This window comes from Klebsiella sp. HMSC16A12 (assembly GCF_001808265.1).
GTDB lineage: Bacteria > Pseudomonadota > Gammaproteobacteria > Enterobacterales > Enterobacteriaceae > Klebsiella > Klebsiella pneumoniae.
Genome location: NZ_KV792561.1, coordinates 1 through 57671, shown reverse-complemented (window position 1 = coordinate 57671; position 57671 = coordinate 1). Strand labels below are relative to the sequence as shown.

At 57.5% G+C, this 57671-nt stretch carries 55 protein-coding genes (1 of these 55 running past the window's edge); 16 read left to right on the top strand and 39 right to left on the bottom strand.

The window, feature by feature from the left end; all coding sequences use genetic code 11:
* From hscA to trmJ, 7 genes are all read right to left on the bottom strand, one after another.
* Positions 1-453: the start of a Fe-S protein assembly chaperone HscA gene (gene hscA, locus HMPREF3140_RS06705; RefSeq protein WP_004149343.1), read on the bottom strand. It extends 1398 nt beyond the left edge of the window; only the first 453 of its 1851 coding nucleotides appear in the window; its start codon is at positions 451-453; its stop codon lies off the left edge, out of view.
* Positions 454-468: 15 nt separating this feature from the next.
* Positions 469-984, bottom strand: a complete 516-nt coding sequence (gene hscB / locus HMPREF3140_RS06700; RefSeq protein WP_004174835.1) for a co-chaperone HscB — start codon at positions 982-984, stop codon at positions 469-471.
* A gap of 74 nt (positions 985-1058) precedes the next feature.
* Positions 1059-1382 (bottom strand): iron-sulfur cluster assembly protein IscA, encoded by a 324-nt coding sequence (gene iscA, locus HMPREF3140_RS06695; RefSeq protein WP_002913979.1) that lies wholly within the window; start codon positions 1380-1382, stop codon positions 1059-1061.
* A gap of 17 nt (positions 1383-1399) precedes the next feature.
* Positions 1400-1786 (bottom strand): Fe-S cluster assembly scaffold IscU, encoded by a 387-nt coding sequence (iscU, locus tag HMPREF3140_RS06690; RefSeq protein WP_002913991.1) that lies wholly within the window; start codon positions 1784-1786, stop codon positions 1400-1402.
* A gap of 26 nt (positions 1787-1812) precedes the next feature.
* Complete coding sequence (gene iscS, locus HMPREF3140_RS06685) at positions 1813-3027, bottom strand: cysteine desulfurase (RefSeq protein ID WP_002913992.1); 1215 nt, start codon at positions 3025-3027, stop codon at positions 1813-1815.
* A 178-nt stretch (positions 3028-3205) separates the two neighbouring features.
* Entirely contained in the window at positions 3206-3697 is a 492-nt protein-coding gene (iscR, locus tag HMPREF3140_RS06680; protein ID WP_002913993.1) for a Fe-S cluster assembly transcriptional regulator IscR, read from the bottom strand.
* A gap of 234 nt (positions 3698-3931) precedes the next feature.
* Positions 3932-4666: a tRNA (cytosine(32)/uridine(32)-2'-O)-methyltransferase TrmJ gene (gene trmJ / locus HMPREF3140_RS06675; RefSeq protein ID WP_002913994.1), complete on the bottom strand. Its 735-nt coding sequence runs from the start codon at positions 4664-4666 to the stop codon at positions 3932-3934.
* Positions 4667-4786: 120 nt separating this feature from the next.
* On the opposite strand from trmJ, the gene suhB reads away from it, so the two are divergent.
* On the top strand, positions 4787-5590 hold the full coding sequence (gene suhB / locus HMPREF3140_RS06670; protein ID WP_002913995.1) for an inositol-1-monophosphatase: 804 nt from the start codon (positions 4787-4789) through the stop codon (positions 5588-5590).
* Positions 5591-5636: 46 nt separating this feature from the next.
* Here suhB and HMPREF3140_RS06665 read toward each other — a convergent pair whose 3' ends face one another.
* The 3 genes from HMPREF3140_RS06665 to HMPREF3140_RS06655 form a co-directional block, all read right to left on the bottom strand.
* A complete protein-coding gene (locus HMPREF3140_RS06665; RefSeq protein WP_032412157.1) occupies positions 5637-6473 on the bottom strand; it encodes a hypothetical protein in 837 nt (278 codons plus the stop codon).
* 99 nt (positions 6474-6572) lie between these two features.
* On the bottom strand, positions 6573-7553 hold the full coding sequence (locus tag HMPREF3140_RS06660) for a nickel/cobalt transporter (RefSeq protein ID WP_004180908.1): 981 nt from the start codon (positions 7551-7553) through the stop codon (positions 6573-6575).
* Positions 7544-8182 carry a DUF1007 family protein gene (locus HMPREF3140_RS06655; RefSeq protein ID WP_004185124.1) on the bottom strand — a complete coding sequence of 213 codons (639 nt, stop codon included), beginning with the start codon at positions 8180-8182 and terminating at the stop codon, positions 7544-7546. Before HMPREF3140_RS06655 ends, HMPREF3140_RS06660 begins: the two co-directional genes overlap by 10 nt.
* 124 nt (positions 8183-8306) lie before the next feature.
* Here HMPREF3140_RS06655 and csiE point away from each other — a divergent pair, with 124 nt between their 5' ends.
* Positions 8307-9584 carry a stationary phase inducible protein CsiE gene (csiE, locus tag HMPREF3140_RS06650; protein ID WP_002914002.1) on the top strand — a complete coding sequence of 426 codons (1278 nt, stop codon included), beginning with the start codon at positions 8307-8309 and terminating at the stop codon, positions 9582-9584.
* On the opposite strand, the gene HMPREF3140_RS06645 is transcribed toward csiE, so the two are convergent.
* The 4 genes from HMPREF3140_RS06645 to HMPREF3140_RS06630 form a co-directional block, all read right to left on the bottom strand.
* Complete coding sequence (locus HMPREF3140_RS06645; RefSeq protein WP_004149349.1) at positions 9581-10717, bottom strand: 3-phenylpropionate MFS transporter; 1137 nt, start codon at positions 10715-10717, stop codon at positions 9581-9583. The genes csiE and HMPREF3140_RS06645 overlap by 4 nt on opposite strands.
* 82 nt (positions 10718-10799) lie before the next feature.
* A complete protein-coding gene (locus tag HMPREF3140_RS06640) occupies positions 10800-11633 on the bottom strand; it encodes an aldose 1-epimerase (protein WP_032412160.1) in 834 nt (277 codons plus the stop codon).
* Entirely contained in the window at positions 11633-13069 is a 1437-nt protein-coding gene (locus HMPREF3140_RS06635; protein WP_002914018.1) for a sugar porter family MFS transporter, read from the bottom strand. Before HMPREF3140_RS06635 ends, HMPREF3140_RS06640 begins: the two co-directional genes overlap by 1 nt.
* A 69-nt stretch (positions 13070-13138) precedes the next feature.
* A complete protein-coding gene (locus HMPREF3140_RS06630) occupies positions 13139-16414 on the bottom strand; it encodes a DUF5107 domain-containing protein (RefSeq protein ID WP_032412162.1) in 3276 nt (1091 codons plus the stop codon).
* A 112-nt stretch (positions 16415-16526) separates the two neighbouring features.
* Between HMPREF3140_RS06630 and HMPREF3140_RS06625 the strand changes: the two genes are divergently transcribed.
* Together HMPREF3140_RS06625 and HMPREF3140_RS06620 are read left to right on the top strand one after the other, a co-directional pair.
* Entirely contained in the window at positions 16527-17723 is a 1197-nt protein-coding gene (locus HMPREF3140_RS06625; protein WP_004149353.1) for an ROK family transcriptional regulator, read from the top strand.
* Between the two features lie 73 nt (positions 17724-17796).
* Entirely contained in the window at positions 17797-18219 is a 423-nt protein-coding gene (locus HMPREF3140_RS06620; protein WP_032409330.1) for a DoxX family protein, read from the top strand.
* Between the two features lie 55 nt (positions 18220-18274).
* On the opposite strand, the gene glyA is transcribed toward HMPREF3140_RS06620, so the two are convergent.
* Positions 18275-19528: a serine hydroxymethyltransferase gene (gene glyA, locus HMPREF3140_RS06615; RefSeq protein ID WP_002914027.1), complete on the bottom strand. Its 1254-nt coding sequence runs from the start codon at positions 19526-19528 to the stop codon at positions 18275-18277.
* A gap of 325 nt (positions 19529-19853) precedes the next feature.
* On the opposite strand from glyA, the gene hmpA reads away from it, so the two are divergent.
* On the top strand, positions 19854-21044 hold the full coding sequence (gene hmpA, locus HMPREF3140_RS06610; protein WP_002914028.1) for an NO-inducible flavohemoprotein: 1191 nt from the start codon (positions 19854-19856) through the stop codon (positions 21042-21044).
* A gap of 74 nt (positions 21045-21118) precedes the next feature.
* Here hmpA and glnB read toward each other — a convergent pair whose 3' ends face one another.
* The 5 genes from glnB to purL all read right to left on the bottom strand — a co-directional run bounded on the left by glnB (position 21119) and on the right by purL (position 29461).
* Positions 21119-21457: a nitrogen regulatory protein P-II gene (gene glnB, locus HMPREF3140_RS06605; protein ID WP_002914032.1), complete on the bottom strand. Its 339-nt coding sequence runs from the start codon at positions 21455-21457 to the stop codon at positions 21119-21121.
* 65 nt (positions 21458-21522) lie between these two features.
* Positions 21523-22860: a two-component system response regulator GlrR gene (gene glrR, locus HMPREF3140_RS06600; protein WP_004149357.1), complete on the bottom strand. Its 1338-nt coding sequence runs from the start codon at positions 22858-22860 to the stop codon at positions 21523-21525.
* Positions 22847-23533 carry a two-component system QseEF-associated lipoprotein QseG gene (qseG, locus tag HMPREF3140_RS06595; protein WP_002914033.1) on the bottom strand — a complete coding sequence of 229 codons (687 nt, stop codon included), beginning with the start codon at positions 23531-23533 and terminating at the stop codon, positions 22847-22849. Before qseG ends, glrR begins: the two co-directional genes overlap by 14 nt.
* A 29-nt stretch (positions 23534-23562) precedes the next feature.
* Positions 23563-24984 (bottom strand): sensor histidine kinase, encoded by a 1422-nt coding sequence (locus tag HMPREF3140_RS06590; protein ID WP_004174816.1) that lies wholly within the window; start codon positions 24982-24984, stop codon positions 23563-23565.
* 589 nt (positions 24985-25573) lie between these two features.
* Complete coding sequence (purL, locus tag HMPREF3140_RS06585; protein ID WP_004185139.1) at positions 25574-29461, bottom strand: phosphoribosylformylglycinamidine synthase; 3888 nt, start codon at positions 29459-29461, stop codon at positions 25574-25576.
* A gap of 175 nt (positions 29462-29636) precedes the next feature.
* Here purL and mltF point away from each other — a divergent pair, with 175 nt between their 5' ends.
* Positions 29637-31253 (top strand): membrane-bound lytic murein transglycosylase MltF, encoded by a 1617-nt coding sequence (gene mltF, locus HMPREF3140_RS06580; protein ID WP_004144346.1) that lies wholly within the window; start codon positions 29637-29639, stop codon positions 31251-31253.
* On the opposite strand, the gene tadA is transcribed toward mltF, so the two are convergent.
* On the bottom strand, positions 31250-31759 hold the full coding sequence (tadA, locus tag HMPREF3140_RS06575; protein WP_004151991.1) for a tRNA adenosine(34) deaminase TadA: 510 nt from the start codon (positions 31757-31759) through the stop codon (positions 31250-31252). The two genes, mltF and tadA, sit on opposite strands and share 4 nt — an antisense overlap.
* A gap of 62 nt (positions 31760-31821) precedes the next feature.
* Positions 31822-32457 (bottom strand): phosphatidylglycerophosphatase C, encoded by a 636-nt coding sequence (gene yfhb / locus HMPREF3140_RS06570; RefSeq protein WP_002914050.1) that lies wholly within the window; start codon positions 32455-32457, stop codon positions 31822-31824.
* 212 nt (positions 32458-32669) lie between these two features.
* On the opposite strand from yfhb, the gene HMPREF3140_RS06565 reads away from it, so the two are divergent.
* Both HMPREF3140_RS06565 and HMPREF3140_RS06560 read left to right on the top strand, forming a co-directional pair.
* Complete coding sequence (locus HMPREF3140_RS06565) at positions 32670-33518, top strand: MurR/RpiR family transcriptional regulator (protein ID WP_070552891.1); 849 nt, start codon at positions 32670-32672, stop codon at positions 33516-33518.
* Between the two features lie 56 nt (positions 33519-33574).
* Entirely contained in the window at positions 33575-33835 is a 261-nt protein-coding gene (locus tag HMPREF3140_RS06560) for a YfhL family 4Fe-4S dicluster ferredoxin (protein ID WP_032412166.1), read from the top strand.
* 12 nt (positions 33836-33847) lie between these two features.
* Here the strand turns inward: HMPREF3140_RS06560 and acpS are convergent, their stop codons facing one another.
* The 12 genes from acpS to rseD form a co-directional block, all read right to left on the bottom strand.
* Positions 33848-34228 (bottom strand): holo-ACP synthase, encoded by a 381-nt coding sequence (gene acpS, locus HMPREF3140_RS06555; RefSeq protein ID WP_004144351.1) that lies wholly within the window; start codon positions 34226-34228, stop codon positions 33848-33850.
* The gene (gene pdxJ / locus HMPREF3140_RS06550) at positions 34228-34959 is read right to left on the bottom strand and encodes a pyridoxine 5'-phosphate synthase (protein ID WP_004180923.1); all 732 of its coding nucleotides are present in this window, start codon (positions 34957-34959) and stop codon (positions 34228-34230) included. The genes acpS and pdxJ overlap by 1 nt, the downstream gene beginning before the upstream one ends.
* Before the next feature lie 11 nt (positions 34960-34970).
* Positions 34971-35708 carry a DNA repair protein RecO gene (recO, locus tag HMPREF3140_RS06545; RefSeq protein WP_002914062.1) on the bottom strand — a complete coding sequence of 246 codons (738 nt, stop codon included), beginning with the start codon at positions 35706-35708 and terminating at the stop codon, positions 34971-34973.
* An 11-nt stretch (positions 35709-35719) separates the two neighbouring features.
* Positions 35720-36625, bottom strand: a complete 906-nt coding sequence (gene era / locus HMPREF3140_RS06540; RefSeq protein WP_002914063.1) for a GTPase Era — start codon at positions 36623-36625, stop codon at positions 35720-35722.
* The gene (gene rnc / locus HMPREF3140_RS06535) at positions 36622-37302 is read right to left on the bottom strand and encodes a ribonuclease III (RefSeq protein WP_002914065.1); all 681 of its coding nucleotides are present in this window, start codon (positions 37300-37302) and stop codon (positions 36622-36624) included. Before rnc ends, era begins: the two co-directional genes overlap by 4 nt.
* 249 nt (positions 37303-37551) lie before the next feature.
* A complete protein-coding gene (gene lepB, locus HMPREF3140_RS06525) occupies positions 37552-38526 on the bottom strand; it encodes a signal peptidase I (protein ID WP_070552890.1) in 975 nt (324 codons plus the stop codon).
* 15 nt (positions 38527-38541) lie between these two features.
* The gene (gene lepA, locus HMPREF3140_RS06520) at positions 38542-40341 is read right to left on the bottom strand and encodes a translation elongation factor 4 (RefSeq protein ID WP_002914069.1); all 1800 of its coding nucleotides are present in this window, start codon (positions 40339-40341) and stop codon (positions 38542-38544) included.
* A 185-nt stretch (positions 40342-40526) separates the two neighbouring features.
* Complete coding sequence (gene rseC / locus HMPREF3140_RS06515; RefSeq protein ID WP_004144354.1) at positions 40527-41006, bottom strand: SoxR-reducing system protein RseC; 480 nt, start codon at positions 41004-41006, stop codon at positions 40527-40529.
* Entirely contained in the window at positions 41003-41959 is a 957-nt protein-coding gene (gene rseB, locus HMPREF3140_RS06510; protein WP_002914070.1) for a sigma-E factor regulatory protein RseB, read from the bottom strand. The genes rseC and rseB overlap by 4 nt, the downstream gene beginning before the upstream one ends.
* Entirely contained in the window at positions 41959-42609 is a 651-nt protein-coding gene (gene rseA / locus HMPREF3140_RS06505; RefSeq protein WP_002914072.1) for an anti-sigma-E factor RseA, read from the bottom strand. Before rseA ends, rseB begins: the two co-directional genes overlap by 1 nt.
* Positions 42610-42641: 32 nt before the next feature.
* The gene (gene rpoE / locus HMPREF3140_RS06500) at positions 42642-43217 is read right to left on the bottom strand and encodes an RNA polymerase sigma factor RpoE (protein WP_002914074.1); all 576 of its coding nucleotides are present in this window, start codon (positions 43215-43217) and stop codon (positions 42642-42644) included.
* Entirely contained in the window at positions 43214-43309 is a 96-nt protein-coding gene (rseD, locus tag HMPREF3140_RS29620) for a rpoE leader peptide RseD (RefSeq protein WP_121980491.1), read from the bottom strand. Before rseD ends, rpoE begins: the two co-directional genes overlap by 4 nt.
* A gap of 328 nt (positions 43310-43637) precedes the next feature.
* Between rseD and nadB the strand changes: the two genes are divergently transcribed.
* A complete protein-coding gene (gene nadB, locus HMPREF3140_RS06495) occupies positions 43638-45257 on the top strand; it encodes an L-aspartate oxidase (RefSeq protein WP_004144357.1) in 1620 nt (539 codons plus the stop codon).
* Here nadB and trmN read toward each other — a convergent pair.
* Positions 45242-45979 (bottom strand): tRNA(1)(Val) (adenine(37)-N(6))-methyltransferase TrmN, encoded by a 738-nt coding sequence (gene trmN / locus HMPREF3140_RS06490; protein ID WP_002914079.1) that lies wholly within the window; start codon positions 45977-45979, stop codon positions 45242-45244. The two genes, nadB and trmN, sit on opposite strands and share 16 nt — an antisense overlap.
* Before the next feature lie 131 nt (positions 45980-46110).
* Here trmN and srmB point away from each other — a divergent pair, with 131 nt between their 5' ends.
* Entirely contained in the window at positions 46111-47442 is a 1332-nt protein-coding gene (srmB, locus tag HMPREF3140_RS06485) for an ATP-dependent RNA helicase SrmB (RefSeq protein ID WP_002914082.1), read from the top strand.
* A gap of 45 nt (positions 47443-47487) precedes the next feature.
* Here srmB and grcA read toward each other — a convergent pair whose 3' ends face one another.
* Positions 47488-47871: an autonomous glycyl radical cofactor GrcA gene (grcA, locus tag HMPREF3140_RS06480; RefSeq protein ID WP_002914084.1), complete on the bottom strand. Its 384-nt coding sequence runs from the start codon at positions 47869-47871 to the stop codon at positions 47488-47490.
* Between the two features lie 313 nt (positions 47872-48184).
* Between grcA and ung the strand changes: the two genes are divergently transcribed.
* A complete protein-coding gene (gene ung, locus HMPREF3140_RS06475) occupies positions 48185-48874 on the top strand; it encodes a uracil-DNA glycosylase (protein WP_032412170.1) in 690 nt (229 codons plus the stop codon).
* A 58-nt stretch (positions 48875-48932) separates the two neighbouring features.
* Here ung and HMPREF3140_RS06470 read toward each other — a convergent pair whose 3' ends face one another.
* Positions 48933-50018: a tRNA/rRNA methyltransferase gene (locus HMPREF3140_RS06470; protein WP_002914089.1), complete on the bottom strand. Its 1086-nt coding sequence runs from the start codon at positions 50016-50018 to the stop codon at positions 48933-48935.
* Between the two features lie 203 nt (positions 50019-50221).
* Here HMPREF3140_RS06470 and trxC point away from each other — a divergent pair, with 203 nt between their 5' ends.
* From trxC to HMPREF3140_RS06445, 5 genes are all read left to right on the top strand, one after another.
* Positions 50222-50647 (top strand): thioredoxin TrxC, encoded by a 426-nt coding sequence (trxC, locus tag HMPREF3140_RS06465; protein WP_002914091.1) that lies wholly within the window; start codon positions 50222-50224, stop codon positions 50645-50647.
* A 69-nt stretch (positions 50648-50716) separates the two neighbouring features.
* Positions 50717-51415, top strand: coding sequence for a tRNA-uridine aminocarboxypropyltransferase (gene tapT, locus HMPREF3140_RS06460; protein ID WP_002914092.1), 699 nt, complete (start codon positions 50717-50719; stop codon positions 51413-51415).
* 34 nt (positions 51416-51449) lie between these two features.
* Complete coding sequence (locus HMPREF3140_RS06455; RefSeq protein WP_004144363.1) at positions 51450-54101, top strand: bifunctional acetate--CoA ligase family protein/GNAT family N-acetyltransferase; 2652 nt, start codon at positions 51450-51452, stop codon at positions 54099-54101.
* A gap of 120 nt (positions 54102-54221) precedes the next feature.
* The gene (gene pssA / locus HMPREF3140_RS06450; protein ID WP_004180947.1) at positions 54222-55577 is read left to right on the top strand and encodes a CDP-diacylglycerol--serine O-phosphatidyltransferase; all 1356 of its coding nucleotides are present in this window, start codon (positions 54222-54224) and stop codon (positions 55575-55577) included.
* 41 nt (positions 55578-55618) lie between these two features.
* Entirely contained in the window at positions 55619-55942 is a 324-nt protein-coding gene (locus tag HMPREF3140_RS06445; protein ID WP_002914095.1) for a YfiM family lipoprotein, read from the top strand.
* Positions 55943-55945: 3 nt separating this feature from the next.
* On the opposite strand, the gene HMPREF3140_RS06440 is transcribed toward HMPREF3140_RS06445, so the two are convergent.
* Both HMPREF3140_RS06440 and HMPREF3140_RS29095 read right to left on the bottom strand, forming a co-directional pair.
* Positions 55946-57244 (bottom strand): MFS transporter, encoded by a 1299-nt coding sequence (locus tag HMPREF3140_RS06440; protein WP_004144368.1) that lies wholly within the window; start codon positions 57242-57244, stop codon positions 55946-55948.
* A 214-nt stretch (positions 57245-57458) separates the two neighbouring features.
* On the bottom strand, positions 57459-57671 hold a 213-nt coding region (locus HMPREF3140_RS29095; RefSeq protein ID WP_217628961.1), incomplete at its 5' end, for a ribonuclease H family protein.

Genomic DNA, 57671 nt, shown 5'->3' with positions numbered 1-57671 from the left:
GCCGTCGAGTTCGCCGGCCAGCGCTTCGGTCGCCCGGGCGGCCAGCGCTTTGAGGATATCGGCGGAGACGCGAATCGGGTTCAGCAGGCCGCCGGCCGTCTGGATCATCGGCAGGCCGTTTTCACTGGCCTGCAGCTGATACGGCAGATGCGGGTAACGGTTTTGAATATCGGCGAGGGAGCGCCCCATCATCCGCTTCACGGAGCTGATGGTATTGGCAGGATCCTGAGCGGCGTTAAGCCGGGCGTCATAGCCGACGGTCAGCCCCGAAGCGTGGTAGTTCACCACCGACGGCAGCAGATAGCGGCCTTGATGATCGGGCAGAGTCTCGGCCTGGCCGCTACGCACGGTAGCCACCAGAGAATTGGTGGTGCCCAGGTCGATACCGGCCGCCAGACGACGCTGGTGCGGCGCGGCGCTCAGGCCGGGCTCACTAATTTGTAATAAGGCCATAATTGCTTCCGAAAATTAAAAATCGAGCAGTTTTTCTTCGAGTTCTTCAGCACTGCTGCGCAGTTTATCGAGGAAACGGAGCTTACGAACCGTGTCCGCCGCCGCCTCCCAGCTCTCATTATGCAATTGGTCAACCATCAGCTGCTGACGGGTATCAAACAGCGCTTTCACCCGTTTGATAAAACCTTCCAGCCGCGCGTCGTCTTTCGCCTGGCCGATCTCATCCAGCTCTTCGCGCAATTCCAGCTGTTCCATCAGGAACGCGGTATCGCGAACGGTATGCTGCTCGCTGGCCAGATCGAAGCCATGCAGCGAAAGGAGATATTCTGCGCGAGTCAGCGGATGGCGCAGCGTCTGCCAGGCCTGGTTTATAGTGGCGGAATGCTGAACCGCCGCAAGCTGTTCCGCCGCAGGCGCGCTGGCAAATTTATCCGGATGGTACTGGCGCTGCAGATCCTGATACCGGACAGCCAGTTGTTCAAGCGAGAGGGTATAGCTGGCTGGTAACCCGAAGAGGGTGAAATAGTCCATAGTAACCTCAGGGTCATGCATCTAAATTAAAACCCCACGCGCGGCGTGACCGCGGTGGGGTTGAGGAGTACCGATTATACGTTAAAGCTTTCGCCGCAGCCGCACTCATCTTTGACGTTAGGGTTAGTGAATTTGAACCCTTCGTTGAGGCCTTCTTTGACGAAGTCCAGCTGAGTGCCGTCGAGGAATTGCAGACTTTTGCCGTCGATCACGACCTTCACGCCTTTGTCTTCAAACACGGTGTCTTCAGCCGCCGGCTCGTCAACAAACTCCAGTACATAGGCCATACCCGAGCAGCCGGAGGTTCTTACGCCCAGGCGCAGGCCAAACCCTTTACCGCGGTTCGCCAGGAAGGCATTGACTCGCGCTGCTGCACTGTCGCTAAGAGTAATCGACATAACAAAACCTCAACTAATTATTTTGCTTCACGTTTGCTTTTGTAATCCGCAATCGCGGCTTTAATCGCGTCTTCCGCCAGGATCGAGCAGTGGATTTTCACCGGCGGCAGTTCCAGTTCATCGGCGATATCGGTGTTCTTGATCGCCTGCGCTTCGTCCAGCGATTTGCCCTTCACCCACTCGGTAACCAGGGAGCTGGAAGCGATAGCGGAACCGCAGCCGTAGGTCTTGAAGCGCGCGTCTTCAATGATACCTTCATTGTTGACTTTAATCTGCAGCTTCATCACGTCGCCGCAGGCCGGCGCGCCGACCATGCCGCTGCCGACGTTCTCGTCGCTGTTGTCAAAAGAGCCGACGTTGCGCGGATTCTCGTAATGATCGATAACTTTTTCGCTGTAAGCCATGATGAATTCTCCTTATTGGTGCCGAATTAGTGATGTGACCATTCAATGCTGTTCAGATCCACGCCCTGTTTGAACATTTCCCACAGCGGAGAAAGCTCGCGCAGACGGCCAATGGATTTGCGAATCAGATCGATGGCATAGTCAATCTCTTCTTCGGTAGTGAAACGACCTAAAGAGAAACGAATAGAACTGTGCGCCAGTTCATCAGTCATGCCTAACGCGCGCAGCACGTAGGATGGCTCAAGGCTCGCGGAAGTACAGGCTGAACCGGAGGAAACCGCCAGGTCTTTCAGCGCCATAATCAGCGACTCGCCTTCAACATAGTTGAAGCTGACGTTAAGAATGTTCGGCGCGCCCTGCTCGAGGTCGCCGTTGAGGTACACTTCTTCCATATCCTTCACGCCGTTCCACAGACGGTTGCGCAGCGTGCGCAGACGCGCCATCTCGCTTTCCATCTCTTCTTTGGCGATACGGTAAGCTTCACCCATGCCGACGATCTGGTGAACAGGCAGAGTACCGGAACGCATACCGCGCTCGTGGCCGCCGCCGTGGATTTGCGCTTCGATACGAATACGCGGCTTACGACGTACGTACAGCGCGCCGATGCCTTTCGGACCGTAGATTTTGTGACCGGAGAAGGACATCAGGTCAACTTTCAGCTGGCTCAGATCGATAGGCAGCTTGCCCACGCTCTGGGTGGCGTCTACGTGGTAAATGATACCGCGGGCGCGACACATCTCGCCGATGGTAGCGATATCCTGCACCACGCCGATTTCGTTATTCACATGCATGATGGAAACCAGGATGGTGTCGTCACGCATCGCTGCTTCCAGCTCTTTCAGATCGATAATCCCGTTGCTCTGCGGCGCCAGGTAGGTCACTTCGAAGCCTTCGCGCTCCAGCTGACGGCAGGTATCCAGAACCGCTTTATGCTCGGTTTTGCTGGTGATGATGTGCTTGCCTTTTTTCTGATAAAAGTTGGCTGCACCCTTGATCGCCAGGTTGTCGGATTCAGTCGCACCAGAGGTAAAGACGATTTCGCGCGGGTCGGCGCCGACCAGCTCGGCAATCTGATTGCGGGCGATATCAACCGCCTCTTCAGCCTGCCAGCCAAAACGGTGGGAACGGGAGGCCGGGTTACCAAAGGTCCCGTCCATGGTCAGGAACTGCATCATTTTCTCGGCAACACGCGGGTCCACCGGCGTGGTTGCGGAGTAATCGAGGTAAATCGGTAATTTCATTGCTCTTAAACTCCGTACATCACTCAATGCAAGGAATCAGGCAACCGGCTTGATGTACGACCGAGTACACGGAATGTCGGAGCATCCCGGCCTGATTCTGAAAGCTCTTTATAATCGTTGTCCCGCCGTTTCGCGCCGCCTTGCCCTGTCAGCCGCAGCCCGAAACGGGACGGGTCACTCAGGCGCGCAGTTTAACGTCAATCGCGTCCTGGGTGCGCGCATTGCGCTGGGTTTCGTGCTGATGCTGACGACCGGAAACATCGAGGATCTCCTGGTTATTCACCAGTTCCCCGAGGGTGATATTGTTCAGGAAGCCGGTCAGGCGCTCGCTCAGGTCGCGCCACAGCGCGTGAGTCAGGCATTTATCGCCGCCCTGACAGCCGCCCTTGCCCTGGCAACGGGTGGCGTCAACGGATTCGTCCACGGCGCTAATGACTTCGCCGACGGCGATACTGCCGGCATCTTTACCTAACAGATAACCACCACCTGGGCCACGAACGCTGGAAACCAGGCCATTTTTACGCAGGCGAGAGAACAGCTGTTCCAGATAGGAAAGCGAAATTCCCTGACGCTCTGAAATATCTGCCAACGGCACCGGGCCCGTTTCAGAGTTGAGCGCAACGTCAAGCATCGCGGTCACGGCATAACGCCCTTTAGATGTCAGTCTCATGTCTTACTTAACCTCAAACTCGCCCCTGGCCGGGCTTTTTATTAATATGGGTATTGCATAGCAGGGCCAAGTCTGACATTCCCGAGTAATTTGGTCAACTATTTACTTGACTGTTTTAGTCAGGTATTTGGCTTTCCGTGCCGTTTTACTTCCGCATAGCCTGATACCTTCATCCCGCCAGGCGAGCCCGATTCGTAGCCCGGATAAGCGAAGCGCCATCCGGCGTTAACGCGGTTACTTACCTTTATTCTGCTGCTCAATAGACGCCAGCATGCCGCGCAGGATGTTCAACTCCTGGCTTTCCGGACGCGCGCGGGTGAACAGACGACGCAGCTTGTTCATCACCTGCCCCGGATGATTCGGGCGGATAAAGCCGGTCGCCAGCAGCGTCTGCTCAAGATGGTCGTAGAATCGCTCCAGATCGTCCACCAGCGGGTACGGCGCCTCTTCATGCTCAACCGCCGGCTGCGCTTGCTCCTGCGCCGCCAGCCAGGCCATCCGCACTTCATAGGCGATAACCTGCACCGCCATCGCCAGGTTCAGCGAGCTGTACTCCGGGTTGGCGGCGATCGCCACGTGATAGTGGCACTTCTGCAGTTCATCGTTGGTCAGACCAACGCGCTCGCGGCCAAAGACCAGCGCCACCGGCGCATGCTGACCTTCGGCGACGCTTTTCAGACCGCATTCGCGCGGGTCGAGCATCGGCCACGGCAGCGTGCGGGAGCGCGCGCTGGTGCCAACCACCAGGCTACAGCCTGCCAGCGCTTCATCAAGGGTATCGACAATCTGCGCGTTGCCGATCACGTCGCTGGCGCCCGCGGCCAGGGCTATCGCCTGCGAATCGGGTTTGACCAGCGGATTGACCAGCCACAGGTTAGTTAAGCCCATGGTTTTCATCGCGCGGGCTACGGAGCCCATGTTGCCGGTATGGGAAGTTTCTACCAGTACGATTCGAATATTTTGCAGCATTATGGTTCTTCGGCTAAAGATTATTCGTGCATGCTACCATAAAACGGAGACATAAGCAGATTTGGCTGCTATTATATGCGCCGTTTTTTCCCGTTCTTTAACATCCAGTGAGAGAGACCGATGCATCCGATGCTGAACATCGCCGTGCGCGCCGCGCGCAAGGCGGGTAATTTAATTGCCAAACACTACGAAACGCCAGACACCGTAGAAACCAGCCAGAAAGGCAGCAATGATTTTGTGACCAACGTCGATAAAGCCGCCGAAGCGATTATTATCGAAACCATTCGCAAATCTTACCCGCAGCACACCATTATTACCGAAGAAAGCGGTGAACACGCTGGCGAAGAGCAGGATGTTCAATGGGTTATCGATCCACTGGATGGCACCACCAACTTCGTTAAACGTCTGCCGCACTTCTCTGTTTCCATCGCCGTACGCATCAAAGGGCGTACTGAAGTCGCGGTGGTCTACGATCCGATGCGTAACGAACTGTTTACCGCGACCCGCGGCCAGGGCGCGCAGCTGAACGGCTACCGTCTGCGCGGCAGCAACGCTCGCGACCTCGACGGCACCATTATCGCGACCGGCTTCCCGTTCAAAGCGAAGCAGCACGCCACCACCTACATGAATATTCTCGGCAACATGTTTACCGAATGTGCCGACTTCCGTCGCACCGGCTCTGCCGCGCTGGATCTGGCCTATGTGGCCGCCGGCCGCGTTGACGGTTACTTTGAGATCGCCCTGAAACCATGGGATTTCGCCGCAGGCGAACTGATCGCCCGTGAAGCTGGCGCGATTGTCTGCGACTTCACCGGCGGTCATAACTATATGCTGACGGGCAACATCGTTGCCGGTAACCCGCGCGTGGTGAAAGCGATGCTGGCGAACATGCGCGAGCAGCTGAGCGACGCGCTGAAGCGTTAATCTCTTACTGATGTCAAAAAGGAAGCCGCGGCTTCCTTTTTTTATGTCATTTTATCATGTTGAGGATCTGGCGAATCACCGCATTACCGCCAATACAGAGCACCGTCAGGCCGCTAAATAAGGCCAGCGGTCCGCGCCAGTGCAGACAGCCCTGCGTCCCCAGCCAGCGCCGGAAACACAGCGCTATCCCTACCGTCGCCAGGCGGGCTAACAGCACGCCGACCATCGCCGGAACCAGCAGCAGCCATCCCCACAGAGGCAGCTCATACTGCTGCGCACTGAGTAAAATCCATACCAGCTGAAACGGCAGATAAAAGCTCAGGGCAAAGATCAGCGGAATGCGAATATTGCCTGCCGGTGCGGCAACGCCCTGAAAGTCGCGCCAGCCGTCGCGCAGCAGTATTCCAGCCAGCACCAGCGTGGCCAGATAGCATACGTCGTTAAAGATGCCCACGATCTGCATTAGCCTGTCGCTGCTTAGCTTACCCATAAACGCGAAACGCCAGAAAATGATCACCAGAAAACCGAACTGCAACACCCAGCTGCGCAGGATCCAGTCGACCATCTCCCGCGGCGAGGGCTGGTTATGCACAGCCCAGGCAACAATGGGCAGTTTACTGTGACCGGGATGACAAAAGGCCAGCACGAAGCCCGACAGCGTTAGGGTGGCGTAGGCCACCAGCGGAATATCCGCGACACTCGCCACCCCTAATCGCATAACATACGGCATGGCGTGGTAGACACGCACCAGATCTGACGGCCACCAGCTGGCCAGGGCTGGAAACCAGAATACGATCGCCAGGCCCGCCAGCAGCCCGGCGGCGCCGGCGCAGCCATAATAGAACCGCCCGCTCTGCGCGGGAGAAACGATATTTGCGGCCATAGCGACTCCTTGTCATCCGCCGAAAAGCGGAAAACTAGAGCATCGCTTCGCCAGCGGCAAGCGCTGGCGCCCACTTTAGGATTTGCGCCCGGCGTCTGTCTAAAACGGACGGATCCCACCGCCGGCAGGGACGGCGCTGAGCCACATCACCCCTGCCGCCGCCAGCAATATGACGCCGCCGGCCAGCGCCAGCGTCGCCCAACTAACCTGCTTCCATAACGCTGGCGCCTGATGGCGACTGAGGCGGATCGCCAGTTGGCGGAACCCATGCACCAACAGCGCCAGCGCCGTGATAGTCAACGAGGTTCCCGCCGCCATCGCCAGCGCCGCCGCCATCCCCCAGCCAAAAACGCCGATTACCTTGCTGAACAGCAGAACCATGATCGCCCCCGAGCAGGGACGCATGCCCATCGACAGGACAATCGCGGCGCGAGCCCGCCAGTCGTCGCCGGCCTGCAGCTGCTCCGGGGCCGGGAGATGCTGATGCCCGCAGCCGCAGTGTTCGTTATGAACATGGTGCGGGGTAAAAGCGGTAAACGTTGGCCGGCGCAGCAGCAGACGCAGCTTTTTTAACGCCCGCCAGCACAGCAGCAGCCCTAACGCACCCACCAGCAAATAGCTCCCCTTCTCCAGCCAGAAACTGCTGAGGTGCAGCTGGCGCGCCGGCAGCTGCAGCAGCGCCAGCACCACGACCACCAGCGCGATGGCCACCAGCCCCTGTAATAAAGAGGCGGCCAGCGTCAGGCCAATGCTTGATTTCAGTTTCGCGGGATGGGTGGCAAGCCAGGTCGTAATGACAATTTTACCGTGTCCGGGCCCTAAGGCATGGAGCACCCCGTAAACGAAGCTAAACCCCAGCAGCGACAGCCCTGCCGCCGCCGGGTTCTCCGCCACCGCCTGCAGCAGGCGGCTGAGTTCCAGGTTGAGCGAACGCTGCCAGACTGCGCTCTGCATCAGCACCTGCGGCCACGCCCGCCACAGCCAAATGCCGCCGATGATGCTCACCGCCAGCAACAGCGCCAGCGGCCACAGCGCTTTCCAGCGCGAAAATCGCGCGCGCGGAGTAAAAATTACTGACATGTCAGGGTCACCTTCTGGGCAAAATAGCTGCCCAGCGCCATATCCTCCGGCGGCGCATCCGCTTTATCCAGCGACTGGGCGTATGAGAGCATTTTGTCGTTCGGTTTTGGCGTCATCACCGTTGCCTTACAGGCGGCCCGCAGCCCTGCGGGGAGGGAAAAATCGCTATCCTTGTCATAAAACATATCGACGTAGTAGGTCGGGTCGAAGGTGGAAAAGGTAAACGTCTGCCCGGCAACGGGTTGCGGCGTCGCCAGCGGCAGAGTAAAGGTGAGTACCGCCTGCAGTCCGTCACGTTCGAGGCCGTAACCGTCGGGACGATTGTCAAATTTAACCCGCTGACCGTTATGCCACAGCTCGCTGAAATAGTGCTGACCGAGCACGTTGGCCATCACCTCCGCCGCCAGCTTTTTCCAGACTTCGCTGCCCGGTTTGGCGTTTCCGGCATCATAGAGCAGATCCGATGAGGTAATTTCATCCATCGTCCAGCGCATTTTAAAGGCGCTCAGCAGACCGTCCTTGACCACCGGCTCGCTTTGCAGGCTGATGAAGCTATGCGGATGCGCAGCGGCCGACCATGATAAAACCATGAAAAACGCCGCGCTTGTGCATTGTTTCACTCTGTTCATCTGTTCCTCACGTGAAAAATTCTGTGAACTTCGCCAGCAATCCTGAGTAAAAGCGGACGCTCTTCCCTGCCCACGCCGCGGTCATTGTCTATCCTTAGCGGAAACCCTAACTGGAACTTACCAGATGATGACCGTCATTGAACCACCATCTGCGCTTTCCAGTCCACAGCGCCGTAGCCAGGTGCTCCTGATGTTTTATCTGCCCGGACAGTCGGTGACGACTGAACGGCTTGGCAGGATCAACCTCGTTGATGAGACCACGGCCCGGCAGGATATTGAGGAGACCGGACGCGAAATTCAGCGTTACCACCGTTTGACCCTCCAGTCACAGGTGGACGGCAGCTATCGGATTGAAGGCGCCGCGCTCGACCAACGTTTATGTCTGCTGCATGCGCTGCGGCGGGGGCTGCGCCTCTGCCCACAGTTCGTTAATCATCATTTTACCCCGGCGCTGAAAACGCAGCTTAAACAGGAAGGCATTGCCCGCACCTTATACGATGATACCAATCTGCAGGCGCTGGTGAACCGCTGCGCGCGGGCGCTCAATCGCCAGTTTGACTGCCGCGACGTGCAGTTTCTGCGCTTGTACCTGCAGTACTGTCTGCTCGAACATCACCGGGGATACTCTCCGGACTTCAATGAGGAACAGCAACGCTGGGCTCAAACCGCCGCCGAGTTCACCCTGGCGCAGGAGATTGTCCGCCACTGGCAGCGTCGGGTCGGCGCTCCGCCCCATGTCGGAGAACCTTTTTTCCTCTCGCTGCTGTTTATGTTGCTCAAAACCCCCGACCCGGTCCGCGACGGTCACCCGCACGATCGCCGCCTGCGGCTGGCTATCTCCGGCCTGATCCACCGCTTCCAGATCCTCGCTGGCAGAGCGTTCAGTGATGAGCAGGGGCTCAGCGATCAACTCTATATTCATTTGTCGCAGGCGTTGATCCGCAGCGTGTTTGCTATCGGCATCGACAGCACGCTCACAGAGGAAGTGACCCGGCTCTACCCTCGCTTACTGCGTACCACCCAGGCGGCATTGAGCGAATTCGAGGAGGCCTGGCACATCCGTTTTAATGAGGAAGAGACCGGTTTAATCGCGGTGATCTTTGGCGCCTGGCTGATGCAGAAAAGCGACCTGCACGAGAAACAGGTGCTGTTGCTAACCGATGACAACCCAGCAATTGAAGAGGCCCTGGAACAACAGCTGCGCGAACTAACGCTGCTGCCGCTGAATATCAAATACCAGAGCGTAGAGCGCTTTCAGAAGGAAGGTGCGCCCAAAGGGGTGACGCTTATCGTCACCCCCTATGCGACGGCGCTGCCGCTGTTTTCGCCGCCGCTGATCCACGCGGAGAACTACTTCACTGAACGCCAGCAGCAGCATATCTGCGCCATGCTCGAGGACTAGGCCGCCACCGCTTTTGGCCGTATAGCCATCGCCGGGAGCGTCAGCAGGGCCATCACCCAGAATACGCCCTGGTGCAGGTGCTGATAGAGGAAACCGGCGAAGACGGTCATGATGGCAATACTGCCGCCCATCGCCACCGCGGAGTAGACGGCCTGCAGACGGATCACTTCGCTACCCTGACGGGCGGCGATATACCGCATCGCCGCCAGATGACACACCGTGAAGGTGCCACAGTGAAGGATCTGCGCAAGGATGAGTCCCGGCAGCGCCGTGGTCCAGCCCATCAGTCCCCAGCGAATCAGCCCGCAGACGGCGGAGAGCAACAGCAGGTCGCGGGCGCTGAAGCGGCGGAACACCTTTTTACTCAACGCGAAGATCACCACTTCCGCCACCACGCCTAACGACCACAGATAACCGACCGCCGAGGCGGAATAGCCGGCCTGCTGCCAGTAGATGGCGCTAAAGCCATAGTAGGCGGCATGCGCTCCCTGCAGCAGACAAACGCAGGCGAGAAAGCGCCAGCTTTGGCGCACCAGCGTCAGCCAGGCCGCCATTCCGGCCCCCTGCTGCTGGCGCGACTCCCCCTGGGGCATCACCGACGGCTTAAGCAGCATGCCGAGCAGCATCGAGGCGACCCCCAGGCTTAGCATCAGCAGGATCGCCCGGTAATCGAACAGGCTCACCAGCTTGCCGGTCAGCGCCGAACCAATCACAAAGGCAATAGAGCCCCATAGCCGCACCCGGCCATAGTCCATGGTGATCTGCTTTTGCCAGGTATTGGCCAGAGCATCCGTCAGCGGCACCAGCGGCGAAAAGAACAGGTTGAAGCCGATGATGATCGCCAGCAGCCATGCTACGTGGCTGCCGGCCCAAAAGGCCAGCGCGAAGAGCAAGGTTAACAGCGCCAGCACGCGCAGCGCGGCGATCAGCCGGGAGGGATCGCTCACCCGCGGGGCAATCAGCAGACTGCCGAGAAAACGGGCCACCAGACCGGCGCCAAGCAAAATGCCGATGGTTTCCGGAGTCAGCCCGTTTCCGGCCAGCCAGACGCTCCAGAAGGGCAGAAAAATACCGTAGCTAAAAAAGTAGGTGAAATAACTGAGCGCCAGCCAGCGCGTGGAGTGCAAGACCATGATTTCCTCCCGAATGGTGGCGATAGTCTGGCGATAAACCCCGGCGGGCGCAAGATGCTCTTGTCTGCCGATAGCTCGTTATTTATGCCCCCTCGATGATGATTTTCAGCGAAAAATTCAGCTTCTCTCCCGCGCCTAAAACTCGCAGCCCCGGCTGCCCGTCCATGTTGTGGGCGTTTACCGGATGGCTTTGCGGCTCGAGGCAAAGGAATGATTCACCTTGCATTCTGAACAGCATCAACCACGGAGTTTGCGATAGAATTGTGATACTCATCACGTCATTGCTTACCCTCGCCCGCCCGCCCCAGCCGGAATAACCCACGTTCAGCCAACGATCTTCACCGAACTGAGCCACGCTGAAATTGGCATAGTCGGGCAAGTTTCCTTGCCAGTTGAGAGGTAAGTGATTCTCCCCTTCCGGCCAGTAACCGCTGACCTGGAACTGAACCTTGCTGCGTTCATCGAAAGGGAAAAAGGGATGAAAGCCGCAGCCGTAAAGCGCAGGGACCTCCCCATAGTGGGTAAGCGTTAGCTCCGCTATCAGCTGGTTACGCAGCAACTGGTAGCGGAGCTGCGCCAGATAATCGAAACCGCAGGCATGCTGCCGACGCAGCTGTAATACACAATACTCGGCGCCGTACTCAATAATATCCCAGCGCTGTAACCAGCCGTCACCGTGAAGAAAGAAATACTCGTCGGCATGGTGGCGAGGCAGGACAATCTCCTGCCCATGAAAAATAAAACGGTTGCCGGCGACGCGATTGGCCAATGGCAGCATCGGAAACATGCCGCCGGCGGGATTTTCATATAGCACCGGCGCTTGATATTGCCGCGAGAATAAACTTTGCACTTTGCCGCCCAGAGAAGAGACGCACATCCGCAGATGCGCGTTCTCCAGAATCCACTCTTCCGCCATTAGCGCATCTGCTCCTGCTTCGCCGCATTCACGCCCGTATGACGCTGCGCCAGCTGCTCTTCCAGCGCTTCGAGGGTGATACCTTTCGTTTCCGGGACGTTGCGCAGGATATAGAGGTAGCCGGCAGCGCAAATAACACCATACAGCAGGAAGCTTCCTGCCGCGCCCAGACCGGCATTAAGCAGCGGGAAAGTATAGGTTAACAGGAAACAGGCGATCCACAGCGCCAGGGTACCTAAAGACATCGCGAGTCCACGTACGCGGTTGGGAAAAATCTCCGCCAGCAGCACCCAGGTCACCGGCGCCAGGGTCAACGCATAAATAGCAATCGCCGCCAGCACCAGCAACAGTACCGGCCACCCCATAATGCCCATGGCGTAAGCGCCGGCGATCAGCACATAGATCAGCGTCAATCCCGAAGCGCCAAGCAGCATTAATTTACGGCGACCGATTTTATCCACCAGCGGCAGCGCCGCAATGGTAAAGACCAGATTAACGACGCCCGTCGCGACGATCGATTTCAGCGTGCTGTTAATATCGAACCCCGCCGAGGCAAAAATCTCCTGCGCGTAGTTAAAGATGACGTTAATCCCACACCACTGCTGGAATATGGCGAGCACCATGCCAATGATCACAATCGGTTTCACCTGGGGAGCCAACAGCGCGCCGTAGGAGACTTTATTGTTATCCTTTTCCAGGGTATGCGCGATTTCACGCAGGATCCTGTCGGCATAGTCGGCAGAACCAATGCGTTCCAGCGCAGCCCGGGCGCGCTCCGGTTTACCGGCCTTCATGAGCCAGCGCGGCGACTCGGGGACAAAAAACATCAGGACCAGAAATGCCAGTGCCGGCACCAGTTCCGCACCGAACATCCAGCGCCAGCCCATCTGCCCATTCCAGCTGTCCACAATCATCTGCTGCGTCGCCCCCGGCTCCACCGGTTCAGCAATCATCAGATTGATTAACTGAGCGGCCAGCACGCCAATCACGATGGTGAGCTGATTGACCGCGACAAAACGTCCTCTTTTCTCTGCCGGGCTGACTTCGGCAATGTAAAGCGGGCTGAGAGCGGAAGCCAGACCAATCCCTACGCCGCCCACAATGCGGTAAACCACAAACATATCGAAATGACTGGCGACCGCCGTCCCCCAGGCCGACGCGCTGAACAGCACGGCGGAAAGAATTAATGGCAGCTTGCGCCCCAGTTTGTCTGCGCACCATCCCGAAATTAATGCGCCGAAAATACAGCCCAACAGCGCTGAGCTCATCGCCCAGCCGGACTGCGCCGGGTCCGTAATTGAAAACCAGGCTTCATAAAATGGCTTAGCGCCGCCAATCACCACCCAGTCATAGCCAAACAGTAAACCACCGCAGGCGGCGACCAGACAAATCGTCCAGACGTAGCCCATTTTCAGATGTGTCTGCGCGTTGTTCATAATGATTCCTCTATAAGGGAAACGCAGGGAACAGTAGGGTTCAGGCGGGCCGAGCCCGCCCATTGAGGTTCAGGAAAAAATGCCGCTTTGCAGGGCATGGCGAATCAGATGCGCCTTATCATGAGCCGGATTTATTTGCAGAAGCTGCTGCATCCTCTGCTGGCAGGCGGATACGTTGCCCAGCCCCAGATGGCCCAACGCTTCAATAAACAAGCAGTGCTGCTGATGTCTCTGCTGCGCTGATACATCGAGAACCACCAGGTCCGGAAGAGAGACGGCAAAAAAATCGACTTGCGGAACGTCATCCCGATGCTGCGCGGCCCAGTCGATAAAATGGCGGAAGTGCTGCTCGGCCTGCGCTGGGTTACCGCTCTTACGCAGCGCAATGCCCTGCCAGAAAAGGTAATCGGCGGGTTGATCGTTGTAGTACCGCCCGGCGTCCAGCGTTGAGCCCCCTTGCCGGGCAAGCTGGTAATATTCCGCCGCCTGCTGCGCATCCCCAGCCTGTTCTGCGCAGTAGCCCAGCAAATACCAGATATCGTTATCCGTTTGCCCAGGCAGTCGCCCCCCCCCCAGATTGTCGGGATAGCGTAATGCGGCTTTCAGACAGTCCGTGGCCTGTTTAAACGCCCCACGCTCGATGAACTGTAATGCCCGATGGAGCTGATTGAGCAAATACTGGCCGGTGATTTTCCCTTCTCCTCCTTCCCAGGGATGGAATACGCGCGTATCCAGAATCGCGGCGGCATCGGCATAATGACCGGACGCGTTCCACAGGCTTAGCAGCTCAGCGGTCAGGTCGTCCCGCTTCAGCACCACGGCTTTACGTTCCACCAGCGTCGTCAGTCGCTCATGTACCGGCCTGGCCAGTAATTTTTGCAAAAAATCGAGTTCAAACAGGAAGCGCGCATTGTCCGGCTCCAGCGCTACGGCGCGCTGCAGATAAGCCAGCGCCTGCGTTGCATCCTGCTGTTTATTCCAGGAGTAAACGCCCAGCAGACGATGAGCGGGCGCATAATCGGGAGATTTTTCGAGCGTCTCGCGCCAGCAGCTCACCGCCTCGTCATAGCGACGTTTGCTGTACCAGAAGCAACCGAGTAGATAGCGGGCAAAAGCGCTGTCGCCCAGCGACTGGAGCATCTGAACTTCATCGAGCGAGTTAGGGAAACGAACATTGTGCGCATGGCAGTGCTCGGCGGCGGCAATAAACTGTTGGCGTTCATTGGCATCATCACTTAGCGACGCACGCCAGAGCATCGGCAGCGCTTCCTGACTGTCCAGAACCGCAAGAACCTCTTTCACCGCCGACGTCTGTCCGATAGAGAGCAGCCAGCCCGCCAGCAGGCTGGCGTTGACCCCTCTGCGCCCCGTGATGCGCAGCAGGGTTTCTCGCGCGTCGTCGCTCCGCTCAATCATCCAGCGCGCGCAGTGCAGCGGATAGCTCAATGGGTATTGCTCAAGAGAGGCGAAAATAAACTCCAGCGCTGCTTTCTTCTGCCCACTGTTGGCTAATGCCAGCGCTTTCAACCCCATCGCCAGAGGATTGCTGGCGTTGAACCGCAGACTGGTGTTTACTTTTTCCAGCGCATCGGCAACATCACCGCGCTTCATCGCCAGCCGCGCCAGCGACCACCAGGCGGCGTCACGGCAGTTACCGCTCCAGGAGGCTTTGTAATAGTGATCCCAGGCGCCTGCATCATCCCCCATCCTTTCCAGCACGCTGGCAAGCAGCATACTGGCTTCGCCATCTCGCGGGTTCTTATTCAAACGATGCGCGCGCTGTAGCGCAGCACGGGCACACTGTTCCGCCAGCGCCCAGTCGGCACTGTTGAACGCCAGGGTACCGAGGGCAACATTATTGCGATAATCCTGCGGATCGAGCTCAACCGCCCGACGATAGTAATCCCCGGCGTAGCGGCTTGCGTGGTTGTATTGTTCAAGGTGCTGGCCGATAAAATAGAGCTCGTCGCCATTGTGGATCGCTTCCGGTAACGCGGGCGCTATAGCTGGTTCGGGCAGCGGCGTCTGTTGGGTTATATGTTCCTGATAATCCAGCAGCGGCTGGTTCTCGGCGGTTTTCACTTTGAGGGTTAAGCGCCCGACGCCATTTTCCGGCAGCGTCTGCTGCCAGCTCTCACCGGGCTTCAGCGTCAGCTGAGTTTCGTACAATGGCTGATGGTCAGCGCTGAGTTCAACCACGATATGATTTAGCGGAGCAATGGCATATACGCCAAGCTGCAGTTGCCCAGACTCGCGAACCAGCTTCAGTGCCAGCTGTGTATTAGCATTTTGCACCATCCCTAACTCGCTGTAGGGAAGGAAATTTTGCACAAACACCTTCTCTTCATAAGGCGCAAGCCACGTAAAGTCAGGCTGGTTATCGGTGAAGACGCCGGTCATCAGCTCAATATAAGGGCCATTTTCATCGGTCAGATTTCGATCCCAGGCCTGGCCAAAATCCCCGTACCCCCAGCTCCACTGTTTCTTGCCAGGAGAGACATGGTGATCGGCAACATGCAGTAACCCGCCTCGCTCGTCATGATGATAAGCGCCGACAAAATCGTAATCCGACTTCTCCGCCATATACGAAGTGGGTACCGGGACGTTTTTATAACGGGAGATATCAACCCCCGCAGAATAGTCCACTTTGTAGTAGGTACCGGTGGCAATCGGGAAAGCGGAAACATCACGCTTACCATGGTCGAATACAGCGGTGACATCGGGTGGGAATACACTCTGGTGGGCATCGCCGCCTTTTACTGCAGGGTTGGCCCACCACAGGAAATGGCGCGGCGTGGCGTTACCATTGAAGATCTTGCCAGTGATTTCAATCAGCGCGCGGTCAGGATAGAGCGTAAACCCGGCCATAACCTGCAAACCGCGCATGGGCTCCGCTTCCCCCATCCATACGGTCTGCGCGCCGTTTTCTCCCTGCTGAATAGAAAAATCGACCGGCTTAAAGGTCGTCGGCCGGTGATGTTGCGGCCAGTTAAATTCGATTCCGCCGGAGATCCAGGGCCCGAGCAGCCCTACCAGGGCTGGCTTAACCACCTCATTGTAATAGACGAAATCACGTTGTTTGACTTTATCATATGCCCGGTGAATACGGCCGCCAAGCTCCGGTAGCAGCATGACCCGAAGGAAATCATTCTCCATCCACACTGCCTGATAATCGCGCATTTCGCGTTCGCCGGTCAGGGTATCAATCACGCCGTAGGGATAGACGCTGCCGGAAGATCCTTGATAAACACGTTTTTCCAGAAACATAGGGTTCGGATCTTCCGCTCCCGTCGTCCACGTTGGTAATGAAATGATTTCCTGCCAGACCTTAACCGAACCGTACATGATGCCTCCACTAAACAAAACGAAGTAAAAGTTGCAATAACAGGAGTCTATATCGCCAATTCGCTGTTAAAATGCGCAATGCTCACGCAATATAGTTAAGGGAGTTAAGTGTATGCAGCGTACTGGCTTTAATAACGCCCGGGTTCGGCAGGCCAATAAGTCGATTTTTCTTTCCCATCTGTGGCGGGAAAAGCAGCTCAGTAAATCACAGCTCTCTCAACTCACCGGTCTCTCCATTCCGGCGGTGAGCAATATTCTGGCCGAGCTGCTTAGCGAGGGATTGATCGGTCACTCAACGGAACACTTGAGCAAACGGGGCGTGAACAGCGGCAGCTACCAGATCCCCGAGCACGGCGCCTGGACACTGTGCATGAATATCACCCCGACCAGCATTGAATATCAGCTTGCCGACGCCCGCCTGCTGGCAGTGGATGGCCATCAGCATTTGCCGGTCAACGCGCCCACTCCTCAGGCCCTGCTTGAGGCCATCGTTGAATGCTGGCGGCATATCCACCGCCGCTACCCGCAGCACAGCATCAATCTCGCCCTTGGCGTGCATGGACAGGTTGATCCGATTACCGGCGTTTCACAAACCATGCCCCAGGCACGCTGGAAAACACCGATCGAAATAAAGTATCTGCTTGAGGAGCGGCTTGGCGTGCAGGTTCGGGTGGATAACGACTGCGTGATGCTGGCGCTGGCGGAGAAGTGGCAGCATCAGGGTACACAGCAGGATTTTTGCGTGATCAACGTCGACTACGGTATCGGCTCGTCATTTGTGATTAACGATCATATTTATCGCGGCAGTCTGTACGGCAGCGGGCAGATAGGGCATACGATTGTCAATCCTGACGGCAAAGCCTGCGACTGCGGAAGATACGGTTGCCTCGAAACCGTCGCCTCTCTCAGCGCGCTGAAAAAACAGGCCCGAATGTGGCTCAAAACGCAGCCTGAAGCAACGCTCGCCCCCGAGCAGTTAACCACGGCGTCGCTCATTGAGGCCTGGAAAGAGGGAGATGTGCAAATTCGCGCATGGGTTGATAACGCTGCCAACGCGATTGGCTTAAGCCTCTATAATTTCCTGAATATATTAAATATTAATCAAATCTGGCTTTACGGGCGCAGCTGCGCCTTCGGTGAGCAGTGGCTGGAAAGTATCGTCAAACAAACGGGTTTCAACCCCTTTGACCACCGGGATACGCCGCGAGCGCACGCCACCCAAATTGGCTTTGGCCAGCTGACACGCGCCCAGCAGCTGATGGGGATAGGTTATCTGTACGTTGAGGAGCAATTGCAGACGCTGGTTTAGTCATAAACGAACGTGGCGGAGCGCAAATTTGTGTATTACGTTTAAATCACACGTCTCTCATAACGAGCTGATTATGAACACACTCCGCTATTTTGATTTTGGCGCTTCCCGCTCTCTGCTACTGCTTATCGCCCGCATCGCCGTGGTAGTTCTGTTTATTCTTTTTGGCTACCCCAAACTGCTGGGCTTTGACGGTACGGTGCAGTACATGGCCGCCTCCGGCGCGCCGATGCCGACCCTGGCGGCGATTATCGCCGTCATTATGGAAGTGCCTGCCGCGATTCTGATTGTGCTCGGCTTTTTCACCCGCCCGCTGGCGGTCATCTTTATTTTCTACACCCTGGGCACGGCGGTGATTGGCCATCACTACTGGGATATGACTGGCGATGCGGTATTGCCGAACATGATTAACTTCTGGAAAAACGTCAGCATCGCCGGCGCTTTCCTGCTGCTGGCAATAACCGGCCCCGGGGCGATCTCCCTCGACCGCCGCTAATCTCCAGACGCAAAAAAGGCCGCATACGCGGCCTTTTTGATGTCAACGCTAACGCTTACGCATATACCGGGAAGCGGGCGCAGATATCCAGCACTTTACCTTTCACGCGCTCAATGACCGCGTCGTCATTGATATTGTCCAGCACGTCACACATCCAGCCAGCCAGCTCTTTGACTTCCGCTTCTTTAAAGCCGCGGCGAGTCACTGCCGGAGAACCGATACGGATACCGGAGGTTACGAACGGGCTCTTCGGATCGTTCGGCACGCTGTTTTTGTTGACGGTGATGTTGGCGCGGCCCAGAGCGGCGTCAGCTTCTTTACCGGTCAGGTTTTTATCCACCAGATCCAGCAGGAACAGGTGGTTCTCAGTACCGCCAGACACCACTTTGTAGCCGCGGTTCAGGAACACTTCCACCATCGCTTTAGCGTTTTTCGCAACCTGCTGCTGGTAAACTTTAAACTCTGGCTCCATCGCTTCTTTCAGCGCCACCGCTTTCGCCGCGATAACGTGCATCAGCGGGCCGCCCTGCGCGCTTGGGAACACGGCAGAGTTCAGTTTTTTGTACAGCTCTTCGCTACCGCCTTTCGCCAGAATCAGGCCGCCGCGCGGACCCGCCAGGGTTTTGTGGGTGGTGGTGGTCACAACGTGAGCATGCGGAACCGGGTTCGGGTACACGCCAGCGGCAATCAGGCCTGCCACGTGCGCCATATCGACGAACAGGTAAGCGCCGATGCTGTCAGCGATTTCACGCATTTTCGCCCAGTCAACGATACCGGAGTAAGCGGAGAAACCACCGATGATCATCTTCGGTTTGTGTTCCTGAGCCTGCTTCGCCATGTCGTCATAGTCAATTTTACCGGACTCATCAATACCGTAAGGGATGATGTTGTACAGTTTGCCGGAGAAGTTAACCGGGGAGCCGTGAGTCAGGTGGCCGCCCTGCGCCAGGTTCATACCGAGCACGGTGTCGCCCGGCTGCAGCAGCGCGGTGTAGACGGCAAAGTTAGCCTGGGAGCCGGAGTGCGGCTGGACGTTAGCATAGTCAGCGCCGAACAGTTCTTTCGCGCGGTCGATTGCCAGCTGTTCAACCACGTCGACGTATTCACAGCCGCCGTAGTAACGCTTGCCCGGATACCCTTCAGCATATTTGTTGGTCAGCTGAGAGCCCTGCGCCTGCATAACGCGCGGACTGGTGTAGTTTTCGGAGGCGATCAGTTCGATGTGCTCTTCCTGACGTACTTTTTCCTGCTCCATAGCCTGCCACAGTTCGGCATCATAATCGGCAATGTTCATTTCACGCTTTAACATCCGCATCTCCTGACTCAGCTAACAATAAAATTTCGGCCTAAAAAGGCGGTCCGATTGGACAACGGCCCACAGTATAACCGAATCATTCTGTGATAACAGGTCTTGACAAAGGATTTTACGCAAACGATTGGCTCCGCATGACACAAGGCTTTGAGCAATAACGCCTCTCTCAGTATCAACGGATTTCTTTTCAGGTTTGTGATGCAAATTCTTCATGTTGTAACTGGATCGGGGGAATGTGTTAAAGAACCATTTACAACGCAGGGTTATTTCTTTAAGATGCATTTAAAATGCATCATTAAGATAACACATAAGGAAGCACGCTATGCTTGACGCTCAAACCATCGCCACGGTGAAAGCCACCATTCCCCTGCTGGTAGAGACCGGCCCGAAATTAACCGCCCATTTCTACGATCGTATGTTCGCGCATAATCCGGAGCTCAAAGAGATCTTCAACATGAGCAACCAGCGCAACGGCGATCAGCGTGAAGCGTTATTCAACGCTATTGCCGCCTACGCCAGCAATATCGATAACCTGCCTGCCCTGCTGCCGGCGGTGGAAAAGATCGCCCAGAAACACACCAGCTTCCAGATCAAACCGGAGCAGTACAATATTGTTGGCAGCCATCTGCTGGCGACCCTCGATGAAATGTTCAGTCCGGGCCAGGAAGTGCTCGATGCCTGGGGTAAAGCCTACGGCGTGCTGGCGAACGTCTTTATCGGCCGTGAAGCCGAGATCTATCAGCAAAACGCCAGTAAAACCGGCGGCTGGGAAGGGACCCGCGCGTTTCGCATCGTGAAGAAAACCCCGCGCAGCCAGCTTATCACCAGCTTTGAGCTCGAACCGGTTGATGGCCAGCCGGTCGCCGATTACCAGCCTGGCCAGTACCTGGCCATCTGGCTGAAACCGGAAGGCTTCGAATATCAGGAAATCCGCCAGTATTCCCTGACCCGCAAAGCGGACGGCAAAGGCTACCGCATTGCGGTTAAACGCGAGGAAGGCGGTCAGGTTTCCAGCTGGCTGCATAACCATGCCAGCGAAGGCGATGTGGTCTATCTGGCCGCCCCGGCGGGAGATTTCTTCCTTAACGTTAAGCCGCAGACGCCGGTCACTCTGCTCTCCGGCGGCGTCGGGCAAACGCCGATGCTGGCGATGCTGGATGCGCTGGCGAAGAGCGGTCATCAGGGTCAGGTGAACTGGTTCCATGCGGCGGAAAATGGCGACGTTCACGCCTTTGCCGATGAAGTGAAGGCGCTCGGCGCGGCGCTGCCGGCGTTTACCTCTCACGTCTGGTATCGCACCCCGACTGAGGCCGACCGTCAGGCTGGACGTTTTGATAGCGAAGGTTTGATGGATTTAGCAGCAGTGGCGGACAATATTCGCGACCCGCAGATGCAGTATTATCTCTGCGGCCCGGTAGCGTTTATGCAGTTTGCAGCGAAGCAGCTGGTCGAATTAGGGATCAACAAAGACAACATTCATTACGAATGCTTCGGCCCGCATAAGGTGCTGTAAGCCCCGACGATGCGGGGATCTGTAGGCCGGGTAAGCACAGCGCCACCCGGCAATACTGCAGCGAGCGGCGAGCGTTAAATCGCCGCGTCGTCTTCTTCGCCGGTACGAATACGAATGACCCGCGCCACGTCGAAGACAAAGATTTTACCGTCGCCGATTTTACCGGTCTGTGCGGTACGGATGATGGTATCCACACAGGTATCGACGATATCGTCGGTCACCACAATTTCAATTTTTACTTTCGGCAGAAAATCGACCATATACTCGGCACCACGGTACAGTTCGGTGTGCCCTTTCTGGCGGCCAAAGCCTTTCACTTCCGTTACCGTCATCCCGGTGATGCCGACTTCGGCCAGCGCTTCACGCACGTCATCCAGTTTGAAAGGTTTAATAATCGCATCAATCTTTTTCATGGGGTTCCTGTCTTAATCGCGTAACCGGTTGCTTACCGTATCATAACTTGCGCTATAGTGCGGAGCTACTCTTTAAAGTCGTTGGCGTCGAGCTCATGGCGCGACAGCAGCTTATAGAATTCGGTGCGGTTGCGCCCTGCCATCCGCGCGGCGTGAGTGACGTTGCCCTTGGTAATTTGCAGCAGCTTGCGCAGGTAGTTCAGCTCAAACTGATTGCGCGCCTCCACGAAGGTCGGCAGCGCCGTGTTCTCGCCCTCCAGCGCTTGCTCAACCAGCGCGTCGCCGATCACTGGCGACGAAGTCAGGGCCACGCACTGCTCGATCACGTTCACCAGCTGGCGCACGTTGCCCGGCCACTTGGCGGCCATCAGCCGCTTCATCGCATCGCTGGAAAACGCCCGCACGAACGGCTTATGGCGATCGGCAGACTGACGCAGCAGATGGTTGGCCAACAGCGGGATGTCTTCCGTACGTTCGGAGAGCGGCGGTATTTTCAGGTTCACTACGTTGAGGCGGTAGAACAGGTCTTCACGAAACTCGCCGCGGGCCATCGCCTTCGGCAGGTCGCGGTGGGTGGCGGAGATAATCCGCACGTTGATTTCGATATCGCGGTTGCTGCCCAGCGGGCGCACCTTGCGCTCCTGCAGGACGCGCAGCAGCTTCACCTGCAACGCAACCGGCATATCACCGATCTCGTCGAGAAACAGCGTACCACCCTCAGCGGCCTGGAATAATCCTTCACGGTTACTGACCGCGCCGGTAAAAGCGCCCCGCGCATGGCCAAACAGTTCGGATTCGAGCAGCTGTTCCGGCAGCGCGCCGCAGTTGATCGCCACGAACGGCTTATCATGACGCGGGCTGGCGTTGTGGATCGCCTGGGCGACGATCTCCTTCCCGGTCCCGCTCTGGCCATTAATCAGTACGCTGACATCCGATTGCGCCACCATCCCGGCCTGCTCAAGCAGGCGCAGCATCAGCGGGCTGCGGGTTACAATCGCCTGGCGCCAGGCTTCGTCGGTGGCCGGCGAGCGCTGCTCCAACGCCTCATCAATGGCTTTATATAAGGCATCTTTATCGACCGGCTTGGTCAGGAAGCTGAACACCCCCTGCTGGGTAGCCGCCACGGCGTCGGGAATCGAACCGTGAGCGGTGAGAATGATCACCGGCATGCCGGGGTGGCCCTTCTGGATCTCGCTAAACAGCTGCAGGCCGTCCATTTCATCCATCCGCAGATCGCTAATCACCAGATCAACTTTCTCACGCCCCAGCACGCGCAGCGCTTCCGGCCCGCTCTCGGCGGTGACCACGCTGTAGCCTTCGCTGACCAGGCGCATGCCCAGTAGCTTCAACAGTCCCGGATCGTCATCCACCAGCAGTAAACGCGCCGGTTTACGGATCGTCATGGATCACCTCCGGCACTTTTTCGCTGCCGAAATTGCCGCCCGGCTTGCGGCTGGAGAGCTGGCGTTCGATATCCGTCAGGTTCTCCAGCTTGCGGGTGGTCAGCTCCAGCTGCTCGCGCAGCGCCAGCTCCTGCTGACGCAGTGTCTCCAGTTCGCTATCGCTGGACTGCTGAAGCTTAGCGTAACGGGCACGCTCTTCCACCAGCTGCAGCTGACGGGTCTGGCCGTCGCGCCAGAGCTGATACAGCGGGCGGACCTGAACGGCGATTTGCGGGCTGAAGGTATCGAGACGCGCCACCAGGTCGCGGCGCTCCTCAGGGGTAATTTTAGCATCAGCAAGCAGGATGCCGCGACGAAACGCGTCCTGCCAACTGTCGTCGGTATGGCGTTTCGCCTCCGCCCGCGCCTGCGCCGGCGCGAGGCGATCGGCACAGTCAATGCCCCGCAGCCAGTAGAGGGGATTTTTGTCGCTGGCATCGCTGCTGTGCGCCCAGATATCCGCGCAGTCTACCGCGACAAAATCGGCCACCTGATGCTGCGCCTGCCCGGGGGCGGCGGTACCTTCCGCGGTATGCGGTGAAAAGCCGGCGGAACACCCCGCCAGCGTAAGACAAGCAATGCCTGAAAGCAGCCATCCACTGAGGGAACGGCGCCAGGCCAGGAATTGGGACATAGTTCCCCGATATCGATTCATAAGTTGGATTATTCCGGCGCTGAGGGAAGCGTAATGCGAAAACAGACCTGCCCGGCGGGCGCATCAACTAAGCTGAGCTCCCCTTGCATCTGCCGGACGCAGTCGCGGGCGATACTCAACCCCAGTCCACTGCCCTTAACGGCCCCTTTACGCTGGTGACTCCCCTGGTAAAAAGGCTCGAATATCATGTTTTTTTCCGCGGCCGGGATCGGTTCGCCGCTGTTGGCGACATCAATACGCACCTGCTCTCCGTGCCGGTAGCTATGGATACGGATGTTACCGGATTCAGCGCCATAGTGCACCGCATTGGAGTAGAGATTATCCATTACGCTTATCAATAGCGCAGGCTCTGCCAGGCAACGCCGCGCCTGCAGCGTCAGTTCGGTATGCATCAGTTTAGCCCGCGCGGGCAGGCTGTGCGCCGCCACGACGTTTTCCACCAGTTCCACCAGATCCACCGCTTCGCGAGCCACCGGGCCGTCGGCCTGTTTTCGGTTATAGTCCAGCAGCTGTTCAATCAGCTTTTGCAGGTTACGGCTACTGCTGTCGAGGATCTCGACAATCTCCTGCTGCTCAGGGGTCAGGGGCCCCGCGACCCGGTCGGCCAACAGCTCGGTACCTTCACGCATACTGGCCAACGGGGTTTTCAGCTCATGCGACAGATGGCGAAGAAATTGATGCCGCTGCGACTCCAGCCACGCCAGGCGCTCGCTGAGCCAGATGATGCGCTTGCCCACCGATCGCAGCTCGCGCGGGCCGGTAAACAATGCGGCGTCGTCCAGCGACTTCCCTGCCCCCAGCTGATTGATCATTCTTTCGATGCCTTTCACCGGGCCGATAATCATGCGGGTGAAGAGTAGCACCAGCGCCAGGCTCAGCAGAAACAGCACCAGCGCCTGCCAGCCGAAAAACTGGCCGCGTTCGGCTATCTCCTGCTGCAGCTGTTGGCCACGAGAATAGACGACCGCCCGGGTCGCCTGCACCATATCGCTGTTATTACTGGCGAAAACTTCCAGTCTGGCGGCTGCCTGGGCATCGGGGCCGCTATTTTTACACTGCAGCTGCGCCAGATCGCTGACATCCTGACGCAGCGCCTGCCAGAGCTTCTCGTCCGGCAGCACGCCGGCGTGGGCGTCCAGCATCTGGCTGTAGCGCTGCCGCTGGTTTTGATAGACGCGCGCCAGCGTCGGATCGTCCAGCACGCAGTACTGGCGATAGCTGCGCTCCATCTCCAGTGCGGCATTGATCATCGCCTCGCTGCGTCGGGCGTCGACCAGGGTGGTACGGTTAATATGCGCCGCCTGGGCGCTGAGGGCGTTCAGGCTCTGCCAGGCCTGCCAGGCCAGCACCAGCAATGGCAGCAGGATCAGCACAAAAGAGAGCGTCACCAGCTGACGCAGCGAACGGGGGAAAAGAGAGAGTCGCTTCAAGGATGTTGTCTCAATCATTAGCTCTGGTCGATGCTAACTGAGGAGCGCGCCGGAGAAAAGCGCTACCGCTGAGTGCTGCGCCGCAGAAACAACAAAGCCAGGCGCAAGGCCTGGCTTTGTTCAGGAATGAGGCGGTGCCTTACTCGACGTTTCGCCCGATGTCTGATAAAGCCAGGCTGTTATCAGGAGTTGGACGGCAGGCACCTGTTTGTGCGTCATTCGAAGTTTATGTAGCGCGTCCCGAAGGGGCTGACATAAGAAGGTGAATGAGCCACTGGTTAATATTATGCATGAACTATGCCAGCTCTCAAAACATTTTATTAACATACTGATATATATGACTTTAACCGCAGAAACAGTCGAACCACCACTGTTTATTTTTCACCCGCATTGTCGCTATTTAGCGACACCAAATAGGCTACCGATTACTCATCATTTAAATCAATGACTTAAGTGTCGCCTATTGACGACACTGCAATATCGCAGTTGTCGGCAATTCCCGACACCCTGGCGTGCCGACCATCACAGATAAAAAAAGCCCCCTGTCAGGCAGGGGGCTGATACGTTCGCGTGAAGCGCGGCGGGAAGATTAACCCAGCTGTTTACGCGCGTTACGGAAGATACGCATCCACGGGCTATCCTCGCCCCAGTTCTCCGGGTGCCAGGAGTTGCTTACGGTGCGGAAGACGCGTTCCGGGTGAGGCATCATGATGGTCGCGCGCCCGCTTTCGCTGGTCACCGCGGTGATACCGTTCGGGGAACCGTTCGGGTTCGCCGGATAGGTTTCGGTCACTTTGCCGAAGTTATCCACGAAGCGCAGCGCCACCAGACCTTTGCTCTCAAGCTGAGCCAGATGCGCGCTGTCGCGCACTTCCACCTGACCTTCGCCGTGGGAGACCGCAATCGGCATCCGTGAGCCAACCATGCCTTCCAGCAGCAGGGATGGGCTTTGCGTCACTTCCACCAGGCTAAAGCGCGCTTCAAAGCGGTCAGACTGGTTGCGCACAAAGCGCGGCCACAGGTCGCTGCCCGGGATCAGCTCGCGCAGGTTGGACATCATCTGACAGCCGTTGCACACGCCGAGCGCCAGCGTCTGCGGACGATGGAAGAAGGTCGCGAACTCATCGCGCACGCGCTCGTTGAACAGAATCGACTTCGCCCAGCCCTCGCCCGCGCCCAACACGTCGCCGTAGGAGAAGCCACCGCAGGCTACCAGGGCATGGAAATCGCCCAGACCGGTCCGGCCGGCCAGCAGGTCGCTCATATGCACGTCGATGGCGTCAAAGCCGGCACGATGGAAGGCGGCCGCCATTTCAACGTGGGAGTTCACCCCCTGCTCGCGCAGGACGGCCACTTTCGGCCGCGCGCCGGTGGCAATGTACGGGGCGGCGACGTCGTCGTTAATATCAAACGAGAGCTTCACATTGAGGCCCGGGTCGGCATCATTGGCTTTCGCCTCATGCTCCTGATCGGCGCAGGCCGGGTTGTCGCGCAGACGCTGCATCTGCCAGGTGGTTTCCGCCCACCACATGCGCAGCGTGGTGCGGCTTTCGCTGAACACCGTCTGACCGCCGGCGGTCAGCACGAAGCGATCGCCCTCAACCGCTTTACCGAGGTAATGCACGCAGTCCGCCAGGCCGTTAACCGCCAGAATGGCTTCCACCGCCTCACGGTCTGCGGCGCGGACCTGAATCACCGCCCCCAGCTCTTCGTTGAACAGCGCGGCCAGATGGTCGTCGCCCAGCGCGGCGATATCCGCTTCCACGCCGCAGTGGCCGGTAAAGGCCATTTCCGCCAGCGTGACAAGCAGACCGCCGTCGGAGCGGTCGTGGTAGGCCAGCAGTTTACGCTGCGCCACCAGGGCCTGCATCGCATTCCAGAAGCCTTTCAGTTGCGCGACATCGCGCACGTCAGCCGGCTTGTCGCCGAGCTGGCGATAGACCTGCGCCAGCGCCGTCGCGCCCAGCGCGTTGTGCCCTTTACCGAGGTCGATCAGCAGCAGGGCGTTATCTTCCGTCGAAAGCTGCGGCGTGACGGTATGACGGACATCTTCGACACGGGCGAAGGCAGAGATGACCAGCGACAGCGGAGAGGTCATCTCGCGCTGCTCGCTGCCTTCCTGCCAGCGGGTTTTCATCGACATCGAGTCTTTACCGACCGGAATGGTCAGGCCCAGCGCCGGGCACAGCTCTTCGCCTACCGCTTTCACCGCCTCATACAGGCCAGCGTCTTCACCCGGGTGGCCGGCGGCGGCCATCCAGTTAGCCGACAGCTTCACGCGGTTCAGCTCGCCAATCTGCGTGGCGGCGATGTTGGTCAGCGCTTCGCCGACCGCCAGACGGCCAGAGGCCGCGAAGTCCAGCAGGGCGACCGGGGCGCGCTCGCCCATCGCCATCGCTTCGCCATAGTAGCTGTCGAGGCTGGCGGTGGTCACCGCGCAGTTGGCCACCGGGATCTGCCACGGGCCAACCATCTGGTCGCGGGCGACCATACCGGTCACGGTGCGGTCGCCGATGGTGACGAGGAAGGTTTTCTCGGCCACCGTCGGCAGATGCAGAACGCGGTTAACCGCATCGGCAAGGGTAATCGGTTGGCGATCCAGCGCGCTACCCTGAGCTTTCAGAGTCTGCACGTCGCGGGTCATTTTCGGCGTTTTGCCGAGCAGGACGTCCAGCGGCAGGTCGATCGGCTGATCGTTAAAGTGGCTGTCGCTCAGGCTCAGATGCTGCTCAGCGGTGGCTTCGCCGATAACGGCATAAGGCGCGCGCTCGCGGCGGCACAGTTCGTCGAACAGCGGCAGCTGCTCCGGGGCGACCGCCAGAACATAACGTTCCTGCGATTCGTTACACCAGATCTCCAGCGGACTCATCCCTGGCTCATCGCTGAGAATATCGCGCAGCTGGAATTTACCGCCGCGGCCGCCGTCGCTCACCAGCTCCGGCATGGCGTTGGAGAGACCGCCGGCGCCAACGTCGTGGATAAAGAGGATCGGGTTGGCGTCGCCCAACTGCCAGCAGCGGTCGATCACTTCCTGACAGCGGCGCTCCATTTCCGGGTTGTCACGCTGTACGGAGGCGAAATCGAGATCGGCATCAGACTGGCCGGAGGCCATAGAAGACGCCGCGCCGCCGCCGAGGCCGATGTTCATCGCCGGGCCGCCCAGCACGATCAGCTTCGCGCCGACGGTAATCTCGCCCTTCTGCACGTGCTCACCGCGGATGTTGCCGATACCGCCGGCCAGCATGATCGGTTTGTGGTAGCCACGCAGCTCTTCGCCATTGTGGCTGGTGACTTTCTCTTCATAGGTGCGGAAGTAGCCGTTCAGCGCCGGACGACCAAATTCGTTGTTAAACGCCGCGCCGCCCAACGGGCCTTCGGTCATGATGTCCAGGGCGGTGACAATACGATCCGGTTTACCGAAATCTTCTTCCCACGGCTGTTCGAAGCCCGGGATACGCAGGTTGGAAACCGAGAAGCCCACCAGGCCCGCTTTCGGCTTCGCGCCGCGGCCGGTGGCGCCTTCATCACGGATTTCGCCGCCGGAGCCGGTTGCCGCGCCCGGCCATGGAGAGATGGCCGTCGGGTGGTTATGGGTTTCCACCTTCATCAGAATGTGCGCCGGCTCCTGATGGAAGTCGTAGCGTCCGGTCTGATGGTCGGCGAAATAGCGCCCGACTTCAGACCCTTCCATCACCGCGGCATTATCTTTATAGGCCGACAGCACGTAGTCCGGCGTTTTTTCAAAGGTGTTTTTGATCATTTTGAACAGCGACTTCGGCTGCTGTTCGCCGTCGATGATCCAGTCGGCGTTGAAAATCTTGTGGCGACAGTGCTCTGAGTTCGCCTGGGCGAACATATACAGCTCGATATCGTTCGGGTTGCGTCCCAGGCGGGTAAACGCATCCTGCAGGTAGTCAATTTCGTCGTCGGCCAGCGCCAGACCCAGACGGAGGTTGGCGTCAATCAGCGCCTGACGCCCTTCGCCCAGCAGGTCGACGCTGGTGACCGGCGTCGGCTGATGGTGAGCAAACAGCTTCTCGCCCGCTTCCAGCTCGTCGAAGACGCTCTCCATCATGCGGTCGTGCAGCTCCGCCGCCACCGCGGCCCACTGCGCTTCGGTCAGGGTTGAGGCTTCAACGTAATACGCCACGCCGCGCTCAAGACGCACAACCTGCGCCAGACCGCAGTTGTGAGCGATATCGGTAGCTTTAGAAGACCAGGGAGAGATGGTGCCAGGGCGAGGGGTCACGAGCAGTAATTTACCGGTCGGGGTATGGCTGCTTAAGCTCGGGCCATACTGAAGCAGTCGCGCCAGGCGCTCGCGATCGTCAGCGCTCAGCGGGGCATTCAGATCGGCAAAATGAATATATTCGGCATATATGGCGCTTACCGGAAGGTTGGCCGCCTGAAATCGTGCCAGCAGTTTATTAATACGGAATGCCGACAGTGCAGGTGAACCACGCAAAATTTCCATCATAAGTCTCTCGTCTTCGAAGCTTTCAGGGTGAGCCAGGGGGGGAAACGGGCGTCATTATAGTGAATCCTGCGCCCCGACGAAACCGTTTGCGTAGAAATAAAATCATTGATGCTGTTTATCAATAAATGTGACGACCATCGCGAATAAGTTGCCAACTGGCGCATTATTAAGCAGAATGCCGCACATTCGACGACAACCTTGCGTTTTTTCCGGACATCGCCTGCTGAGGAACCTGAAGCTGCAGAAGATTAACTCTCTGAAAAAATTAAAGATTAATTATCTGCTGATCGGCATTGTCACCCTTTTGCTGGCGGCGGCCCTGTGGCCGTCGATCCCCTGGTCTGGTAAACCCGAGAACCGGGTGGCGGGCATTATCGCTCGCGGCGAGCTGCGCATCAGCACTATCAACTCGCCAATGACCTTCGCCACCATGAACAATAAAGCGTTCGGTCTGGATTATGAACTGGCGAAGCAGTTTGCCGACTACCTTGGCGTAACGCTTAAGATAACCGTCCGGCAAAACATCAGCCAGCTGTTTGACGACCTCGACGACGGTCAGGCCGATATGCTGGCCGCCGGACTGGTCTATAACCAGGAGCGAGTGAAAAACTATCAGGCCGGCCCCACCTACTATTCTGTTTCGCAACAGCTGGTCTACCGCGTCGGCAATACCCGGCCGCGCACCCTCGCGGCGCTGACCGCCGAGCAGCTCACTATCGCTCCGGGCCACGTGGCGATCAACGACCTGCAGACCTTAAAAGCCGAGAAATACCCGGATCTTGCCTGGCGCGTGGACGAAAAACGCGGTACCACGGCGCTGATGCAGGCGGTGATTGACGGTAAACTTGATTACACCATCGCTGACTCGGTGGCCGTCAGCCTGTTTCAGCGCGTCCATCCGGAGCTGGCGGTGGCCCTCGATATCACCGACGAACAGCCGGTCACCTGGTTTAGCGCCCGGGACGACGATAATTCGCTGTCGGCGGCAATGCTTGATTTCTTCAACAACATCAATGAAGACGGCACCCTGGCGCGCCTCGAGGAGAAGTACCTCGGCCACGGCAACGATTTCGATTATGTCGATACCCGCACCTTCCTGCGCGCGGTGGAAAATATTCTTCCGGAGGTGCAGCCGCTGTTTGAAAAATACGCCCGCGAGATTGACTGGCGCCTGCTGGCCGCCATCGCCTGGCAGGAATCCCACTGGGATCCGCAGGCCACCTCCCCCACCGGCGTGCGCGGTATGATGATGCTCACACGCAATACGGCGCAAAGCCTGGGTCTAACCGACCGCACCGATGCGGCGCAGAGTATCGACGGCGGCATGCGCTACCTGCAGGATATGATGGATAAAGTGCCGGATTCGATCCCGAAAGATGAACGCATCTGGTTTGCGCTGGCCGCTTATAATATGGGTTATGCCCATATGCTGGACGCCATGGCGCTCACCCGCAAACAGAAAGGCAATCCTAACAGCTGGGCGGACGTTAAGCTGCGTTTACCGTTGTTGAGCCAGAAACCCTATTACAGCAAACTAAAATACGGCTATGCCCGCGGCCATGAGGCCTACGCCTATGTGGAAAACATCCGCAAATATCAGATAAGCCTTGTCGGCTATTTGTCAGAGAAGGAGCGTCAGCAGCAGCAAACGCTGGCCCTGGCGGAGGATTACCCGGCCGTGCTGCCCAATGAGCTCGAACAGCCGCAGGAGACCACCCTGCCCTTTTTCAAGTTTCGCGCCGATAAGCAGATGGATAATGCCCGGATGAAACTCCCCGGCCACCTGTATTAACTTTCCCCGGTCTGCGCCCGGGCTTTCTTCAGCGCTTTTTTCTCTTCCCGCCGCCAGCGGAAGAAGTCGCTCAGCATGGCAGAGCAGGACTCTGCCAGCACGCCTTCGCTAATCTCAACCCGATGGTTCATTCCCGGGTGGTGCAGAACATCCATCAGCGAGCCGGCGGCGCCGGTCTTGGCATCCCTGGCGCCAAACACCAGGCGGGCGATACGGCTGTGCACCATCGCGCCCGCGCACATGACGCAGGGCTCGAGGGTCACGTACAGCGTGGCGTCGATCAGGCGGTAGTTTTGCAGCACCAGTCCGCCCTGGCGTAAGGCCATGATCTCCGCATGGGCGGTGGGGTCGTGACGGCCTATCGGCCGGTTCCAGCCCTCGCCAATGACCTGATTGTTATGCACCAGCACCGCGCCCACCGGCACCTCGCCCTCTTCCCAGGCGCGTTTCGCCAGCGTCAGGGCATGACGCATCCAGTATTCATCATTGAGTTCGAGGTCAGACACAGCGGCCACTCCAGCAGAAAAAGCGGGGCGCATTATACATGGGCGCTATCAATTACACACTATTACTCCAGCTGCTGAAGCTCTCCCTGAGGGGTTACCCGCCAGCGATGCTGGCAAAAGCCGAGCAATGGATTATCCTGCTCACTATCGCTATAGCCGCTATACAGCCGCAGCGGGGCGCCAATCTTTTTCTCCAGCTGTACCACCTTTTCATGCCCCAGGCAGCGCAGGGTCAATACCCAGCCGCCCCAGCGGCGCGCGGTGCGGCTGGCTATCAGATTCACCCGCGGCAACCAGAGGGTATCGCGATAGACCTGCTCCACCAGCGACTGCGGCGAGCCGGTGATCAACCAGACGTCGGCATCGGTGCTGGTCAGGTAGGCGGTAAGCCGCGCATGAACTACCGGAAACGCCGTCACATGATGGCGAAACCAGCCGACAAACTCCGCTTCCAGCCGCTTCAGCACCGCCTCGCGGCGGCCAAAGGTTGTCGCCCACAGCAGGAGGCTCATCGGCCAGCGCGCCGCCCGTCCGCTCACTGCCAGTCCGGCAAGGATCACCGGCCCCATCGGCACCACCAGCAACAGGTTCAGCGGCAAATGGCGCAGCAGATAGCGCAGAAAACTGCCGAACATATCCTGTTGGTGTAAGGTTCCGTCCAGATCGAAAAACACCACTCTCCGTTCAGTGTGCTGCAAACTGCCTCCTTTATCTCAGAACTCGCTTCTCGTTAGGGTAAGCTTAACAGCCTGACGCCATGTCGAGGGAAAACATCCCTGCCGTTAAGGAAGAATTAAAGTAGCAGGCGAAGGAAAAATTGTGGCTTAAGAATTTTTAATTCATGGTATACCCCTTATAATCGAATAAAAATTCTGTCAGTCACGAGCCGGACGGCTCCAGCGGAGCTCCAATGAACTGTTTAACGCGTATTCGTCAGCGCTATCCCACCCTGGCGGCGAGCGACAAAAAGTTGGCCGATTATATTCTGAGCCAGCCCGATGAGACCCGGCACCTCAGCTCGCAGCAGCTGGCGGCGGAAGCCGGTGTGAGTCAGTCCAGCGTGGTTAAATTTGCCCAGAAGCTGGGATTCAAAGGCTTTCCGGCGCTGAAGCTGGCCCTTAGTGAAGCGCTGGCGAGTAGCCCGGATCCGCACTCCGTCCCGGTGCATAACCACATTCGCGGTGACGATCCGCTGCGTCTGGTCGGCGAGAAACTCATTAAAGACAATGTCGCCGCCATGCATGCCTCGCTGGACGTCAACACTGAAGAGACGCTACGGGAAGCCGTCACGCTGCTGCGCAACGCCCGGCGAGTGATCGTCACCGGGATTGGCGCCTCCGGCCTGGTGGCGCGTAACTTTAGCTGGAAGCTGATGAAGATCGGCATCAACGCTGTTTCTGAGCAGGATATGCATGCCCTGCTGGCGACGGTGCAGGCCATGTCCAGCGACGATCTTCTGCTGGCGATCTCTTACTCCGGCGAGCGCCGGGAGATCAATATGGCGGCCGGTGAAGTGCTGCGCGTCGGCTGTAAGATCCTGGCGATCACCGGGTTTAGCCCGAACGCCCTGCAACAGCAGGCGACCCACTGCCTGTATACTATCGCCGAAGAACAGGCGACGCGCAGCGCGGCCATCTCCTCCACCAGCGCGCAAATGATGCTCACCGATCTGCTGTTTATGGGGCTGGTGCAGCAGGATCTGGAGCGGGCGCCGGAGCGCATTCGCCATAGCGAAGCGCTGGTGAAAAAGCTGGTCTGAGCAGAAAATGGGCGTATAATGCCCGCCCTGTTTGTGTTGTTTCTGAGACTTTCCTGATGGCGCTGTTAATTACCAAAAAATGCATCAACTGCGATATGTGCGAGCCGGAGTGCCCGAATGAGGCCATTTCGATGGGTGAGAGCATTTATGAGATTAACAACGACCGCTGCACCGAGTGCGTGGGTCATTACGACACGCCAACCTGCCAGAAAGTGTGCCCGATCCCGAATACGATCCTGAAAGATCCGGCACACGTCGAGAGTGAAGAACAGCTGTGGGATAAATTCGTGCTGATGCACCACGCGGATAAAATTTAACCGCCCTCCTGGCTAGCTTTCGACAATCACCGTGGCGCAGGCGTAGTGGCGTTCATCAGCGAGAGTAACGTGAATAGCGCTTACTCCCATGCGTTCAGCTAAAAGGTTTGCTTCACCCCATAGCCGCAGCTTCGGCTTGCCCAGCTCGTCGTTGTAAACCTCGAACTGGTTAAACGCCAGCCCGTTACGGATCCCGGTTCCCAGCGCTTTCGCCGCCGCTTCCTTGACCGCAAAGCGTTTCGCCAGGAAACGCACCGGCTGCTGGTGCTGCTCCCATATGCTCCATTCATGGTCGCTCAGCACCCGGCGGGCAAGGCGATCGCCGCTGCGGGCGATCACTGCTTCGATGCGGGCGATCTCGACGATGTCGGTACCCAACCCGAGAATGGCCATTAGCCGCGCGCTTCCAGCATCAGACGCTTCATTTCCGCCACCGCCTCTTTCAGGCCGCTCATCACCGCACGGCCAATAATCGCGTGACCGATATTCAGCTCATGCATTTCCGGCAGCGCAGCAATCGCTTTCACGTTGTGGTAGGTCAGACCGTGGCCGGCATTCACCTTCAGGCCGAGGCTGGCGGCGTAGGTGGCCGCTTTGGCAATACGTTCCAGCTCCCTGGCCTGCTCGGCGTCGGTTTTGGCATCGGCATAGCAGCCGGTGTGGATTTCGATATAGGGCGCGCCAACGTCTGCCGCCGCTTTGATCTGCGCTTCATCCGCATCGATAAACAGGGAGACCAGGATGCCGGCATCCGCCAGGCGTTGACAGGCATCGCGCATCTTGTCGCGCTGGCCGGCGACGTCCAGCCCGCCTTCGGTGGTCACTTCCTGACGCTTCTCCGGCACCAGGCAGCAGAAGTGCGGTTTGGTTTCGCAGGCGATCGTCAGCATCTCTTCGGTGACCGCCATTTCAAGATTCATGCGGGTGTGCAGCGTCTGGCGCAGGATACGCACATCGCGATCGGTGATATGGCGACGGTCTTCGCGCAGATGCACGGTAATGCCGTCGGCGCCGGCCTGTTCGGCAATGAAAGCCGCCTGAACCGGATCCGGGTAAGCGGTGCCGCGGGCGTTACGCAAGGTCGCGATATGGTCAATATTGACCCCTAACAATAATTCAGCCATGACAATCCTCGTTAATCATTATTCGTATTATCGGCTCGCGCCTTTCGCGCGGGCATAAACTGGCGAAACAACTCCCGGCTCTTGAGCGGTTTGCCGCCGAGATAGGGCTTCAGGGCGATACGGGTAAAGCGCTTCGCGGCGCGCAGCGTATCAACATCAGGAAACTCGCGACTCGCCAATGCTTTCAAATGGTGCCCGGTAAACGTGTTGTTATCAATCACCAGGCTGGCAATAAAGCCTTTTTCTTCACGATAGCGGTAGGTCATGGTGTCGTCTACCGGCTCGCCGCTCCCGGCGCAGTGGAGAAAATCCACGCCATACCCCAGGTGCCCGAGCAGCGCCAGCTCAAAACGCCGCAGCGCGGGCTCCGGCGAGCCGCTGGCCCCGGCGAGCGCCTGAATGCAGTGCAGGTAGTCGAAAAAGAGTTCGGAGAAGCGTGTTTCGTGCTCCAGCACGCGGGAGATAAGCTCGTTAACGTAGAGACCGCTGTAGAGGGTGATGCCGCTGAGCGGCAGCGCCAGCGAAACGGCTTCCGCGCTGCGCAGGGTTTTGACTTCGCCGCGCCCGCCGAAGCGAACCAACAAGGGGGTAAAGGGCTGTAAAGCGCCTTTGAGATTAGAGCGTTTGGAGCGTGCGCCCTTGGCAACCAGGCGCACGCGACCGGATTCTTCCGTGAAGACGTCCAGCATCAGGCTGGTTTCGCTCCACGGACGGCTATGCAGGACAAAGGCGCGCTGCCATCCATCCACGTTGCGTTAACTCAGAGGTCGTCAACGTAACCGAGACTGCGCAGGGCGCGCTCGTCATCGGCCCAGCCGGATTTCACTTTCACCCACAGCTCGAGGTGCACCGGCGCTTCAAACATCTCCTGCATGTCCTTACGCGCTTCGATACCGATGGTTTTAATTTTGGCGCCTTTGTTGCCAATCACCATCTTTTTCTGCCCTTCGCGCTCGACGAGGATCAGGCCGTTGATATCGTAACCGCCGCGCTCGTTGCTGACGAAACGTTCGATTTCCACGGTGACGGAGTACGGCAGCTCAGCGCCGAGGAAACGCATCAGTTTTTCACGGATGATTTCGGAGGCCATAAAGCGTTGTGAGCGATCGGTAATATAATCTTCCGGGAAGTGATGGATCGCTTCCGGCAGATGCTTACGCACGATCGCCGCGATGGTATCAACGTTGGTGCCGGTTTCCGCTGAGATCGGTACGATATCGAGGAAATTCATCTGGCTGGCGAGGAACTGCAGGTGCGGTAACAGATCCGCTTTTTCCTGCACGTTATCCACCTTGTTGACCGCGAGGATCACCGGCGCTTTCGCGTCGCGCAGCTTGTTGAGCACCATCTCGTCGTCCTGCGTCCAGCGAGTGCCTTCCACCACGAAGATGACCAGTTCCACGTCGCCAATCGAACTGCTGGCCGCTTTGTTCATTAAGCGGTTAATGGCGCGCTTCTCTTCCATATGCAGGCCCGGAGTATCAACGTAAATCGCCTGATACGGCCCTTCGGTATGGATACCGACGATGCGGTGACGGGTGGTCTGCGCTTTACGGGAGGTGATCGAGATCTTCTGCCCAAGCAGCTTGTTCAACAGCGTGGATTTGCCAACGTTTGGACGACCCACGATGGCGACAAACCCACAATAACTTTTTTCTTCGCTCATTCCAGCTCCAGCTTTTTCAGCGCCTGTTCGGCGGCAGCCTGCTCCGCCTTACGACGGCTGGAACCTGTGCCAACCACCGGTTCACTCAGGCCACTGACCTGGCAGTGGATAGTAAATTCCTGATCGTGCGCTTCGCCGCGAACCTGGACCACCAGGTAAGACGGCAGCGGCAGATGACGTCCCTGCAGATATTCCTGCAGACGCGTCTTCGGATCCTTTTGCTTATCGCCCGGACTGATTTCGTCCAGACGGGTCTGGTACCAGGAGAGGATTAAGCGTTCAACGTTCTGAATATCACTGTCGAGGAAAACCCCGCCAATTAACGCTTCAACGGTATCCGCGAGAATCGATTCGCGACGGAAACCGCCGCTTTTCAGCTCTCCCGGCCCGAGGCGCAGACACTCGCCCAGCTCAAACTCGCGGGCGATCTCCGCCAGCGTGTTGCCGCGCACCAGCGTCGCGCGCATACGGCTCATATCGCCTTCATCGACACGAGGAAAGCGATGATACAGCGCATTCGCGATCACGAAACTTAAAATGGAGTCACCTAAAAATTCCAGGCGCTCATTATGTTTGCTGCTGGCACTGCGGTGAGTTAATGCCTGTTGCAACAGCTCCTGATGATGAAAAGTGTAGCCCAGCTTTCGTTGAAGCCGATTAATTACGATGGGGTTCATGCGTTACCAATAAATGAATGCGTCAAAGATGCAGCACACGAAACCGACCTGAGCATTCGCTTCAAACAGTAATTTGAAACAGACCAATACGCTTTCGTGTGCAGTGTCACCCGGCAGAGCGACAACCAAAAACTTCGGGGGGATATTCTATACGCAACGACACGGGATGTCGTTAGTTTGAATGGATTTAAATACTAAATAATTCACGCCGCTGCGATAACAGCAGCGACGTGAATTCAGCAGAGGAAATTAATGAATTCCACCAATGCGCGATAACCGCACGCCGGTCGGCCATTCACCTTCCTGCTTTTCAAAACTCATCCAGATAGCGGTTGCTTTTCCGACCAGGTTGGCTTCCGGCACAAAGCCCCAGTACCGGCTGTCGGCGCTGTTATCCCGGTTGTCGCCCATCATGAAGTACTGACCGGGCGGCACAATCCAGGTGGCCAGCGGCAGACCGGACTGATGGTAGTACATCCCAACCTGATCCTGGGCAATCGGCACCATCAGAATTCGGTGCGTCACGTCGCCCAATGTCTCCTGACGCTCGGTAAGACGAATGCCGTCGGCTTTGGTTTCGCCCTTCGGCAACTGCCAGAAACCGCTGCTCGCTTCGCCGCCGTTGCTGCGGGAGAAGGTCTGAACAAAATCGCTCGGCTCCACGTTGGAATAGGTCACCGGCAGCGCGTTGCCGCAGGCCTGTCCGGAACTGCAGCCCGGCTGAATAGTGACCTGTTTGGCAACCGGATCGTAGGTGACCTTATCACCCGGTAACCCCACCGCGCGCTTAATGTAGTCCAGACGCGGGTCTTCCGGATATTTAAACACCACGACGTCGCCGCGCTTCGGATGGCCGGTCTCGATCAGCGTTTTCTGGTAGATAGGATCTTTAATGCCGTAGGCAAATTTCTCCACCAGAATAAAATCGCCGATGAGCAGCGTTGGCATCATCGAACCTGAAGGGATCTGGAAAGGCTCATAAATAAATGAACGTACCACCAGAACGATCGCCAGCACCGGGAAAACCGATGCGCCGGTTTCCAGCCAGCCCGGTTTCGGGCCGACTTTCTTCAGCGTCTTCTTGTCCAGTTGCTCGCCGGTCGCTGCCTGAGCAGCGGCCTGACGTTCACGACGTTTCGGTGCAAAAATGAACTTGTCCAGGCACCATAAAACGCCCGTCACCAGGGTTGCAATCACCAGGATCAGGGCAAACATGTTCGCCATGCCAACTCCTTAGGGTTATTTGCCGTCTTTACCAACGTGCAGAATGGCGAGGAACGCTTCCTGCGGCAGCTCAACGTTACCGACCTGCTTCATACGCTTCTTACCTTCTTTCTGCTTCTGCAGCAGCTTTTTCTTACGGCTGACGTCGCCGCCGTAGCATTTCGCCAGGACGTTTTTACGCAGCTGTTTCACCGTAGAGCGCGCGATAATGTGGTTACCGATGGCCGCCTGAATCGCGATATCGAACTGCTGACGCGGAATCAGATCTTTCATCTTTTCCACCAGCTCGCGGCCGCGATACGGCGCGTTATCGTTGTGGGTGATCAGCGCCAGCGCATCGACGCGCTCACCGTTGATCAGCACATCGACGCGTACCATGTTCGACGCCTGGAAGCGTTTGAAGTTGTAGTCCAGCGACGCATAGCCGCGGGAGGTGGACTTCAGGCGGTCGAAGAAGTCGAGAACCACTTCCGCCATCGGAATTTCATAGGTCAGCGCCACCTGTTTACCGTGGTAAACCATGTTGGTCTGCACCCCACGCTTCTCGACACACAAGGTAATCACGTTGCCGAGGAACTCCTGCGGCAGCAGCATGTGACACTCGGCGATCGGCTCGCGCAGCTCCTGAATATTATTCAGCGGCGGCAGCTTGGACGGGCTGTCGACGTAGATAACTTCTTTGGAGGTGGTCTCTACTTCGTAGACTACCGTCGGCGCGGTGGTGATCAGGTCGAGATCGTATTCACGCTCCAGACGCTCCTGAATGATCTCCATGTGCAGCAGGCCGAGGAAGCCGCAGCGGAAGCCGAAGCCCAGCGCGGTAGAGCTTTCCGGCTCGTAGAACAGAGAGGCATCGTTAAGGCTCAGTTTGCCCAGCGCGTCGCGGAAAGCTTCATAATCATCGGAGCTCACCGGGAACAGGCCGGCATACACCTGCGGTTTCACCTTCTTAAAGCCAGGCAGCGCTTTGTCTGCCGGGTTGCGGGCGGCGGTCAGGGTATCGCCCACCGGCGCGCCGAGGATGTCTTTGATCGCGCAGACCAGCCAGCCTACCTCGCCGCATTTCAGCTCGGTACGGTCAACCTGTTTCGGGGTGAAGATGCCCAGACGATCAGCGTTATACACCTGGCCGGTGCTCATGACCTTGATCTTGTCGCCCTTGCGCATGGTGCCGTTTTTAATCCGCACCAGCGAAACCACGCCGAGGTAGTTATCGAACCAGGAGTCGATAATCAGCGCCTGCAGCGGCGCGTCCGGATCGCCTTCCGGCGGTGGGATATCGCGCACCAGACGCTCCAGCACGTCGGTCACGCCGACGCCGGTTTTCGCTGAGCAGCGCACCGCGTCGTGGGCGTCGATCCCGACGATATCTTCAATCTCGTCCGCTACGCGCTCAGGGTCGGCCGCAGGCAGGTCGATCTTGTTGAGTACCGGAACCACTTCGAGATCCATCTCCATGGCGGTGTAGCAGTTGGCCAAGGTCTGGGCTTCTACCCCCTGCCCGGCGTCTACCACCAGCAGCGCGCCTTCGCACGCGGCAAGAGAACGGGAAACTTCATAAGAGAAGTCCACGTGGCCCGGGGTGTCGATAAAGTTCAGCTGGTAGGTCTCACCGTCGCTGGCCTTATAGTCCAGGGTGACGCTCTGCGCCTTGATGGTGATCCCGCGTTCGCGCTCAAGATCCATGGAGTCCAGAACCTGGGCTTCCATTTCACGATCAGAAAGGCCACCGCAAATCTGGATGATACGGTCAGACAGCGTCGACTTACCGTGGTCGATGTGAGCGATGATCGAAAAGTTACGTATATTCTTCATATTTAGAGTTAATTATGCCTTACGAGTATCATGAGGCCGCTGTACTGTGCCTGACGTTTTTTAATCCGAAAACGCCGCATTCTACACTACATCCGCGAAACCAGGAAATGCTGTTAGATCCAGCATACCCGCAGAAATTGTGGCGTTGTAACAGGAAAGGTAAATAAAGATAAGGGCCAGTGAAATCACTGGCCCATGTCGGAGGAAGGCGTATCAACACGCAGCAGATCCGGCGGCAGTGCGACGTTCAAAATCACCGGCTGCCAGGACTGACGTGCCGCCAGTCGCGGCGACAGACCGCGCGCCACCAGGAAGCCGCCGACGCCGCCCAGCAGCGCGCCGCAAAGTGACGCAATATCGCTGGCAAACAGCACCTGAAAAATAGACGCCATTACAAACAGCCCCGCCAGCGGCGCCATATACACCAGCATCGCTGAGCCCAGCAGGCTGCTTTCAGCGATCCCCAGCTCCACTTTTTGCCCCGCGGCCAACGGCTGCTCGCAGGGCACGCTAATGGTATGGCTGGTCTGCGGCCCCAGCTTGTTTAGCACCCGGCTACCACAGCCGGCACGGGAGGCGCAGCTGCTGCAGGAGGCTTTAACGTCGCAGTGCACCTGCGCCACGCCGTTATGCCAGGAAACCACGGTAGCCCACTCTTTAATCATTGTACTGCCTTGAATTTAATACTGTCAGAGATACGCTTCGCCGTCTGCGGCGGCAGCTCGCCCACTACGGTTATCTCCGCGTTATCGCGCACCGTCGTGCTGACGGTGCGTCGGCCGGTGCGCAACAGCTGGTCGCTGCTGGCCGCCGTGGCGCGGTTGATATTGATCGAGAAGCTGAACAAGCCGTCGGAATAGAGACGTGATTCTACCGGACCGTCAAAGGTGGGAAGACGGCGCTGGCTGCTGGAAACCTCAGTCACGCCCTGCGGGAGCCACGTCGGCGCCCAGTTGAAGTTGGCTTTGTCGCCTCCTTCAGGCACCGACAGCTGCGGCGGCAAATTCGCTTTTGCCAGCGTCTCCATGCTGGCGCTGACGTTATCGCCAACGTTGAAGGAGACGACCCGGAACTGCTCCAGCGTTTCCCCGTCGCGGTCGAGCAAATCGACGCGCAGCGGCAGCTTGGTTTCAGCATCCAGCCAGGCGATAAAGCTGTAGCGCGTGCCGTCGCGAGCCACGACGCGGATCACGTCGCAGAGGCGGTCAGCGATACGGGTACGGCCCACGGAGATAAAATCATACGCCGCGGAGAGGCGTTTGAAATCGCTATATACCAGCGATGGCAGCGAATCGACGATATAGTCCCCGTTCAGGGTGAACGGATCGAGACCGGGTTCAAAATAGCTGATTTCCGTGCCGCGCAGGACCACTTCCCGGCGCGGACCGTCCAGCTGCAGCAACTGCGCCAGCGGTTGGTTGTTCAGTCGCGCGTGACGATAGCGCAGCGACTCAACGCCTTGTTTGCTGATGCTAACAAAAGACAGCTCATAATTGAGAGACTGGCTGGCCAGGTTCATCTGCTGCAACAACGCCCCGGACGATGTATCAGCCGAGGCGTTGACAGAGAACAACAGGCTGCCTGCCATGAGCGACATGGCACACCAAAGTTGCTTCATTACTGCGATTGCGTTCCTAAAGTTTGATAGCCCGGTACCTGGACTGCGGCCTGCTGAGTCTGGGCCTGGCCAAACTGAAGCTGCTCAGCGTGCAGGCGGCGCTGCAGTTCGTAGTCCTGCAGCATGGCGTTAATTCGGCGGCGCTGTTCCTGGACCTGCGCCTGCTGGCCGCTTCCCGCTGACGCGTCAGCCGGCACGCCAAGACTTACCGGGCTTGCTTTACCCATCATGGGCAGCGTATTGAACACCGGCGCTTCTGGCTGCTGAGCGGAATCAGACTGACCATTATAGTGCTGGACGCCGACGATAACCGCAAGCGATACGCAGGCGGCAACGCCCATTTGAGTCAGGGAGCTGGCCCACGGACGCACCTTGTTCCAGAACGGCATCTGCCGCCACTGATGCGGTGCGGGCTGAGATTCAGGAATAAGCGGCGCCGTCTGACGAACGGGCTCATTTTCAATGGCGGCCATCACCCGGGCGGAGATATCAAATTGCAGCACCTCAGCGGTATCGCCACGCAGCGTATCGCGGATAAGGTGATAACTCTCCCAGGTTTTTTGCATCTCAGAAGAACGACTCAGCTCGTTGAGCAGTTCGTTATCCAGCGTTTCACCATCCATTAAAGCCGAAAGTTTTTCTTTCTGCATGCCTGATACCCTTTTCCAGTATTCCGCTATCGTCAACGCCTGATAAGCGGTTGAACTTTATTATCAATAGCTTCTCGCGCCCGGAAGATACGCGAACGCACCGTCCCAACCGGACAATCCATGATAGCGGCTATCTCTTCATAGCTCAGGCCATCCAGCTCCCGTAACGTAATTGCCATGCGTAAATCTTCCGGGAGCGATTCAATGGTACGAAAAACTATTTGTCTCAGTTCTTCTGACAACATTAAGTTCTCAGGGTTCGAAATTTCTTTCAACGCCCCGCCGCTTTCGAAGTTTTCCGCCTCGTTGGCGTCAACATCGCTGGACGGCGGACGGCGCCCCTGAGCAACCAGATAATTCTTCGCCGTGTTGACGGCGATACGGTATAACCAGGTGTAAAAAGCGCTATCTCCCCGGAAAGAGTCCAGCGCACGCCATGCCTTAACGAACGATTCCTGAACAACGTCAGCGATATCGCCCGGCGGTACATAGCGGGAAACCAGGCTCGCGACCTTATGCTGATAGCGCACTACCAGCAAATTAAACGCTTTCTGATCTCCTTTCTGGACCCGTTCAACAAGGACCTGATCCGTTAACTGCTCGCTCATCCGAGGTAATGTCTCCCCAAACCCAATTCCCATGCGTCTTCAAAACACCACCCAAAATCTGCATTATGAGCAAGCTGACTGTTGGAGTGCATGAAAACAATAAAGTTCCGTTACGCTTTTTGTTTTTTGTCTGGCAACGGCGGCAGATCGTTATCAATCATTATATGCCCAGGTTGCTAAACGATAGGTAAGTCAATAAGAAAAAGCGCAGGCCCGTCTGAAGGGTATCGTAACACGCCGTTTATTTCACTATAAAATCCAATGCCATCAACCTTCCCCGCATCTCATTTTCAGCGCGCAAGACGCCGTTTCCGTTCGCCTTTTGTTTAGCCGTCACAACAGCAGACAAAAAAATTGTACGATTCCTCACGGACCGGTGCTATTGTGAGCTAAACGTGTTTAGTAAATTAAACAAAGACAATGAATACCACTCCTGACTTCTCTTGTGATGTGTTGATTATCGGCAGCGGCGCTGCCGGTCTTTCCCTTGCCCTGCGCCTGGCTGAGCACAGTTCGGTGACCGTGCTGAGTAAAGGGCCGATCAGCGAAGGTTCGACGTTCTACGCCCAGGGAGGGATTGCCGCCGTCTTCGATGAGACGGACAGTATTGAATCCCATGTCGAAGATACCCTCATCGCCGGCGCGGGACTCTGCGATCGTCATGCGGTCACCTTCGTCGCCAGCAACGCCCGATCATGCGTCCAGTGGCTTATCGATCAGGGAGTGCTGTTTGACACCCAGGTCCAGGCCAATGGCGAAGAGAGCTATCATCTCACGCGCGAAGGGGGGCACAGCCATCGGCGCATTCTTCACGCCGCCGACGCCACCGGCAAAGCGGTAGAGACGACGCTGGTCGATAAAGCGCTTGCCCATCCTAATATCCGCATCCTTGAGCGCAGCAATGCCGTCGATTTAATCGTATCGGATAAGATTGGCCTGCCGGGCACCCGCCGGGTGGTCGGGGCATGGATCTGGAATCGTAATAAAGAGCGGGTGGAAACCTGCAGCGCGAAAGCCGTAGTACTCGCTACCGGCGGGGCCGCGAAGGTTTATCAATATACCACTAACCCCGACGTCTCTTCCGGAGACGGGATTGCGATGGCCTGGCGGGCGGGATGTCGGGTGGCGAATCTGGAGTTTAACCAGTTCCACCCCACCGCGCTATATCACCCCCAGGCGCGTAATTTCCTGCTTACTGAAGCGCTGCGCGGCGAAGGCGCCCACCTTAAACGCCCGGATGGCACCCGCTTTATGCCGGACTTTGACGAGCGCGGCGAGCTGGCCCCGCGCGATATCGTCGCCCGCGCCATCGACCATGAAATGAAGCGCCTGGGCGTAGACTGTATGTTCCTTGATATCAGCCATAAACCCGAGGCGTTTGTTCGCCAGCATTTCCCGATGATTTATGAAAAGCTGCTCGGCCTGGGAATTGATTTAACCAAAGATCCGGTGCCGGTCGTCCCCGCCGCGCATTACACCTGCGGCGGCGTGATGGTGGATGATAATGGCCGCACCGACGTCGATGGTTTATACGCCATCGGCGAAGTTAGCTACACCGGGCTGCACGGCGCGAATCGTATGGCGTCGAACTCGTTGCTGGAGTGCCTGGTCTATGGCTGGTCCGCCGCGGAGGATATTACCCGGCGCCTGCCGCTCGCCCAGAAGGTCGCCACGCTGCCAGCTTGGGATGAAAGTCAGGTGGAGATCCCGGATGAACTGGTGGTTATCCAGCACAACTGGCACGAACTGCGCCTGCTGATGTGGGATTACGTGGGGATTGTGCGCACCACCCGCAGGCTGGAGCGCGCCCTGCGGCGCATTACCATGCTCCAGCAGGAGCTGGATGAGTATTACGCCCGCTTCCGCGTCTCGAATAATTTGCTGGAACTGCGCAATCTGGTGCAGGTGGCGGAGCTTATCGTACGCTGCGCGATGTTGCGTAAGGAGAGCCGCGGTCTGCATTATACCCTCGACTATCCGCAGCCGCTGCCTGACAGCGGCCCGTCGATACTCTCGCCCCTGGCTCACATAAAGAGATAAAAGTCCTCGGTCAGAGCGGTAAAGCCTTCCGAATATTGCTGCTCTGGCCCGCGGATCGCCAGCCTGTCGCTGAAACACTCCCCTGCCGTCGGGGAGAAAGCCAGCAGCACCCGATGCGGCGGTCGCAGCTCGGTCTCCGCCACGTCAGTACGCAGTCGCAGATGCCAGCCCATCGCCCTTGCCCGTTCGATGAACGCATTACCAATATCCACCGGCAACACCACGCAAAAAAAACCTTCTTCGGTAATATGCTCTGCGGCACAGGTCAGCAGGGAGGCGTGATCGAGCGTAGTGGTGTACCGCGCCTGCTCTCGCTGCGAGGTCGCGCATGGCACGCCTTCGGCAAAAAAGGGCGGATTACTGATTATCAGTTCATAGCGTCGAGTTTGCGACGGCTGCCACTGATGAATATCGGCCTGCCAGACCTCAATCCGCGAAGCCCACGGCGACGCGAGGGCGTTTTCCCGCGCCTGAGCGGCGGCCTCTTCGTCCAGTTCTACCGCCTCGACATGCACATCATCTCCGGTACGCTGCGCGAGCATCAGCGCCAGCAAGCCGCTGCCCGCGCCAATATCCAGCACATGCTTCACTCCGGCAATCGGCGCCCAGGCGCCCAGCAAAATACCGTCGGTACCCACCTTCATGGCGCAGCGATCGTGAGCGACAAAGAACCGTTTGAAGGTAAAACCATTGCGCGGCAGCGCAAACTTCGACTGAGACATCCTCAATAACCTTGCCGACAAAAACTCCTGAACCTAAGGCTATGCACAATACCGGAGAACAGATAGCCTTACAAACAGATGAACATTACGTCAGTAACGTCTATAATCGGCGGCCCACTCAGAGGTAGAACATGACTGTAACGACTTTTTCCGAACTTGAACTCGACGAAAACCTGCTGGAAGCCCTCCAGGATAAAGGTTTCACTCGCCCGACAGCCATTCAGGCCGCCGCTATTCCGCCTGCGCTCGATGGCCGTGACATTCTCGGTTCAGCGCCGACCGGCACCGGTAAAACGGCGGCGTATCTGCTGCCAGCGTTGCAGCACCTGCTCGATTTCCCGCGTAAGAAATCCGGCCCGCCGCGCATTCTTATCCTGACGCCGACCCGTGAGCTGGCGATGCAGGTGGCCGACCACGCCCGCGAGCTGGCGAAGCATACCCATCTGGACATTGCTACCATTACCGGCGGCGTGGCGTACATGAACCACGCGGAAGTGTTCAGCGAAAACCAGGACATCGTAGTCGCCACCACCGGTCGCCTGCTGCAATATATTAAAGAAGAGAATTTCGACTGCCGCGCCGTCGAGACCCTAATCCTCGATGAAGCCGACCGCATGCTGGATATGGGTTTTGCCCAGGATATCGAAACCATCGCCGGTGAAACTCGCTGGCGCAAGCAGACTATGCTGTTCTCCGCGACGCTGGAAGGCGATGCGATCAAAGACTTTGCTGAGCGTCTGCTGGAGGAGCCGGTTGAAGTTTCCGCCAATCCGTCAACCCGCGAGCGTAAGAAAATCCATCAGTGGTACTACCGCGCCGACGATATCGAACATAAAACCAAACTGCTGGTGAATCTGCTGCAACAGCCGGAAGCCACCCGCGCTATCGTGTTTGTGCGTAAGCGTGAGCGCGTGCATGAGCTGGCTAACTGGCTGCGTGAGGCCGGGATTAACACCTGCTGGCTGGAAGGCGAGATGGTGCAGGCCAAGCGAAACGAAGCTATCAAGCGCCTGACCGACGGCCGCGTCAACGTGCTGATCGCCACCGACGTCGCTGCCCGCGGTATCGATATTCCGGACGTCAGCCACGTCTTTAACTTCGATATGCCGCGTACCGCGGATACCTACCTGCACCGTATCGGTCGTACCGGCCGCGCCGGTAAAAAAGGGACCGCCATTTCTCTGGTCGAGGCTCATGACCACCTGCTGCTGGGTAAGATTGGTCGCTATATTGAAGAGCCGTTGAAAGCCAGAGTTATCGATGAACTGCGCCCGACGACCCGTGCGCCGAGCGAGAAGCTGACGGGTAAGCCATCGAAGAAAGTGCTGGCGAAGCGTGCGCAGAAGAAAAAAGATGAAAAAGAGAAACCGCGGGTGAAGAAGCGCCACCGCGATACGAAAAATATCGGTAAGCGCCGGAAGCCAAGCGCGGCCGGGACGCCATCAGCGTCCAGCGATGAGTAAAAAAAACGCCGGGATATCCCGGCGTTTTCACATCTGGCGTTAGCCTTACAGGCTTTCGGTAAAGGTACGGGCGATAACGTCGCGCTGCTGTTCCGGCGTCAGAGAGTTGAAGCGTACCGCGTAGCCGGAAACACGAATGGTCAGCTGCGGATATTTTTCCGGATGCTCAACCGCGTCCAGCAGGGTTTCGCGACGCAGCACGTTAACGTTCAGGTGCTGACCGCCTTCGACGCGCACTTCCGGTTTCACGTCCACCGGGATTTCACGGTATTCGATTTCACCCAGTTTGCTTACCGCAACCACATCATCTTCCGCAAAACCACCTTTGGCGCACAGGCAGCGCGCTTCGCCTTTTTCGCTATCCAGCAGCCAGAAAGAGTTGAGCAGGTCGTCGTTTGCCGCTTTTGTAATTTGGATACCAGTAATCATTTGATGCCTCCCAGGCAGTGTTTATTCGATTTTGGCCTCTTCGCGGCCAATTGGTAAAACCATTGTTGTATGAGTGTATATATATCAGCCGCACCCTCGGCATTCCTTGATATAAATCAATAAAAACCACTCACCCAACGTGGGTATAGGAGGTTTTTATTGTTTTACATCAAGTTACGCCATTGTGAGCTATAAATAATTTTGTAAATTTTCAATTTTTTTTTGCATAAAAGCCGGCATCAGGCCGTACCGATTTTGTTCTATAGAAAGAAGCCGTTAAGCTATAGCGATGACCCTTTTGCAGGAGAGCAAGATGACCACCCCTTTAACCTGGCATGACGTGCTGGCGGATGAAAAGCAACAACCCTATTTTCTCAATACTCTGAAGACCGTCGCCGAAGAGCGCCAGTCGGGGATCACCATCTATCCACCGCAAAAAGACGTCTTCAATGCGTTTCGCTTTACTGAACTGGGCGATGTCAAAGTCGTCATTCTCGGCCAGGACCCCTATCACGGCCCGGGTCAGGCCCATGGTCTGGCGTTCTCAGTTCGTCCGGGCGTCGCGATCCCGCCTTCGTTGCTGAATATGTATAAAGAGCTGGAGGCCACGATCCCCGGCTTTACCCGCCCCACCCACGGTTATCTCGAAAGCTGGGCACGACAGGGCGTGCTGCTGCTGAATACGGTCCTGACCGTCCGCGCCGGACAGGCGCACTCGCACGCCAGTCTGGGCTGGGAGACCTTTACCGATAAGGTTATCGCTTTAATCAATGAGCATTGCGAGGGAGTAGTTTTTCTGCTGTGGGGCTCTCATGCGCAGAAGAAAGGCGCGATTATCGATCGTCAGCGCCACTGCGTGCTGAAGGCGCCGCATCCATCACCGCTCTCTGCGCATCGCGGCTTCTTTGGCTGCAATCATTTCGTACAGACCAACCAGTGGCTGGTTGACCGCAGCGAAACGCCGATCGACTGGATGCCGGTCCTTCCCGCTGAAAGCGAGTGATTGACAGCCATAAAAAAAAGCCAGCATCAGCTGGCTTTTTTGCATTCAAAGGCCGATATCAGGCCTTATTCTGACGCCACCATTCCGCCAGCAGGACGCCGGTCGCCACAGAGACGTTCAGGCTTTCGACATTACCGGTACCGTCGATGGCAACGCTGAGATCGGCGCTGGAAATCGCCGCATCGGACAGACCATCACGTTCCTGGCCTAACGCCAGCACCATTTTCTTCGGCAGCTCGGCTTTAAACAGCGGGGTACCATTATGGCTGGACGTTGAGACAATCGCGTAGCCCGCTTTGCGGAACTGATCGAGGGTATCGATAAAGCTGTCGCCAGTGATCGGTTCAACATGCTCCGCACCGCCCTCCGCCGTACGGATCGCCGCCCCGGACTCCAGCACGCCAGCATCCTGAACCACCACGCCCTTCACGCCAAAGTGCGCGCAGCTGCGCATGATCGCCCCGAGATTATGTGGGTTACCCACATCTTCCAGCGCCAGAACGCAATCTTCTTCCCCGGCCTTCGCGACCCATTGAGCAACAGAAGTGCCGTGGCGTTTTTTGATCAGGAAGCAGACGCCGCCGTGGTGCTCGGTGCCGGAGGCTTTCGCCAGCTCGGCTTCGTCCACCACGTGATAGGCCTTACGGTTGGCCGCCATCCAGCGCAGCGCCTCTTTAAAGCGCGGCGTCACGCTCTGAATAAACCAGGCGCGAACGATAGCTTCCGGACGGCTCTGGAACAGCGCCTGGCAGGCGTTTTCGCCATATACGCGGGTCTCTTCCGCACGCTGACGACGCAGCACTTCCGGATCGATAAAGCTCTTCCCGCTGATCCCGCCGTGATCTTCTTTTACCGGCGTCTCATCGCCAGGAGCGCGGGAAACGGTACGCCACGGAGACGCATCGTCGCGATGAAAATCATCGCGTTTGCGATCGTCACGCTTACGGTCGTCACGTTTGCGATCGTCGCCGCGGCTGTTTCGTTCGTCACGCGCAGGGCGGCTGCGGCCGTCAACACGAGATTTTCCTGGACGACCTCCCCCTTTCCCGGTACGTGGGTTATGGGTGCGTTTGTCAGAATCATCATCACTGCGGACATACATCACTTTGACCTTGCCGCTTTTATTTTTCAGTTCGTCGCTCATCAATTTTCTCCACCTGCGCTGCGCGAAGCGCGCAGATTACCCGATGTGCCATCGCTTCGCCATGATTTCGTTTAAAAGCCGGCCTCTATTGCACTCATCGAACAAAACGCATTGTCCTCAAATAACACTTCATCGATAATATGTAACATCACAGAAACATATCGGCCACGTGCCACGTTGCAACCCATAACCAGAGGTTAGTTATGAATACCGTTTGTGCCAGTTGTCAGGCTCTGAACCGCCTCCCGGACGATCGTAGCGCGGATGGCGCAAAGTGCGGACGCTGCGGTCACGATCTTTTTGACGGCGACGTCATCAACGCGACCGGGGCAACGCTGGATAAACTCTTGAAGGACGATCTGCCGGTCGTTGTCGATTTCTGGGCGCCATGGTGCGGACCCTGCCGTAGCTTCGCGCCGATCTTTGAAGACGTCGCGGAAGAGCGTAGCGGGAAGATGCGTTTTGTGAAAGTCAACACCGAAGCGGAACGTGAGCTTAGCGCCCGGTTTCGTATCCGCAGCATCCCGACCATTATGATGTTCAAAAATGGCGAAGTGATCGACATGCTCAATGGCGCAGTGCCAAAAGCGCCATTCGATAGCTGGCTTAACGAAGCCGGCCAACAATAACCCTTCCGGGGCACCGCTTGTGCCCCGTTTTCACCTCTGCGACAATAGCGTTTTTCACTAGCGACTCCCATGACTGATAACGCTGTCCTTCGCCTGCGCGCCGAACGTCTCGCGCGAGCTACCCGCCCTTTCCTTGCTCGCGGCAATCGCATCCGCCGCTGCCAGCGCTGTCTGCTGCCGCTCAAGCAGTGCCTGTGCGCCACGTTAACCTCAGCGCAGGCCGCCAGCCGCTTCTGCCTGGTGATGTTTGATACGGAACCGATGAAGCCCAGCAACACTGGCCGGCTCATCGCCGATATTCTGCCAGATACCGAAGCGTTTCAGTGGTCGCGTACCGAACCGCCGCAGGCGCTGCTCGATCTGGTCGCCCATCCTGATTATCAGCCCATGGTCGTATTTCCGGCCTCCTATGCCGGGCCGGATCGCCAGGTCCTGAGCGCGCCGCCGTCCGGTAAACCGCCGCTGTTTATCATGCTCGACGGCACCTGGACCGAAGCGCGCAAAATGTTCCGTAAGAGTCCTTATCTCGACGCGCTGCCGATTATCTCCGTCGATCTGTCGCGCATCTCTGCCTACCATCTGCGCGAGGCGCACGCCGACGGACAATATTGTACCGCGGAAGTGGCCATCGCCCTGCTGGATCTGGCGGGCGATGCCCCGGCCGCCGCTGCGCTTGGCGAGCACTTCACCCGCTTCCGGACCCGCTATCTGGCGGGAAAAACCCAGCATAAGGGCAGTATCACAGCGGGCCAGGTGGAAAACGTTTAAAATCATTCGGTCACTGGGATGAAAGGAGACCGGTATGAGCCAACGAGGCCTGGAAGCGCTGCTGCGACCAAAGTCCATCGCCGTTATTGGCGCATCAATGAAGCCGCAGCGCGCTGGCTATCTCATGATGCGCAACCTGTTAGCCGGCGGCTTCAATGGCCCGGTGATGCCGGTCACCCCCGCCTGGAAGGCGGTTCTTGGGGTACTGGCATGGCCTACCATCGAGAGCCTGCCGTTTACCCCGGATCTGGCGGTGCTCTGTACTAACGCCAGGCGTAATCTCGAATTGCTCGAAGCCTTAGGGCAAAAAGGCTGCAAGACCTGCATCATCCTCTCTTCGCAGCCGGAACAGTACCCGGCGCTGCTCGAATGCGCCGCGCGCTATCAGATGCGTCTGCTCGGCCCCAACAGTCTCGGACTGCTGGCCCCATGGCAAGGGCTGAACGCCAGCTTTTCACCGGTGCCGATCCATCGCGGTAAACTGGCCTTTATCTCGCAGTCGGCCGCCGTCTCCAATACTATCCTTGACTGGGCGCAACAGCGCGAGATGGGTTTTTCCTACTTCATCGCCCTGGGTGATAGCCTGGATATTGATGTCGATGACCTGCTGGACTTTCTGGCCCGCGACAGCAAGACCAGCGCCATTTTGCTGTACCTCGAGCATCTCAGCGACGCGCGCCGCTTTGTCTCCGCCGCGCGCAGCGCTTCGCGAAACAAACCTATCCTGGTGATTAAAAGCGGCCGTAGTCCGGCGGCGCAGAAGCTATTGCACGCCAATTCCGGGATGGACCCGGCATGGGATGCGGCCATTCAGCGCGCTGGTCTGCTGCGGGTGCAGGATACCCATGAGCTGTTCTCTGCGGTGGAAACCCTCAGCCACATGCGCCCGCTGCGCGGTGAAAAACTGATGATCGTCAGCAACGGTGCGGCGCCGGCGGCGCTGGCGCTGGATGAGCTTTGGTTGCGAAACGGTAAGCTGGCGGCTCTCAGCGAGGAGACGCGCGACGCCCTGCGCCAGGCGTTGCCGGTTGGCGTGGAGATCGCCAACCCGCTGGATCTACGCGATGACGCCAGTAGCGAACACTATCAGCGGGCGGTGAATGTTTTGCTCAACAGTCAGGACTATGACGCGCTGCTGGTGATCCACTCTCCCAGCGCCGCCGCGCCGGGCACCGAGAGTGCCCTGGCCCTGATTGACGCTCTGAAGCATCACCCACGCGGTAAATATGTCACCGTGCTGACCAACTGGTGCGGCGAATTTTCCTCGCAGGAAGCGCGACGTTTATTCAGCGATGCCGGCCTCCCTACCTACCGTACGCCAGAGGGCACGATCACCGCTTTTATGCATATGGTGGAATACCGTCGCAACCAGAAACAACTGCGCGAGACGCCGGTGCTACCAGACTCCTTAACCGCCAATACCAGCGAGGCGCATGCTCTGCTGCAGCAAGCGATAGAAGACGGCGCCACCACGCTGGATACTCACGAGGTCAGCCCGGTGCTTCGGGCCTATGGCATCCACACGCTGCCAACCTGGATTGCCGCTGACAGCGCGGAAGCGGTGCATATCGCTGAGCAGATAGGCTATCCGGTTGCGCTGAAGCTGCGTTCTCCGGATATCCCGCACAAATCGGAAGTACAGGGGGTCATGCTCTATTTGCGTACCGCCGCCGAGGTGCAGCAGGCTGCAGATGCGATGATCGATCGCGTCAAACTGGCCTGGCCCCAGGCGCGCATCCATGGATTGCTGGTGCAAAGCATGGCCAATCGCGCTGGCGCCCAGGAGCTAAGAGTAGTGGTTGAGCACGATCCCGTCTTCGGCCCGTTGATTATGCTGGGCGAGGGCGGCGTGGAGTGGCGGGCCGAGGACCAGGCCGCCGTGGCGCTGCCGCCGCTGAATATGAACCTGGCGCGTTATCTGGTGATCCAGGCGATCAAAAATAAGAAGATCCGCGGCCGCAGCGCCTTGCGCCCGCTGGATATCGCTGGCTTAAGCCAGCTGCTGGTTCAGGTCTCGAACCTGATCGTCGACTGCCCGGAGATCCAGCGCCTGGATATTCATCCCCTGCTCGCCTCCGGCAACGAGTTTACGGCGCTTGACGTTACCCTGGGGCTTGCTCCCTTCAGCGGCGACAGTGAAAGCCGTCTCGCTATTCGTCCCTATCCGCACCAACTGGAGGAGTGGGTGGTGATGAAAAATGGCGATCGCTGTCTGTTCCGGCCGATCCTCCCGGAAGATGAGCCACAGTTGCTCGCATTTATCGCCCAGGTCACCAAAGAAGATCTCTATTATCGCTATTTTAGTGAGATCAACGAATTTACCCATGACGACTTAGCCAATATGACCCAGATCGACTACGATCGAGAAATGGCGTTCGTTGCCGTCAGGACCAGCGCAGAGAAGAGCGAGATCCTCGGCGTGACGCGGGCGATCTCCGATCCCGATAATATTGACGCCGAGTTTGCCGTTCTGGTCCGTTCAGATTTAAAAGGGTTAGGCCTGGGGCGAAGGTTGCTGGAAAAGCTGATCGCCTATACGCAAAGCCATGGCCTGCAGCGCCTTAATGGTATTACGATGCCAAATAACCGAGGCATGATAGGCCTCGCCAGAAAGCTGGGATTCACCGTCGATATTCAGCTGGAAGATGGGATTGTCAGCCTGTCGCTGCCCCTGAATCAGGGATAATCGCGCGACGCTGACCGCAATTGTTGACCACATTAGCGGGTAGTAATGGTATTATTGCCCGCTTACGTCGTCTGCATGGTACAGAAGACCCTTCAATAAACAGAGAAGAAACGCACTGTGATGTTGTCAAAATTTAAGCGTAATAAACATCAACAACACCTTGCCCAACTCCCTAAGCTTTCTCAGTCAGTTGATGATGTAGAGTTCTTTTACGCCCCTGCGGAATTCAGGGAAGCGTTACTGACCCGGATTGCCCACGCCACTCAGCGTATATGCATTATTGCGCTCTATCTGGAGCAAGATGATGGCGGAAAAGGAATTTTGCAGGCCCTTTATGACGCCAAACGCCAGCGTCCGGAACTGGATGTCCGCGTTCTGGTGGACTGGCACCGCGCTCAGCGTGGCCGTATCGGCGCCGCCGCCTCTAATACCAATGCCGACTGGTATTGTCGGATGGCCAATGAAAATCCAGGGGTAGATATCCCCGTTTACGGCGTGCCGATTAACACTCGGGAGGCGCTCGGCGTTCTCCATTTCAAAGGCTTTATTATTGATGACTGCGTCCTCTACAGCGGCGCCAGCCTGAATGATGTTTATCTGCATCAGCATGATAAGTATCGCTATGATCGCTATCAGTGCATCCGTAACGGCAAAATGGCGGACATCATGTTCGACTGGGTCGACAACAATCTGGTTCAGGGGCGCGGCGTTAACCGTCTCGACAGACCGGATCGGCCAAAAAGCCCGGAAATCAAAAACGACATTCGCCAGTACCGTCAGGAGCTCCGCGACCGCAGCTACCATTTTGTCGGCACCGCTGGTGACGAAGAACTCTCCGTCACCCCGCTGGTAGGCCTGGGTAAATCGAGCCTGCTGAATAAAACCATCTTTCACCTGATGCCCTGTGCCGAACACAAGCTGACGATCTGCACCCCCTACTTCAACCTCCCTGCCGTACTGGTAAGAAATATCATCCAGCTGCTGCGCGACGGAAAACAGGTGGAGATTATTGTCGGCGATAAAACGGCTAACGATTTCTACATTCCTGAAGATCAGCCGTTTAAAATCATCGGCGCCCTTCCCTATCTGTATGAGATCAACCTGCGGCGTTTCCTCAGCCGGCTGCAGTATTATGTCAATACCGATCAGCTGATCGTCCGCCTGTGGAAGGATGATGATAACAGCTACCACCTGAAAGGCATGTGGGTTGACGATGAGTGGATGCTGCTCACTGGCAACAACCTGAACCCGCGCGCCTGGCGGCTCGATCTGGAAAACGCCATTCTGATCCACGATCCAAAGCGGCAGTTGGGGGCCATGCGGGAGAAAGAGCTGAAGCTCATCCGCACCCACACCACGGTAGTGAAACATTATCGGGATCTGCAAAGTATCGCCGACTATCCGGTGAAAGTGCGAAAACTGATCCGCCGCCTGCGGCGGATCCGCATTGACCGGCTGATCAGCCGTATTCTCTGACTATCAGCCCCGCCTCGACGGGGCTTTTTTCTGGAAGCGCTATGCGTACGATAATAGTGATTGCTTCGCTGCTGTTAACCGGCTGCAGCCACATGGCAAATGATGCATGGTCCGGTCAGGACAAAGCCCAGCATTTTCTGGCCTCAGCGATGCTCTCTGCCGCTGGCAATGAATATGCGCAACATCAGGGTTACAGCCGGGACCGCAGCGCCGCTATCGGCCTGATGTTTTCCGTCAGCCTTGGCGCCTCAAAAGAGCTTTGGGACAGCCGCCCGGCTGGGAGCGGCTGGAGCTGGAAGGATTTTGCCTGGGATGTCGCCGGCGCGACCACCGGCTACGCTGTATGGCAGTTGGCTCATCAGTAAGCGTTACAGACGCAACCCCTTCCCTTTGCGATGCAACATCAGGGAGACAAGGAAGGCAATGGCGGCCATCACCGTCACATACCAGTAGAACGCGTGCTCTATCCCTGCCGACTTAAGCGACAGCGCGACGTACTCCGCAGAGCCGCCGAACAATGCGTTCGCGACGGCATAGGACAACCCGACCCCAAGCGCGCGAACCTGAGCCGGGAACATCTCTGCTTTCAGGATGCCGCTGATCGAGGTATAGAAACTGACAATCAGTAAGGCGCAGATCACCAGGCCGAAGGCGGCATAGGGTGAGCTCACTTTTTGCAAGGCGCTGAGAATAGGCACGGTAAATAACGTCGCCAGCACGCCAAAGCACAGCATGGAGGTCCGGCGGCCAACTTTATCCGAGAAGGCGCCGAATAGCGGCTGAACCAGCATATAAACGAACAGCGCCGCGGTCATGATCACGCTGGCGGTGCTGGCCGTCATGCCCGCCGTGTTGACCAGATACTTTTGCATATAGGTGGTGAAGGTGTAGAAGGTCAGCGATCCGGCGGCGGTAAAGCCTAACACCATCGCAAAGGCCCGGCGATTGCGCCACAACCCTTTAAATGAGCCAGCCTCTTTCAGCGCCCGGGTCTCTTGCTTCGAGGTTTCGTCCAGCTGGCGACGCAGCCACAGCGCGACGATAGCCAGTACCGCCCCGAGGGCAAAAGGAATACGCCATCCCCAGGCATGGAGATCTTCATCGCTAAGCACCTGCTGGAGCGCCACAACCACTAATACAGCCAGCAGTTGACCACCAATCAGCGTAACGTACTGGAAGGAGGCATAGAAGCCTTTCTTACCCTCCACCGCGACTTCACTCATATAGGTCGCACTGGTGCCGTATTCTCCGCCAACAGACAGCCCCTGGAACAGACGCGCCAGCAGCAGCAGCGCCGGGGCCCAGGTGCCGATCACCGCATAACCCGGCAGACAGGCAATCACCAGTGAGCCAAAGCACATCATGCAGACCGAGATAAGCATGGACGTTTTACGTCCCCGGCGGTCAGCGATCCGACCAAACAGCCATCCACCGATAGGACGCATCAGAAATCCGGCGGCAAATACGCCTGCCGTTTGCAGCAGTTGGGTGGTGGTATTTCCGGATGGAAAGAAGATGTGCGCGAAATAGAGCGAGCAGAATGAGTAAACGTAAAAATCAAACCATTCAACCAGATTCCCCGAGGAAGCGCCAACAATTGCCCAAATACGACGACGGGTATCGGCCAGTTCCGGCGCGCCCCGTTCGGTAATGCTACTTTCTGTCATTGTTATATTGCTCCAGCAAAGACTGCAATCTGTCTTGTCGGGCGTACCACGTCACGCAGACAAATTAATTAGTAAACTAAATGTTATATAATTGTTATATTTTTATATGTGATTGGATTCACATTTTTTTTCGCAAGCACGGTTTTCGCGATCATCGCCAGCGCAGGGGCAGGGAAAAAGTGGATTATGGCGAAGGGATTGCCATGACGGGGTTTTATTTTGCGTTGAAAGGAGATAATGGAGCGAACATGGCGTAATTTTCGCCGGAGGCGGTGCTGCGCACTTTGTCCGGGGTACGGTTTTGTAGCCCCGGTAAGCGCAGCGCCACCGGGGGAGATATACCCCACACAGCAAAAAACCCCGCACCTTTCGGGACGGGGTTCTTTTTAAACGCAAAAACAAAAAGCCCGGTCTTTCGACCGGGCTT

Coding starts and splice junctions, on each gene's coding strand:
- hscB (WP_004174835.1), bottom strand. CDS start 984: ATGGACTATTTCACCCTCTTCGGGTTACCAGCCAGCTATACCCTCTCG.
- iscA (WP_002913979.1), bottom strand. CDS start 1,382: ATGTCGATTACTCTTAGCGACAGTGCAGCAGCGCGAGTCAATGCCTTC.
- iscU (WP_002913991.1), bottom strand. CDS start 1,786: ATGGCTTACAGCGAAAAAGTTATCGATCATTACGAGAATCCGCGCAAC.
- iscS (WP_002913992.1), bottom strand. CDS start 3,027: ATGAAATTACCGATTTACCTCGATTACTCCGCAACCACGCCGGTGGAC.
- iscR (WP_002913993.1), bottom strand. CDS start 3,697: ATGAGACTGACATCTAAAGGGCGTTATGCCGTGACCGCGATGCTTGAC.
- trmJ (WP_002913994.1), bottom strand. CDS start 4,666: ATGCTGCAAAATATTCGAATCGTACTGGTAGAAACTTCCCATACCGGC.
- suhB (WP_002913995.1), top strand. CDS start 4,787: ATGCATCCGATGCTGAACATCGCCGTGCGCGCCGCGCGCAAGGCGGGT.
- HMPREF3140_RS06665 (WP_032412157.1), bottom strand. CDS start 6,473: ATGGCCGCAAATATCGTTTCTCCCGCGCAGAGCGGGCGGTTCTATTAT.
- HMPREF3140_RS06660 (WP_004180908.1), bottom strand. CDS start 7,553: ATGTCAGTAATTTTTACTCCGCGCGCGCGATTTTCGCGCTGGAAAGCG.
- HMPREF3140_RS06655 (WP_004185124.1), bottom strand. CDS start 8,182: ATGAACAGAGTGAAACAATGCACAAGCGCGGCGTTTTTCATGGTTTTA.
- csiE (WP_002914002.1), top strand. CDS start 8,307: ATGATGACCGTCATTGAACCACCATCTGCGCTTTCCAGTCCACAGCGC.
- HMPREF3140_RS06645 (WP_004149349.1), bottom strand. CDS start 10,717: ATGGTCTTGCACTCCACGCGCTGGCTGGCGCTCAGTTATTTCACCTAC.
- HMPREF3140_RS06640 (WP_032412160.1), bottom strand. CDS start 11,633: ATGGCGGAAGAGTGGATTCTGGAGAACGCGCATCTGCGGATGTGCGTC.
- HMPREF3140_RS06635 (WP_002914018.1), bottom strand. CDS start 13,069: ATGAACAACGCGCAGACACATCTGAAAATGGGCTACGTCTGGACGATT.
- HMPREF3140_RS06630 (WP_032412162.1), bottom strand. CDS start 16,414: ATGTACGGTTCGGTTAAGGTCTGGCAGGAAATCATTTCATTACCAACG.
- HMPREF3140_RS06625 (WP_004149353.1), top strand. CDS start 16,527: ATGCAGCGTACTGGCTTTAATAACGCCCGGGTTCGGCAGGCCAATAAG.
- HMPREF3140_RS06620 (WP_032409330.1), top strand. CDS start 17,797: ATGAACACACTCCGCTATTTTGATTTTGGCGCTTCCCGCTCTCTGCTA.
- glyA (WP_002914027.1), bottom strand. CDS start 19,528: ATGTTAAAGCGTGAAATGAACATTGCCGATTATGATGCCGAACTGTGG.
- hmpA (WP_002914028.1), top strand. CDS start 19,854: ATGCTTGACGCTCAAACCATCGCCACGGTGAAAGCCACCATTCCCCTG.
- glnB (WP_002914032.1), bottom strand. CDS start 21,457: ATGAAAAAGATTGATGCGATTATTAAACCTTTCAAACTGGATGACGTG.
- glrR (WP_004149357.1), bottom strand. CDS start 22,860: ATGACGATCCGTAAACCGGCGCGTTTACTGCTGGTGGATGACGATCCG.
- qseG (WP_002914033.1), bottom strand. CDS start 23,533: ATGTCCCAATTCCTGGCCTGGCGCCGTTCCCTCAGTGGATGGCTGCTT.
- purL (WP_004185139.1), bottom strand. CDS start 29,461: ATGATGGAAATTTTGCGTGGTTCACCTGCACTGTCGGCATTCCGTATT.
- mltF (WP_004144346.1), top strand. CDS start 29,637: ATGCCGCACATTCGACGACAACCTTGCGTTTTTTCCGGACATCGCCTG.
- HMPREF3140_RS06565 (WP_070552891.1), top strand. CDS start 32,670: ATGAACTGTTTAACGCGTATTCGTCAGCGCTATCCCACCCTGGCGGCG.
- HMPREF3140_RS06560 (WP_032412166.1), top strand. CDS start 33,575: ATGGCGCTGTTAATTACCAAAAAATGCATCAACTGCGATATGTGCGAG.
- acpS (WP_004144351.1), bottom strand. CDS start 34,228: ATGGCCATTCTCGGGTTGGGTACCGACATCGTCGAGATCGCCCGCATC.
- pdxJ (WP_004180923.1), bottom strand. CDS start 34,959: ATGGCTGAATTATTGTTAGGGGTCAATATTGACCATATCGCGACCTTG.
- era (WP_002914063.1), bottom strand. CDS start 36,625: ATGAGCGAAGAAAAAAGTTATTGTGGGTTTGTCGCCATCGTGGGTCGT.
- rnc (WP_002914065.1), bottom strand. CDS start 37,302: ATGAACCCCATCGTAATTAATCGGCTTCAACGAAAGCTGGGCTACACT.
- lepB (WP_070552890.1), bottom strand. CDS start 38,526: ATGGCGAACATGTTTGCCCTGATCCTGGTGATTGCAACCCTGGTGACG.
- lepA (WP_002914069.1), bottom strand. CDS start 40,341: ATGAAGAATATACGTAACTTTTCGATCATCGCTCACATCGACCACGGT.
- rseC (WP_004144354.1), bottom strand. CDS start 41,006: ATGATTAAAGAGTGGGCTACCGTGGTTTCCTGGCATAACGGCGTGGCG.
- rseB (WP_002914070.1), bottom strand. CDS start 41,959: ATGAAGCAACTTTGGTGTGCCATGTCGCTCATGGCAGGCAGCCTGTTG.
- rseA (WP_002914072.1), bottom strand. CDS start 42,609: ATGCAGAAAGAAAAACTTTCGGCTTTAATGGATGGTGAAACGCTGGAT.
- rpoE (WP_002914074.1), bottom strand. CDS start 43,217: ATGAGCGAGCAGTTAACGGATCAGGTCCTTGTTGAACGGGTCCAGAAA.
- rseD (WP_121980491.1), bottom strand. CDS start 43,309: ATGCACTCCAACAGTCAGCTTGCTCATAATGCAGATTTTGGGTGGTGT.
- nadB (WP_004144357.1), top strand. CDS start 43,638: ATGAATACCACTCCTGACTTCTCTTGTGATGTGTTGATTATCGGCAGC.
- trmN (WP_002914079.1), bottom strand. CDS start 45,979: ATGTCTCAGTCGAAGTTTGCGCTGCCGCGCAATGGTTTTACCTTCAAA.
- srmB (WP_002914082.1), top strand. CDS start 46,111: ATGACTGTAACGACTTTTTCCGAACTTGAACTCGACGAAAACCTGCTG.
- grcA (WP_002914084.1), bottom strand. CDS start 47,871: ATGATTACTGGTATCCAAATTACAAAAGCGGCAAACGACGACCTGCTC.
- ung (WP_032412170.1), top strand. CDS start 48,185: ATGACCACCCCTTTAACCTGGCATGACGTGCTGGCGGATGAAAAGCAA.
- HMPREF3140_RS06470 (WP_002914089.1), bottom strand. CDS start 50,018: ATGAGCGACGAACTGAAAAATAAAAGCGGCAAGGTCAAAGTGATGTAT.
- trxC (WP_002914091.1), top strand. CDS start 50,222: ATGAATACCGTTTGTGCCAGTTGTCAGGCTCTGAACCGCCTCCCGGAC.
- tapT (WP_002914092.1), top strand. CDS start 50,717: ATGACTGATAACGCTGTCCTTCGCCTGCGCGCCGAACGTCTCGCGCGA.
- HMPREF3140_RS06455 (WP_004144363.1), top strand. CDS start 51,450: ATGAGCCAACGAGGCCTGGAAGCGCTGCTGCGACCAAAGTCCATCGCC.
- pssA (WP_004180947.1), top strand. CDS start 54,222: ATGTTGTCAAAATTTAAGCGTAATAAACATCAACAACACCTTGCCCAA.
- HMPREF3140_RS06445 (WP_002914095.1), top strand. CDS start 55,619: ATGCGTACGATAATAGTGATTGCTTCGCTGCTGTTAACCGGCTGCAGC.
- HMPREF3140_RS06440 (WP_004144368.1), bottom strand. CDS start 57,244: ATGACAGAAAGTAGCATTACCGAACGGGGCGCGCCGGAACTGGCCGAT.